Here is a 55,759-nt window from a genome sequence, read left to right as displayed (position 1 = left end):
TCACTCCCGGGTTCGACGCTGGTGAGGGTGAAGATGCGGTCCATCACCTCGTCCGCCGCCATCATGCCGTAGCCGATCGGCATCGGACGCTTGGTGACGGTGTCGAAGAGGACCAGGGCGGGAACCTGCTGGCCATGCATGCCCATCGCCCGGTACTGGCCGGTGTCGACCGTGAAGTTGGGGAACGCCTTGGACGGGCCGCCATCGAGCGAAACCGCCATGACGGTCAGGCCGAAGCGGTCGGAGACGCTCCGCATGATCGGCCCGAACACCTCACACGCCGCACACGCCGACGAGTAGAAGTAGAACACGCCGTAGCGCTTCGAAATCGAGCCCAGCACGCGGTTGCGGTCGGCCGTCCGGTTGTCGAGCCAGGTCCGCTTGCCCAGCTGGTTCACCGGCCGCTGCAGCGTGTAGTCGAGCTCGGGGTTCTGCCAGATCGTTCGACGCCACATGTCGGCAAACGACGACGCCCTGTTCAGCTGCTCACGCTGGAAGGCGATATAGGCCGAGACGTTCTCCGTGGTGGGCTCGAGGATCGCGCGCGCCTTCATCTCCTCCAGCTGCTTCGAGATCGCGGCGAGCTGCTCGGCCGAGGATTGCGACGGGTTCGCTGCCCTCTGATCCGAGGGCTTGGCCTTCGGCTTCTCGCAGTAGAACCACTCACCCAAGCGGCGCTCGCGGCAGTAGAAATCGTCGCCGGCCTGTTCGGCGCCTTGCGACGCTTCGACCTGCGGCGCCTCGCCGGCGTCCTGCACGGACACGGAGTCGGAGAGCTGGGCATTGGCGGACGCGATCGGCGCTCCGGACACGGTGAGCGACAGGATCAGGGCGAGGGTCAGCGAGGCGCGCATATCAGAGGCCTTTCGAGTGCATGAGATCGTGGAGCGACGGATCCTTCATCGCCATCAGCTTGACGAGGTCGTAGCCAAGGATCCGGAAGAGCATGCCGTAGAGCGTCGTGACCGCGTCTCGGGCACTGATATCGGGGGTGAGCATCCCGCCCGTGTGGGTGAGATAGCCCACGCGGCTAAGGCGCCCGATTGCGGGCTGAATGTCGTCCAATCCGAGCGTGATCCCGAACCACTCACCCAGAGTCGGCAGAAGGAATGGCGCCGGGTGAGGCCCGACGCGGCAAAGCGCCGTCAGGACCGCAAACTCGACCACCGAGAGGTCCGTCAGCTTACGCCGGTGATCATAGCGAACCGCGTCAACCATCATCATGGCGCCTTATGCGTGTCGTAGTAGGCCTTGATCCGCTCCTGGATCTGCTTCGACGTCTCGATCTCGTCGGGCAGCTTCGCGGCGTCGGTGAACTCCGCGTACACCTCCGAAAAGTCCATCACGGACAGGTCGAGATGCGAGAACTCGTCGAGCGTGAACCCCTTGCAGGTCTCGCTCTTCGGCTTGCCCCAAGGCTTGCCGATCTGCGGGCGGCCCTGCTCCTGCAGGATGCGAGACAGCTTGCTCTCGAAGCAGCAATAGGCGTCCTTGGACGTCACACAGATGCCGAGGACCTTGTCCGAGCAGTAGCTGCCCAGCTTGTGGCAGAGGCCCTTGTCGTCCTTCTGGTCGAGCGCCTTCTCGGCCGAGCTGCAGAGCCACGGCGTCAGCAGGGGGACGCCCTTGCCCGAGCAGCAATTCGACGCGCCGAAGATCTTCTTGTTGCAGGTCTCGCGGGTTCCGGAAAACAGCGTCAGCGTATCGGGATTGAACTCGGCGTTCGCCTGGCCGAGCACGTGCAGCCCGACCGCGGCGTCCTTGAACTCCGTCGACGCCTCCCGCTCAATCGGCTCGCAGTCGCCGTTGATGCAGTAGACATCGTCGCCGCAGATGTACTTCTCGGTGCCGTCGCTCGGCTTCGCGGGCAGCGGGCACTTGTAGACCTTGCTGGTGACCTGGCACGGGCCGACCTGCGGATCGTCGAGGCACTCGTCACGCACATAGGTGCATTTGCCGTCGTTCTCGAGGTCCGAGCAGTCGGACGCCTGGGACACGCGCTGACAGATGAAGGGGCGTGTCCAACGCCAGCAAGACTGGGTCACCGCGACGCCGTCGATGATGCGCGTCTCAGGCCCCTCCGTGCAGACCTCCGGACCCTGGGCGACGCAGGTCGCGTCGTTCACCAGCGCGGGGCAGGTGCCCTCGTTGCGGGTCACGGTGACGCTGTTCGACCCTTCGGTCTTATACCACACCGTCCCGGTCTTGTAGTTGGTGTGTGCCGGGATCTCGGCTGGCGGAATCGCCGACGAGCAGGAATAGAGCTGCGCGGTGCCGGACAGCTTGCCCTTGCACCATTTGCGATAGCCCTCGACGTCGGTGCCGCCTCCGCCCAGCTCGATCTGCGCGTCGCACAGGTGCATCGCGACAGGCTCAGCGCGGCAGATGCCGGCACTCACCTTGGCTTGCATGACAGAGTTCTTCGCGAACCCGTTGCCTTCGTTCTTGTCCGGCGCGCCGAAGTAGAAGTACCGAAGCGTGTTCACCACGGTCGGGTCCATCTGGCCCGTGCAACTCATCGGTGTTTCGGTGACCTTGGCGCCCTTGTTGCAGGTGGTCTCGTAATAGTCGGTCGAACCCGGCGCCGGCAGCGGCTTGCAACTGCCGTCGGCCGCGCCGAGCGACTGACCCGACAGGAAGCTGTTGGGATCTTTCTCGATGTCGCGCGCACCGGCCAGGTCGCCGGGTGCGAGCGTCACGACCTTTCGCGACGGATCGGTTACCGTCATCCATGCGTCGTTCCCGCCCGCTGCAGAAGCGCCTGCCGTGGTCAGCCCATCGGGATCGTCCGCATAGACGGTTCCCGGCTGCGTCGCCGCCGAGTAGCCGGGAATAGTGCTGGCGAGATCCGTGCCAGTGGGAAGCGCGGCGGCCGACTGCCTGCCCGGTGTCGCCAATGCCTTCGCATCGGCCTTTGCCTTGGCGAGATCGCCCTTCGGATAGACGTAGGGCGCCCCCGCCATGGCTGCGGTCGGCGCTGCAACAGGCGCGGAAGGGGAGCCGGATGGGGCGGGCGACACGACCGGCACCGATGGCGCCGGCGTGACGGTGGGCGCGCTGGGCTTGGATGGCGCGGGTTGGGGGGTGGGAACGGTAGGTGCGGTCGGGCCGACCTGGGGCTCGTTGAAGTAGGTGTAGTCCTTCAGGTCATAGTAACCGCCGTCCTGGACCTGCTGGCGCTGCTGCTGCTGCGCGTGCAGCACCCCTTGCGCTGCCAGCACGCAGGCGATCGCGACGACAAGGTTGCGCCCCCCCGCCATCGTCAAGGCGTCCGGCCGAGGTTGGCGAGCGCAGTGCGGGCCATCAGCGCGCCTGGGCCGTTCTCCTGGGCGAAGGTCTCCAGCGCGTAGCGGACGGTCACGTTGCCCACCATCTGATCGAAGGGCGGTGGCTCCGACCGGCATGTCAGGCCATCACACGGCGTGAAGTCCGTCGACGACACGACATAGGTCGGAACCGCGGTCACGTTGAACGCCCGGAACAGCCGGGGGTCGATTCCGATCGAGGCGAACTGCTGCTGCTTCTCGACCACCTTGGACAGGGCGGCAATGAACGCCTTGCCCGAGTTGCCAGGGAAGCCGCGGAACACCACGACGCCCCCAGCGGCCGAGGTTTCCGCGATGATCCGCTTCAACGCCTGTTCCGGCATCGACGTCGAGACGAAGACCATAAACTGCGGCGCGGTGCCGCGGTTGTCGCGCATGTTGGTCGACGCCGCCTCGATCATCTCGTCAAAGTCGACCGCACCCGCAGGTCCCTTCGGGAGGCTGGCCTTGTCGATCGTCCGCAGCTTCTCGAAAGCGACCGACCGAACAGTCTCGGCGTCCTGGCGGAAGGCGTCACCGCGACGCTCGACCTCGGCCGACAGCGCGCGCGCGTCCGCCTCCATCGTCGCGGACCGCGCCCTGATCGCGTCCAGGTTGAGGCCTTCGACGGTCTGACCAAGCACGGCACATCCGGTGCCCAGAGTGGCGAGGCCCGCAACGGTGAGGAGGAGTTTTCGCATCATCGTCCTCACAGCATGCAGCAGTTGCGCTTGCGCCAGAGCAAGTAGCCGAAGTCCTCGCCGCCCACCGGATAGTGGCGGCCAGCATCTGGCGGCAGCGTGGACGCGCCGATCGGCGAGCAGGCGTACTTGCCGTTTACCGTGGGCGTCGGATTGGTCATCTGGATGCGATACTGAGACTTCTTCAGGATCGGCATGATGTACTTGTTGCAGAGCGCCTTGGACCCGGCCGTGCCCCAAGCCAGGCCTTGACGGTGCATCTTGAACAGCAGCCGCTCGGCCGCGAGCCGCGACGACTGGACGGGCGAGTTATGCGCCGCGATGTTGCCGTTCATCGGGAACATCGACCCGTTGCAGCCGTCGCACCAGAACATCTCGTCGATTGGCAGCTTGGCGGTCGCCGCCGCGCAGTCCCCGGCACATGCCGCAACGGCGATCGGGTTGTTGAACAGGGCGACTTCAGGGTTGATGATCGTCGTCAGGACGTCGTCGTTCCAGAGCGGATCGATCTCGGTCATGTATGCGATATCGAAGGAGGTCTGCTCGAAGCAGGCGAAGTCCGTCAGGATCTCCATCCAGTAGAGCAGCGGATAGACGTAGTAGTGGGCCTGCCAGTTCGCGGAGTTGGCGGTGCGGCCGCCAAGCATCTGCGGTCCGGTGTACTGGCCCTGTCCGATGTCCAGACCCGGGTTCAGCCGAAGGCCACCCAGGTTGGGGAAGCACCACGGCTTGGTGGTGACGTCGACCATCCGGGCCGGCTCCCAGAAGCCGATCGCGATGCCGATGCGCGGCACAGGCGACCCGCACGCGCAGACGGGCAGGGCAGGGTTCTTGGTGTCCGGCCGGCTGCCCGGCCAGATCGGTAGTCCGCCCACCGAGAGCGGAAACAGGCACGACCAGCAGATGTCCGTGATTGGGTTCACGAACTTGCCCGTGCAGTTTGACGGGATCGCCGCGGCCGGTGTCGGCAGCGCCGCTAGCGCGAACACGAACGCGAGCATGGCGAGGAAGCGGCGGATCATCGCGCGGCCTGCATGAGTTGGGCATCGTCCAAGCCAGGTTCGGCCTCCGCACGGTCGCGGACCAGGGCGTCCAGGTAGCTCTCGTCCGCGCGATTCTTCCGCACGACGTAGATCGGCACGAGGATCGCGAGCGCGATCAGCAGACCCGCGATGGAGCCACCGGCTCCCGCGCCCAGCGCCGCGCGCAGCGGGCGGAGCAGGACGATCGAAAGCGCTAGGGCGCACGCGATGAGAAGCACCGACATACGCAGCATGCGGAGCCCCGGGGTTTCCGGCGCCGCCATCGGCGTCTTCAGGAAGTCGAGCCAGAACCCGTTCATGACGTCGCTCCCGGCAGCTCGATCTCACTGACCCTCAGCGCGTCGCCTGCAGGGGCCACCACCGCAGGCACATGCGCGATACCGAAATGCCCGGTGAGCTTGCCTTGCTGGTCGAAGAAGAAGCGGCGCTTCTTCTCGCCCATGCGGTTGAAGGGCGACCCGGCCACGAAGATGATCTTGGCCGCCGTCGCGCTCCAGCGCTTGGTCGCCCATTCGACCTGAGCATCGTCGCGCCCGTCGATGAACACCAGGTCGGTCTTCATGCTGACGAACGAGAGCGGGTTTACCCGCTGACCGGCCGGCGCGATCAGCCGACCCTTCTGATCGCGGATCTCCTTCTCCAGCACGATTGACGGGTCGAAGGTCCAGCTCCGCGCCTCGCGCACGGCGCCGATCCCCGCGACCGGCAGGGGATTGCGGACCCGATCCTCTGCCTTCGCGGCAAGCGCAGCCTGCATCCGTGCGACGCTGCCGTTCGCCTGCATCGCCTTCAGCTTGGCGTCGATGGTCGACAGCAGGTCGGGCTCCGCGATGCCCCAGGTCTGGCCCATCACGCCGTGGTCGCGGGCGAGCGCCGCGCGAGCGAAGGGGTAGAGGGAGCTGCCGGCGACGAGACAGCCGAGGATGAGCGCGCGCCGGATCACAGGATGGGCGTCCCGCTGCCGAGCAGCTGCTTGCGGCACGCAAAGCCGATCTCGGCATAGCGGCTGTCAAAGCCGTCGGGATGGGGCGTGCCGACATAGAAGCACCCGTCCGGAATGCGCCCGACCGGCCCGGGCGTCAGGACCTCGCCATCGCGCGAGCGCGGCTTCATGTGCGCGACCCGGACGCCGTTGACGCTGACCCACGACCCGTCGTGGGCAACGACGTCACCGGGCATGCCGATCACGCGCTTGCCGAACGGACCGGAATCGGGACCGAAGTGGCGCCGCACGAGCGCGTTGTCGGGCGGCACGAAGAAGACGTACTCGCCCTTGGCCGCGCTTTTGCCCTTCTCAACGAAGAACGCCCAGTTGGGCAGGCTCTCGCTGGCGTTGATCATGAACGCGTGGTTCTCGCGCCAACCGCTGATCGCATTGTAGCTGGCCATGACGAACGCGAGCAGCGCGACTGCACCCCACTGACGGAGCCGCTTGCGGCCGAGGGAGGGCTGCCCATCGCCGGAGGCCCGGTTGGTCGACGTCGGCAGGACGAAGAGCTCGCCCTGCAGGACACCCTCAGTTCGGGATGCCATTGCTGCCTCCGGCCAAGCCCGGCGCCGCGGCGACCGGGGCGGCGCCGAACGGCGACGGCTGCGCTGCCGCCATCGCTGCGGGCGGCTGGAGCGGCGCGGCCGGCATCGGCGCGACGGCGCCCACCTGCGGAGCAGCTGCCGGAGCAGCGGCCGGGAGCGGGACCTTGGCATACACCGCCTTGCGGACCTGGTCGGTGATGTCCGGCACGTTCTTGGAGAGGACGGCCTCACCCACGAGGACGGTAGTGCCCTTGGCGCCGACCGCCTTCAGCTCCTCCTCGATCGCGGCCATGAAACGCGCGGTCTGCTGGGTCACTGCCTCGGGCGTCCCGTTGCTGTGGCTCTGCGCCTGGACATACTCGGTCACCAGCGCCTCGAGGCGGACGCTGGCCATCGGAACGGGAGGCGGGGCGCCGGCGATGTTCTTGGTCACCCAGGCTGCCCAGAGCAGCACCACGACGGCGAGCGCAGCAAGCGCCCAGGTAATAGGCGGCAGGCCCTCCTTGCGCTTCTGAGCGGTGCGGGGACGGCTCGGGGCCGGCGTGCGCGGCGAGGACGGCACCGCATCCGGAACGGGCGTGGCGATCGCCGGTGCGGCCAGGGGAGCTTGGTCGAGGACATCAGCCATGGGGACGGCCTTTCGTGAACGCGAGGATGGTGAGGAGCAGGCGACCGCGGGCGAGCGCGACGAGTGCGAAGGTGATCGCGCCCACGACGTGAACCTGCCCCATGAAGGTCGAGCGCCGGACCTCGTCGGCCGCGACGAAGCGCGTGCCGAGGTTCGCGACGTGCGAGAAGAAACCGATCGGGGTGAAGTCGCCGATCATCATGAAGAAGAGGACCAGCACGCCCAGCGTCGCCAGCGCGGTCATCATCAACCAACCCGAGAGGCGAAGCGCGACGTAGCTGGTGTCCGCAACCGCTCGTCCAAGATGGTGCCGCCATCCGTGTCCGGTCTGGCGTGGCGCGACGCTGCGGCCGAAGCCGTCGTGCGAGATCGCGTTCATTCCGCGGCCTCGACATACTGCTCGGGGAAGGCGACCCGCTCGATCGCCTCGTCCATCGAAAGCCCCTGCTCGATCAGGTGCTCGATCGCGGCGAAGGTCTGCGGGCTCGACGAGTAGAGCGTCGCCGAATACTTATCGAGGACGAGCCGACCGACAGCTTGGCTGTCTGGACCCTTGATCATGATGTCGGAATATTCGGCGCCGTTGCGCTTCAGCGAGCGCAGCAGGCTCTCCGTATACGGGTCCATGTCGAAGCGGCCGTGCTTCTGGAAATCGGAGATCGTGTCCGGCTTCTGCATGAGGATGACGGACCAGTCGCTGTTCTCCAGCGCCGCAAGGCTCCCTTCCGACTTGTAATAGTCGTTGAGGCTCTGGGTCGCGGTGATCAGCGACGCACCGTACTTGCGGCACGTGCGGCTGTAGGTTTCCACGAAGTCGGCCATCGAGCCGCCGCGCAGCATCTGCCACGCCTCGTCGATGAGCAGCGCCTTGGGGATCTGGCGGTCCATGCGCCGCATGGTCTGCGATGACAGGAACATGATCGCGGTCAGGACGACCGAGCGGAGCTCCTCGCGGCTCGACAGGTCGGACAGCTCGAACACCGTGAGGGCATTCGACATGTCCACCGAGGCGGCGCCCTGGAAGAACTTGCCGTAGGTGCCGCTGGCCGAGAAGGGGAACATGGCGATCGCCAGGTCCGCTCCCTGTGGCGTCCCATCGTCGCGCAGCGCGGCGACCACGTCATCAACCGACCCGTGCCGGCCTTTCGCCTCCCACACCCGGTTGACGGCGCTGTCGATCAGGCCGCGCTCGGTGTCGTTGAGCTTGTCGATGTGACGGCCCATCTGCCCGATGATCGACTTCAGCATCGCGAGCGCGTCGACCAGATAGTCCTCGTCGGACGCCACCAGGGACTCGTCAATCATCGAGAACGGGTTGAGGCTGAAGCCGTCGCGGAGCCGGAACTCTACGAAATTGCCGCCCAGGCTCTTGGCCATGTGCTCGAAGGATCGGCCGTCGTCGATCACGATGATCTTGGCGCCGACGCCGGCGAAGGCCGCGCACAGCTCCTGCAGCGCGACCGACTTGCCCGAGCCGGACTTGCCGAACACCGCCACGTTGTGATTCCCGGCTTTATTTTCGAAGGGCGACCAGAAGAAGGGTTGGCCGCGACGCCCGACGAACATCAGATGCGGAAGCGACCCGCCAAGATACTCGCCCTGGATCGGAAGCATGTTCGCGGCCGTGCTGGTCAGCATGGTGCGGAGGCGCTTCATGCGCTTGAGGTCGGAGTCGAGCCCGTTCCCCAGCGTCATCGGCAGGCACGACATGAAAGCCATGATTTGCAGGAACCGCTCGTCGAGCAGGTCCCATCCGGCCGCCTTGTACATGGACTTGAGCGTACGCTCGTTGGCGTCGCCCGAGCCCTTCGGGCTGATGATCCCGACCGTGTAGTAGGCTTGCACCAGCTTCTTGCCCAGCCGAAGCTCGGAGCTCACATGCTCCCACTCGCGGCTTTGGTCCTTCAGCTGCGGCAGCAGGCGCGCCGATTTGCTGTCGGCCAGGCTCGACGTCCGCATGAACTTGTAGTTGGCCTTGGACGACGCGGCCTGCTCGTCCTGGTAGCACAGGCACAGCGAAGTGAGTGTCGGGCAACCCGGGCGGAGCTTGTCGGAGAACATGTCTCCAATGACCTTCTGGACGTCCCACGGCGCCCAGCGGTTGGGGAAGTTCCGCACCGAAAAGAACCGGTAGTCGAACGTGTCCGGCCGGATCTCCTCGTAGTGGGTCTCTCCCGACAGGTTCGTCACCGCGCGCAGCGGCTCGACCGACACCAGCAGCCGGTCGGCCTGCACCACCGTCTGGACGTCGCGCCGGACGCACTGGTCGGCGATCGGGTCGTACTCGGAATATTCCGACGCATGATCGGTGACGTCGAACGCCGGCGCGGTGATGTCGTCGATCAGGCTGATCAGATCGACCGGGCCGAGACGGCTCGACGGGACGTTGATCGACTGGAGCGTTGAGACGACGCTGTCGCGGACCGCGGTGAGCTCCGCCGGGGTGGCCTTGCCGTTGGCGATCGAGACCGAGAGGAAGATGCGGTGATTGCGGACGTGGAAGGGGCCGTCCTTCGACATCGTGAACCAGGCGCCCGAGCGTAGGAACGCGGAGCGGTGCTCGGCGATCTTGCGATGCACACCACCGGCCGAGAAGCGGGGCAGGGCGTAGCGCGCGATGATGCTGCCGACGCGCGGGCTCTGAAAAGCGAGGATCTGGACCCGCGCGCCGGCCGGAATGTTCTCCGACAGCATCTGCGCCATGATCTCGCCGGTTCGCTCGTCCGCGCCCATCAGCGGGGCGACTTCCAGCGCGAAAGCGATCGAGTCCGTCTGGTAGAAGATCTCCGACTTGCGGTCGAAGCTCCGATAGGGGAGCCATTGCGAGAGCATCGGCGCTCCGTGGGACGGCGTGCCCTGGTCAGGCCCGCGAGTGTCCCCGAGGAGCCGGGACATGAAGCCTGACTTCGCCGCCATGGTCTCAGTTCTCCACGGAAGGATTGAAGGACGCCGGACGATTGGCAGGGGCGGTTGAGGCGAGGCGCGATCCGGAGGGCTCGCCACCGCCTGCCTGGGCCGTGGCCGCCGGGGAGGGTTTCGACGCCGTGCGCGCCTTCGCTCGTGCGGCTGCGACGGCGCCCACCGTCGGAGCGGACGCCACGGCCGTCGCAGCGGGCTGCGGCGTGGTCTCAGCCGCCGACACCTCGCGCGCCTGCTCGGGGATCGGCGTTCCGAGCTGCGACAGGATCTCGGGGCTGACGTTCAGCGTGCTGGTGGCGGCCAGACCGGGTCCATGGCCGTTCGTCGCGGCGAGCCACTGGCCATTGTCGACCATCGCCTGGACCACGCTGGTCTCGTGGAAGCGGCCGAGCGCGTCGACGTGCGCCGGGAATACGATGCGGAGGACCTTCTGGGGCGACATCGCCGCGGGCGCACTCGACGCGAACGCCACCCGCTGGGGGGCGGCGCGTTGCGCCGGGACCGTAAACGGACCCGCGGGCTGGAAGCTCGTATCGCCGGTGATCTCGAGCAGCGCCTTGTCGTCGATGACCGTCGCCGGCGCGCAGCTGCCGCCCTCGGGCGCACCGCAGGCGAAGCTGCCCTTGATGTTGGTGCCGAAGGTCGTGCAGCTCGACAGGACCATGAGGCTTGCCGTGGCGAGGACGCCGGCGAGCCGCATACGGCGCGGACGGTAGTCGGCCACCGGGCAAGCCGGGAGGCGGATCACTGCATTCTTCATGATTTGGCTCCTTTCAGCCACTGCGCGAGGACCGCCTTCGGCTTGAACCCCTCGATCACCGCACCATCGGAGCGGACGATCACGGGGGTGCCGTTCAGCCCGTGCGCCCGCGCGAACGCCTCATTCTCGTCGAGACCGCTGGTGTCGCACTTCGGCCCGGGACGGATGGGGTCCTGGGCGTAGGCGGCGCGCACCGCGGCGTGCCGGTCCCGCGCGCACAGCACCTGGTCCGCGATCTCGCGGCTCCCGAGCACCGAGATCGGCCGCTCGATCACCTTGACGTTCATGGTCTCCAGCGCCTGGCTCAGCGCCCTGCAGTAGCCGCAGTGGAAGTCGGAGAAGACGGTGACGGTCTGCGGGCCGCTGCCCCACGTGATCGCGCCCTTGTCCGACAGGCGGGACAGGTCGAGCCGCTGCGCCAGCGCCGGCTGGGCGACGCGGGTGCCTCCTCCGGCTGCCGGCGCCTCGGGGGCCTCTGCCGCGGCGTTGGCCCGCGCCGCGGTGCCGACGAGCATATCGGGGTTGAGCGCGAGGAGCCTCGCCGCGGTGAGGTCCTGGCGGGTCTGCATGTCGTACACGCGGCCGATCACCAGGAAGCGGGCGCTGCGGTCGACGTAGAATAGGTTCTGCCCGGCGACCACCTCGCACAAGCCGTCGACCTTGGAGCAGTCCACCGACGACACCTTGGTCTTTGGGAGGCGCTCCTTCAGCGCGGCCTCGACCTGCGTCGCAGTCGGGGCGGCAGCGCTCCCGGTCAGCATCGCGATGCCGCCGAGCGCTGCCAGGAGTGATCCTTGTGCCATGTCCATTACGCCTCTCGCTCCCGACGCGGCCGGGTCAGTTCTGGATGAAGACGCCTTCGAGGAAGACGATCTCGACGTTGATGCCGGTCGGCATTTCGATGACGGGCTGGTACTGCTCGGCGCGCTCGATCAGGTACTTGCTGACCATGTCAGCCGACTGCGCGACGCCGTTGCCGAGCCCGCCCTGCGCGAGCTCGCCGACGCCGAGCTGCTGGCGCTTGCCGTTCACGACGACGTTGGTGCCATTCAGGATAGCGTCGGTATTGGCGGAGAAGCCGCGCCCGAACCCACCGGCGACGCCGGCGAGGAAGGCCTGCCCCACGAGGCCACCTTCGCGGCTCACCACGCGGCCACGGACACCGGTCTTGCCCGCGAAGGAGATGAACCCCTTCACGTCGGACACGGCATAGCGGCCGTTCGCCTGCGGGCAGGTCATGCGTTGCAGCTTGACGTAGACCTTCTCGCTGCTGAGATCGCCGCGCGCTGCGCCGTTGACGAGGCAGCCCTGAATGCGGGTCGTGAGCAGCTTGCCGTCGCGGTACACCGACCGCGCGGGGCCGGTGATGCGAAGCACAACGGGCAGGGGATCGGTCTGCGACTGCACTCCGGCCGAGGCGTCGACGCCGACGATCACCTTCGCCGTCGCGATCGAGTTCGGCGGAAGGTAGTTGGGACTGTCGGTGTAGCTGGTGCTGCCACCCGAGATCCGCGTCGCGGTGCCGGTCGGGCCGCCCTCGAACGACACCAGCTTGATCTGGCGCGACGAGGCGACCGCGGCCGCGGCCGCTTCACCGGCCGTCATCGGCGCCGACGGTCCGCGATAGTTCTGCGGTCCCATCGGCCCGTACATGGGGGCCGGGACAGGCGCCGGCGCCGGGGCGCTGCGCGCCGCGAGTTGTTGGCGGAGTTGGTCGTTCTCCTGCTGGTAGGCACCCATGACGCGCTGCCCGTCGGACGCCATCGAGGAGTTCTGGCCCTGGAGGGCCGCAACCTGCTCCTGTAGCGCGCGCATCTGCGCCGCCTGGCCGTCGACCGACTTCAGCTGGTTGTTCATCGATTGCATCTGAGCTTCAGACGCGGCCTGCCACTCGCGCTGCGACATGTTCTTGTTGACCATGTCGTCGGTCGCGATCCGGGTCTCCTTGCCGCTCGCGTCGGTGACCAGCTCCGCCTTGTCGTCGTCCATGATGTACCAGGAGCCCAGCACCAGCGCGATCGCGGCGCCTCCCGACATGAGGAGGATCTGCTTTTTTCGGACGGCCTCGTTGCCGGCCATCATCTCGCTGCCGTCGCCATCCTCCGGGTCGGCATCGAGCTGCTTGGGCTTGCGCTTAAAGATGTCTGCGAGGCTCATGGCCGGGCTCCGTTCGCGAGACCGGCAGGCGTGACGATATAGGCCGTCGTCGCCTCACCGGGTTTGAGCTGAGGATTGGCGACGCTCACCGCGATCGCATTGGACGGGGCGATCGTGCCCTCGCCCAGCGAGACGGGCTCACGACCCTTGTTCTCGATCTTGAGCACCCGGCCGGCGAGCGAAGCCCCGCGATACTCCGAGATCATCTGCACCTTGAGCGTGCCGATCATGACGGCATCCATCCGACTCGGCAGGATGTCGAAGCCGTCGAGCGACGCCGACTGGTACATGGCCTGCACCAGCGACGCCGACGCCTCCTGGGGCGTAGCAGCGACCTGGGCGACCTCGGGGCCGTTCTCGCCGACGATGTCCTTGTTCTCGACGAAGACCTGCTGGGCGTCGTCGGCACCGAGACGGCACGCGAACTTGTAGACGTAGCCCTTAGCCGTGGTGCCGAAGAACGACACCCGCGAGCGGGAGAAGCCCTCGGGCACCGACAGGTAGATGTCGCCGCGGGTCGGCTCGTTCACGACGGTGAAGTCGTCGGTCTCCACGCCCGTGGTGAGCTTGGACACGCTGGCGAACCGATCATCCTTGAGGCTGACGCGGGTCAGGCCGCTCTTGGAGACGGTGCAGGCGACCTCGCTGTTGTCCTTGGCGAGCACGCGCTCGTCCGCCCAGGCTGGAGCCGCGAGAGCGACCGCGCCGATGACGATCATGCCAGCGCCGAGGCCGCGCGAGACGAGGCACAGGCGGGAAGCGACAGCGGCACCGCCCGCCATCAGCCCGTAAGCGAAAAAGGGCGTCATGCGTCGCCTCCGTTGGCGGCATCGTCCTTGGTCACCATCCCGAAGCCCTTGAGCTGCAGGGAAAGGCCGCTGTACGCCCAGAAGAAGCGGAAGGTCTTGGGCTCGGCGGTGACCGCCTTCGAGCCGACGACGGTGTGCAGCGTGCCGGAGACCTCGGAAGTCAGCTTCTCGGGGTCGACCTTCATGCTGGAAAGGGTGAAATACTGGCTGATCGAAGAGCCGGACTGCTCGCCGACGATTTTCATCAGGTCGCGCTTGAGAGCGCCGTGCGACTCCGGCGTGGCGATCGCGAGGATCGACTTCATCCAGTAATCGAGGTTCTCGGGGCTACGATTGAGCGCCATCAGCGCCGTGTCGCGCGTGACCATCTCGAGATAATCCTCGGACACGCCGCTCGACGAGAGTGTCAGCGGGGTCCGCACGATCGGCTGGAGGACAATCTCGCGATCGCGGGTCGCTCCGACCAGGAACAGGACCACCACCAGCGCGGCGAGGACCAGGGCGACAATCCCGAGGGTATTGCGCTGCTTGATGACCCGCTGCGACTGCGCGAGCCCGACACTGTAATCCATCTCAGCCCACCATCACGCGAAGGTGGGAAGGCGGTGTCGCCTTAAGACCGGTAAACCCTTGGGGGAGGTGCCAGTAAGCCATGTGGAGAACCCACGAGGAGGCTTTCCCAGCTTTCAGTTTGCGAAAACCCCACCACCCAAGGAGTGAGACCATCAATCCGATCAGGATGTGCTGAGTCAGGATCCCCCAGACGAACGGGATCGCCATCGCGAGGAACTCGTCCAGCGTCCAGAAGCCGATCAGCTCCGGGTCATCCAGATGCGAAGGAATGGTGTACCGGTCCATAAGCGCGCACCGCCCTCCCAGCGGTTACTTCGACCTCAGATCGTCGCGGTGACGGTCGAGGTGACGATCGGCACGCCGGTGCCGGCGCCGACGCCGACCGCGACGGGAACCGCGACCTGGCCGAGGCTGAAGCGACCCGACGCGAGCGCGACGATGCCGCCGGCGAGGCTCATCACGGTGATGATCTTGCCGCCCGAGCCCTCGAGGAAGTCCGTGAACTTCGTGAGAGCGGTATTGAAGGTGGTATCGGCGCCGGCGAAGGCGGCCGAAGCGCCCAGCATCATCACGACCGCGATGATCGCCAGGCCCAGAAGGATGCCGTTCGTACGGTCCTTCTGAAGCGCGAGTGCAGACATGGTTTTCTCCCTAACAAGACGAAGCAATCCGCGTCGTCATTGTTAAGGAACTGGAAACCTATGCTTGGTGCAAGCGTTAAGTGAACTTGCTCAAATAACTACACACTCTGTGTAACGGGATTATATCTTGATGTAAGCGGGCTGCACGGGTGTGTAAGCCCATTACTCACAGTGTAACCCGGTTACACTATTGGGGCCGATCCAAGGTTGATCCGCGTCAACGCAGGACGCGACGACGCCGCGGTCGACGCCTGTTTCTTTTCCTTACCGGTTTGCCGGATCGCTGGAACCCGCGCCCGATGAGGCATAGGGTGCGCCGCAGACATGGCACAGGTAATCTACACGTTTCGGGTCGGACCGCGGCTCTTCGAGCTGGCCGCCAATGCCATGCGCTCGCACTCGATTGCCGTCGAGCGGTTTGAGCCGATCTCTGCTACTACAATGAAAGGGCTGGAATATTTCATGGCTACGCCTGACGTGGGCGAGCTGCTGGCGCGAGCCCGCGAGTTCGACGAGTCGGGCGACATCAGGGTCACGCTTCGAGTCCAGCACAGCCAGAAGGAGCTCTTCCAAGCGGCCCGCATCCGCGCCGGAGGGGACGACGGCAAGCCGGCAGCGACCCAATTTACGATGACCGTTGGGCTGCTCAGCATCTTTCCGCATCTTACATCCAAAACGGACGGAACTTGTTCGTTAAAAGAGGGTTGACACCTCCCGTCTATACCGCCGTATAGTCGTCCGCGACACCCTGGGGGGTTGTGACATGCGGGATCTGGAACAGACAGACGTGCAGCGAACGGAGCGGCTTGACCGCTACCGGAAACTTATCGTCGAGGCTTGGCGGCGCCAACGCATCCCGAACAAGGAGATGGCGTCGCGCATTGGACGCAGCCTCAGCCTCACCAACAAACTGAAAGCCGGGACCACGCCCCTGACGGGTCCGATCATCGATCAATTTGTTGAAGCGCTGGGCATCGATCCGGTCCGCGCCATGTTCGCAGTGGACATCGCCTACTCGCACATGAGCTACTTCGACCCGAAGTTCCATTCGGCCTGCACGACCGCCATCACCTTCTTCGACCAGATCATGGTCCAGTGCGGCTACGGGAAGGGCATCGCCGATCTCGCGGCCGCCGAGGACCTGACGGCCGAACGCGTCGAGGCGACCGCTCGCGCTGCAGCAGCCTCACTCGCCACCGCCTTTGTCCAGAGCCACTTCCCCGGCCAGGGCGTCTCCTGACGAGACTGGAATCGACTTAGCCCGGCGAGTCGCTACAACGGGCCATGACGAAGACCCGAAAACGAGAGGTGCTCAAGCCGAGCACCGCGTCGATGCGACGCAAGAAACAGCGTGAGTACGATGCCGGCTACCGGCGTTCGACCGTGGCGCTATCCCCCACATCGCTGGACGTTGTTGAGCGGATCAAGGGTAACTTCGGGCTTCCGTCTCGCGAGGCTACCATCAACGCCGTCTTCGAGCTGATCAACAGCGACATGTTCCTGTGGGCCGAGTTCATGTCGCCGCGCCACGCCCCAAAGCCAGAGCCGGTTGGGGAGAGTGATCCGGGGCAATAGTAGGGCGGCGACCGTTGCGCCTACCGCCGCCTTTCAGACTGCACTGCAAGGCGCATTGCACTTCGCATTACAGTGGCACTTGGGATCGGAGATTGCGCGCGGCCGCGCCAGCGCGCAGGTTCATCCCATGTGCAATAGATACCGGATTTCCGCGAAGCAGGCCGCTGTCATGCGGGCGTGCGGCCTAGAGCCGCCCTTTGCGCCGGATGAGGTATTCCCTCCGACGCGGGAGATCTTCCCGACCGGCAAAAAGACGGCGCGGATGGGACCGGTCGTGCGCCGGAGCTCTGCCGGCAATCGCCCGCTGGAGATGGTCCTTATGGAGTGGGGTTTCCCCACCCAGGTGCCCAGCAAGCGCAACCCTGAGGTCAAGCTCGACAAGTACGTGACGAATGCGAGGAACCTTCGCTCGCCACTGTGGGGTGGCTCGTTAAAGATACCCGCCCGGAGGTGTATCGTCCCGTTCACCTGGTTCGCGGAGCCGCACCCGGAGGGGGGAAAGGGCGACGATGGCAAGCCGCGTCAGATGTGGTTTGCCCTCCAGGATCAGCCGATCGGCTTCTTCGCGGGCCTGTGGAGGCCGACCGAGAGAGGCGAGGCCTACGCCTTCGTCACTACCAGCCCGAACGACTTCGTTCGGCCGTGGCACGAGAAGGCGATGCCTGCGATCCTGCAGCCGACGGCGTTCACGACATGGCTCGACGGCTCGCTGGACGAGGCGACGGAGCTGATCCGGCCCTATGCCGGCGCCATGGTCCGACAGGAGGAGACCCCGCCCGACAATCTCATTGAGATCGACGCCTGAGCCGCGATCAGCGGGCCACGGCCGCCGCGACGTCGACGAGGGCGCGTTCCGCGACGACCTGGTTCCGGCCCTGCGCCTTTGCTCGATAGAGCAGCTCATCCGCTGCGGAGATCCAGTCCTCGGGCAAACGGCCACGACGCGCCGCGACACCGGCCGAGAACGTCACGGATCCAAGCGGCTTGTCGTTCTCGCGAAGGCGGAGCCGCTTGCCAGCGAGGACGCTCCGTGCCTGATCGACCTTCGCCTGTGCCGCAACCAGGTCGCTACGCTCGAAGAGGACGACGAACTCTTCTCCGCCCCAACGCCCGACGACGTGCGGCGCGCAGGCGTCCGCCAGCGCGCTTGCGACCGCCTTCAGGACACGATCGCCCACACCGTGGCCATGGGTGTCGTTCACCGTCTTGAAGTGATCGACATCGACCATCGCGACACAACCGTCCGTCGCAGCGGCGAGATAGTCCTCGAGGGCGGCGCGATTGAGCAGTCCCGTGAGACGGTCCTTGTTCGCATCGCTCCGCAGCGCGTTGAGCTCCTGGCGGAGCCGCTGCGCCTGCTGCGTCGCCTCGCCAAGGCGCTTCTCGGCCGAGGCGGTGCGCTCGATCATAGCGCCGACAACCACGCGGACGTTCGCCGCATCGTCGGCCAGCAAGGCCGCAGATGCCTTGACGAGATCCCGATTGAGACCGCCCGTCGCATCAAGTGTGTCCCGGATAATGTCGAGGACCCGAACGGTGACCTGATCGAGCTGGGGCGCGACGTCGTTCTCAGGTTCCGGCGTGACGGCAGCCCCGAGCTTCTCGACTTCGGCGGGGCTGATCCTGACCCCGCCGTCGATGATCGCTTGGACACCAGCTTCAAGCGCGCGATCGTTCCCGAAGAGGTAGCGGTGCGCGGATGCGTAGTGGTCTGGCGTATGGTCGAGCCGGTGATCGTCAAGAAAGCGCAGGATCTCGGCGCTCGGCTGCCGGCGCTTGGGCGTGCTGCTGGGGTCCGACATCGACACGCTCGCTCAGTACCGCTCAAGCCGTTCGAGAAGCGCGGCGCACTCCGGCGTGGCAAATGCGGCCTCGACCTCTTCGATCGTCGTCGGGATTGGGGCGTCGGTCATCACATCGATCGCCTGCTGGAGAAAGCAGGCTGACGTCGACGCACCGACGCTATCGAGGAGGGCCAGCGCCTCGCGGGCGAGCGCGGTTGCAGCGAGGATCGTCTCGTTGTCCATATGCAGGCCTCCATGACGGGCTTATCGCATCTGCGTTAACCTTGGCCTAAAGACACGCAACGGGAACTGCGTCGAAAACGAACAGGAGTTGCCGCTCAGCGCCGCGCACCTGCCCCCAGCAGCATCGCCGTATAGTCCACTTCGGAGCCGATCTTCTCTCGATCGCAGAAGTCGCAGCAATGCGCCGTCCTCTTCACCCGTGATCGGGTGGAGAACAGCCATTCGAGGATCCGCACCGCGAGCGATCGGCGCTGGCGCTGCTTGCCCCCGAAATAGTCGACCATTTGCCGGCGATAGCAGCTCTCCTCGCGCATCATCGCGGACACCTGGTCGATCTTCCGCATGCGGCTCTCGCGCGCAGCCGGATCGGGTTGCTCCTGGTCCTTGCCGGCGAGGTCCGCCATGAACCGGAGCCGCTTCACGTCGCGGCCGTCGGACGCATTGTCGTGCATGACGATCGAGACCGCCTGCAGGCCATCGCGTCCGGCGCGGCCGAGCTCCTGCATCAGGTCCTCGACCGATGCGGGAGCCTGCCAGTGGATGACGAGCCTGAGGCTCGGAACATCGATCCCCATGCCGAACGCCGACGTCGAGATGATGCGATCGATCGCCGGCTCGCTCTGGTTGGTGAAGCGCTTGACCAGCTGCTCGCGCTCGAATGGTCGGCCGAGCCGCGAATGGTAGAGCGGGACGTTCATGCCCAGGCTACGAAGCGCGGCCTGCAGATCCTCTCCAACCCGGGCGGAGGGCACGAACACCATCGCCTTGCCGCCTTCGGGCAACGGCAACGCGAGGAGCTGCGCGATCTTCGCTGCCCTGCTGTCCTCAGCGACGGCCCAGCGCAGGAGCGTGATGTTGGGCCGGTCGACCCCGCTGACGAACACTTCTGCGTCTTCAGCGCCGAGCGAGGCGAGGATCCGCGCTTGCATCTCCTGCCCGGCCGTCGCCGTGAAGGCGAGAACGGGCGGGTTGCCGAGCTGACGCCGGATATCGCCCAACCGGCTATACTCCGGCCGGAAGTCCGCTCCCCACTGGTCGACGCAATGAGCTTCGTCCACCACTAGGAAGGCAGGACGAAGCTCGGCAAGACGCGCGCGCTCCGCTTCGCTCCGAACGAAAAACCGTTCGGGCGCGAGGTGCAGCAGCTTGATCGCACCGCGGCGAAGCAGGCTGTAGCGGAGCTTCTTCTCCTCCATCGAGAGGTCGCTGTTGACGAAGCTGGCGGGGACCTTCTTGCGGAGCAACGACGCCACCTGCTCACTCATGAGAGCCTTGAGGGGTGAGACCACCACGGTCGGTCCAGCCCGGAGGATCGCCGGCAGCTGGAAGCAGAGCGTCTTGCCCGATCCCGTTGGACGAACGACCAGGACCGACTTGCCCTGCAGGGCGGCCTGCACGACCGCCAGCTGGCCCTCCCGGAACCGCTCAACGCCTAGTAGGCGGAGCCCCGGGCCGAGATACTCGGTTGCCTGATCGAGCTCGTGTGCGCCGCCGAAGAGACGCGCCAAGCGGACAGCCCAGCGCTCGATCACGCGCCGCGCCAGACCGCCTGCAAGCATCGGGTGATGAGCCGCGTGGCAGCCGTCGCAGAGCGTCACGAGGTTCGCGAGCTCGTCCGTCCCGCCCATTGACCGCGGCAACAGGTGGTGAACATCGGCGTCGCGGCCGACTTCGCAGCCGCAGCTGGTGCAGCGATAACAGTCGCGCGCATGGACGACGCGGCGCGTCTCGGCCCAGATCGACGCGGCGGGCGCGTCTCCGACCGGACGGGCCGGCGACAACGGGGGCGAGATCACGTTCACGCGGGTTCAGCCCTCCCGGCGCCTTTCGTTCTCGACGCGGATGTCCTCCCGGGTCGGCGCTGCCTTCAGCTTGACCAAGCGCGACGTGATGCCACCCTCGTTACGGTCGAAGCGGGTCATCAGCTCGGAGAGCGTGGCCCCGTTCGACCAGCGCTGCAGCAGGTCCGCGTCGTCGCCCTCGGTCCAGCGGACGCCGGTGTTGATCCCCTTCTCCTGGGTGGACTGTTTCCTCGCGACCGGCTTTGTGACCTGCTTGGGCGTCTTCACGACCATCCCGATCGCGTTGGCGAGACCCGCCCACTCCCGGTTCGTTAGATCGATCAGCTGCCCGTCCGGCAGGCAGAGCCGCGCCGCGTCGCTGCCAACCTGCAGCTCGAACCTTGAGCCGTCGACGGACCACGTGAGAGTGTGGCTGTCGTTCGAAGCGCTGCCATCGGGGCTATGCGCCTGCTCCACAGCCATTAGAACCGCCGACCGGCGGTAAAGTCGACAGCCGGCCCCATGGCACACTGATAGCTCGTGGTGCGATTGATGGAGCGATCGGGGATGAGGGTCTCGTCCGTCAGCACGAGCGTCGTGCGATCAAGCGAGACGGTCCGCAGCACCGGACCCATCGAGGTCCGCATCAGGTCCGGGTTCGGGGCGTCGATCACGATCGTGCCGTCGGTCACGCGCGCGAGCCGCTTTTTACCCTCGCCCTGGTCGTACCGGCCGCGCTTCAGATCCACGTTGAGCCGCTTGGTCTCGCCGTTTTTCGCGGTGCAGGTGAAGCCCGTGACACCGGATCTCCCCTTCGCCAAAGCGGGCTGCGACACCACCGCCAACGCGATCAGGAACGCTACCTTCACCCCGCCGTCTCCCCGTTTCCGAGCCTAGCGTAGCACTATCCAGTGCTGCTCGTCAGGCTTTCCCACCATTGCGAACGGACTTCGCCGGGGCGCAGACCGGCTCGTCCATCGAGAGGCGGGGACCGGTGACGGTCTGAGGGCAGGGGTATGCACGCTTGCGCGCGTCGCTGGCATCGGCGTAGCACACCTTCTGAGGTGGAGATCCCCTGTCACGTCGCTCGCTCTCGCATCGCCAGACTAGACCGGGCTCCCTCTCGCCCGGGATTGCCTCATCCGGGTAGACCTGCCCCGGCCAGTATTCCCGACGGCACTCACGCAAATCGCGTTGCTGAACACCGCACTCAATGTACTTGTCCCACGGCTTGACGAAGATTGTCTGCGGCACCGCCTGTTGAGCCGCCTGCCTTGCTCGCGACTGGGCTTCCGCAACAGGTGCCTCAGAGCGCCGACTTTCTACGGCTCCATACACACCCGCCACGACCAGCATCGCTGCAACCGGTAGGGCGGCCAGCGGCGCGTGCTTCACGGCGCCTCCGAAGCATCGTCAGTGACGAGAGCCTCCTCCTCACCATCGACCTGCTCCACCTCGCTGGCGCGAGCGATGCGGCGGCGGCCGCCGCGTCGTCGTGACGCACGGCGGCACGCGGTGCGGGAAAGGCCGGCAGCAGCCGCAGCGCCTGTCGGTCATCGCCGAAAGCGCGCACCAGCGCAGGCCAGGCGCTCGGCGGCGCGGCGTCAAAGGCACGGACGATCGCTGCCACGCGATCCGCCGGTGGCAAGATGTACATGCGCGTGCTCGCTCCCGGCACGCCGCACAGGAACACGTGCAACGTGGCGAGCAGCAGCAATGCATGGATCGCGACGATCAACCCGATGCGGACGCGCAGACTGATCGGCGGCAGTCGCCTCAACACCGAACGACCGGAGGAGAGAACAGGTAACCGTCGCCGCGTACCGTGCGGATCAGCGCCGGCTCGCGCGGATCGTCGCCCAGCTTGCGGCGCAGGCGGCCGACCTGCACGTCGATCACGCGGTCGATCGTCTCCGCCGCCCCGCCGCGCGTGCGGTCGATCAGGAACTCGCGCGACAGCACGCGTTGCGGATGGAGCACCATCGCATGCAGCAGATCGAATTCGCTGGTCGTCAGCGTGACAGGCTTGCCGTCCGGGTCGCTGAGATCGCGGGCGCCGACCCGCAGCAGCCACCCGTTGAACCGGAAGCTGGCATTCACCGCATCGCCCGCGACGTCGCTCAGATCGCGCGTGCGCCGGATGATCGAGCGCAGCCGCGCCAGCAGTTCGCGTGAATTGAACGGCTTGGCGAGATAATCGTCGGCGCCCAGCTCCAGCCCGAGCACGCGATCCAGCGGATCGTCCTTGGCGGTGACGATCAGGATCGGCAGCCGCGGCCATTGCACGCGCAGCGCATGGCAGATCGACAGGCCGTCCTCGCCGGGAAGCATGAGGTCGAGGATCAGGCAGTCCAGCCGCTCGAACACGCCCGCCGCCATCAACCCGGCCGCTGCGTCGAAGGCGAGCACGTCGAAGCCCTCCCGTTCGAGCAGCTTCGCCAGCAGGTCGCGGATGCCGGGATCGTCCTCGACGATCGCGACCAGCCGGTTGCGACCGTTGCAGGAATTGGGGTCGTTCGGGCTCACCATGCGAAGACCCTAGAGGAAATCGGCTTGCTCGCCAGTCCGCCAAAAGCCCGCGCCGTCGCGGAGGAGGAACGCGACGGCGCGGGCACGGGGGCGCCGAGGTTAGCGGCGCGCGCCGTACTTGTCGGCGATCGCCTTGAGCTCGGCCGGGGTGAGCTTTCCATCACGATCGGCGTCGATCATCTTGAACCCGCGTTCCTTGCGACCGGCGGCGGTCCATTCCTGCAGGCTCAGCGCGCCGTCCTTGTTCGTGTCGGTGGCGGCGAAGGCGGCGCGCGCCTTTTCGATCCGGGCCGCGGGATCGGTCTGCGCCATCGCCGACACGGCCGGCACCATGCCGATCATCACGACGGGAAGGATAAGTCGCTGCATCACTGTTACTCCATGTGGTGCCAGTGTCTCGACTGACGCCTGCCGATTAGCCGAATGCGCCACATGGAATTGGGCGCGATTGTTCGCCCGCGTGACAGAATGTGACGATGGCGGCGGCTTCGCGTCTAGCGCGCGATCATGGTGTCGAGCCGCTCAAGGTCACCCCCGTCCAGCGTCGCGGTGGCGGCGGCGAGTTGCAGCTGCGCGAGCAAATAATCGTAGATCTGCGCCGACAGTTCGCGCCGGGTGGCGAATAGCTGCGCCTGGGCGTTGAGCAGGTCGGTCTGCGTCCGCACGCCCACCGACAGGCCGGTCCGGGCGGCGCGCTCCTGCAATTCCGCCGACCGCAATGCCGTGCGCAGCGCGTCGGTGCGCGCCGCGCCGGTCGATACGGCATACCAGGCACGCTGCGCCTGCAGCCGCGCATCGCGCTGTGCCGCCGCCAGTTCCTGCTCCTTCTGCCCGGCCGTCGCCTCGGCCTCGCGCCGCTTGGAGGCGATGCCCCCGCCGGCGTACAGCGGAATGGTCAGGCGAACGCCCGCGGTGGCGGCGTGAAGCGTATCCGGCAGCAGGCCGGCGTCGTTGGAACCGCCCAGCCGATACTGCCCCTGATAGCCGGCGACTCCTTCCACCACCGGGCGGCCGCGGACCGAATAGCGATCGATGTCGGCCGCCGCGGCGCGCGCGCTGTGCCCGGCGATGGCGACGGCGGGCGCATCGCGCTCCGCCGCGGCCATGGCAGCGTCCAGCGTCACCGGTGGCACCCCGGCGGCGAAGTCCGGCCCGACATGCGCCAGGTTCAGCGCCGGCCGGCCGACGAGTTCGGCAAAGGTCGCGCGCGCGGCGGCGAGCTGCGCCTCGGCGACCAGCCGCTGTGCCTGCGCCGCATCGCGCTGCGCCTCCGCCTCGCGCACGTCGGTGATCTTGGCCTTGCCGGCGTCGAACCGCGCCTGCGCGCCGCGCCGCTGCAGCTCATAGGCGTCGAACTGCGCCGCATAGCTGGCCACCGTCTCCTCGCCCTCGGCCACGTCGAAATAGGCTTGGGCGACGCGCAGGATCAGCCCCTGCGCCTCGCCGTCGAACTGCTCCTCGCCCGCCGCGGCGCGCGCGCGCAGCTTCGTCGCGTCGGCGCGGTTGCCCAGATCGTAGATCGGCATCGCCGCCTGCACGCTGGTCGTCGCGCGGCCGCCGGTCTGCGTGCCGCCGAACGACGGCGCGAGGTCCGGCGGCAGGTTGACGTCGACCTCGGTGCGCGTGACCGTCACGTCGCCCTGCGCCTGCACCTTGGGCAGCGACAAAGCGCGGGCCTGCGTCGCCGCCTCCCGGTCGGCACGGCGCTTCGCCTCGGCGGCGAGGATGTCGGGGTCGCGCCCCTGCGCCGCGCGCCACGCGTCGCCCAGGCTCATCGGCGGCCCGGGCACCTGCGCGGCAAGCGCCGCCGCCAGGAGGATCGCAGTGGTCATGATTGGGCCTCCGCCTGGGTCCGGCCATGCCCGCGGCGATCGAAGACCAGTTCGTACAAGGCGGGCAGGAAGAAGATGGTGAGCAGCGTCGCGACGATCAGCCCGCCCATGATCGCCACCGCCATCGGCCCCCAGAAGGTCGACCGGGTCAGCGGGATCATCGCCAGGATCGCCGCGAGCGCGGTCAGGATGATCGGGCGGAAGCGATGCACCGCCGCCTCGCGCACCGCCTCGCGCAGCGAGCCGGCATGCGCCGACAGCACGTCGATCTGCGCGATCAGGATCACCGAATTGCGCAGTACCATGCCGAACAGCGACAGGCCGCCGAGCATCGCGACGAAGCCGAACGGGATCTGGAACGCCGCCATGATCAGCGCCACGCCGATCAGCGCCAGCGGGCCGGTGGCCAGCACCACCAGCATGCGGCGCACGTCCTGCAACTGGACCATCAGCAGCAGCACGATGATGAAGATCGACATCGGCACCGCCGCCAGCGTCGCCTGCCGCGAGATCGCGCTCTGCTCCTGCGTCCCGCCGACGACGATCGAGGCGCCGTCGGGCAAGGTCGCGCGCAGGTCGTCGAGCTTGGGCGCCAGCCGCTTCATCACCTCGGTCGGCTCGACTCCCTCGGCATCGGCGGAAACGGTGATCGTCGGCTGGCCGCCGCGCCAGTAGAGGATCGACGGCTCGGCGTTGGGGCGGATGCGCCCGATCTGCGACAGCGGCACCGCGCCCTCGGCCGTGGCGATCGGCAGATTGTACACGCGGCTGAGATCGGTGCGCTCGGCGCGCGCGAGCCGCATCGTCACGTCGAGCGACCGGTCGCCGTCGCGGAAGGTGGTCGCCACCGCGCCGCCGATCGCCGCCTGCAGCGACTGCGCCACCGTCTCGGTCGACAGCCCCAGCGCGCGGACCTTGTCCTGATCCAGCTCGATCCGCATCGTCTTCAGCGGCTCGCCCAGATCGTCGGTCACGCTGCGCGCATTGGGATCGGCGAGCAGCAATGCCGCGACCTTCTCCGCGAGCGGCGCCGCGGTGGCGAGGTCGCGGGCGGCGACGCGATACTGGATCGGCTGACCCACCGACGGGCCGTTCTCCAGCCGGCTCACGCGCCCGCGCGCTTCGGGAAAGGAGCTGGCGAACAATTGCTGGAGCCTGGCGAACACCTCCTCGCGCGCTTCCTCGTCGCGGGTGACGACGACCAGCTCGGCCAGCGCGATGTCCGGCGTCTGCACGTTCAGCGGCAGGTAGAAGCGCGGCGAGCCGCCCCCGACATAGCTGGTGACGGAAACGATCCGCTCGTCGCCCGCCAGCAGCCGCTCCATCCGCTGCGCCACCGCCTTGGTCTGCTCGAAGCTCGCATTCTCGTTGAGGTTGAGGTCGACCACCAGTTCGGGTCGTTCGGAGGCGGGAAAGAATTGCTGCGGCACCGCCACGCGGAACAGCAGCACCGATCCCACGAACAGGGCCGCGCTCACCCCCACCACCAGCACGCGCCGGTCGAGGCACCAGTCGATCGCGCCGCGCAGCCGGTCGTAGAAGCGCCCGCCATATTGCTCCTCCGGCTCGCCGGCATCGTCGCGCGCGTCGGGCTTCTGCGGCAGGAGATGATAGGCGAGGAACGGCGTGAAGATCACCGCCACGATCCACGAGATCGCCAGCGACAGCGCCACCACCTGGAACAGCGATTTCACATATTCGCTCGCCGTCGCCTTGGAGATCGCGAGCGGCAGGAAGCCGACGATCGTGATGATCGTGCCGATCAGCATCGGGATCGCGGTCACGCGAAAGGCGCTCACCGCCGCCCGCGCGCGCGTCCAGCCCGCCTCCAGATGGCTGCTGATCGATTCGACCACGATAATCGCATCGTCCACCAGCAGCCCCAGCGCGACGATCAGCGCGCCCAGCGAAATGCGCTGCAGATCGATTCCCTGATATTCCATGCCGACGAAGGTGATCGCCAGCACCAGCGGAATGCACAACGCCACCACGATCCCCGGCCGCCAGCCGAGCGAGAGGAAGTTCACCGCCAGCACGATCACGATCGCCTCGATCAGCGAGCGGGTGAACTCGCCGACCGAATCCGCCACCACATGCGTCTGATCCGACACGGTGTGGATCTTCACGCCCGCCGGCAGCGTCCGGGCATAGTCGCCGACGATCCGCGTCAGATCCTCGCCCATCCGGTCGACGTCGCCGGTCGACGCCAGCGCGATGGCGACACCCACCGCATCCTTGCCGCCGAAGCGCATCTGGAACGTTGCGGGATTGACCGGCTCGCGCGTCACCCGCGCCACGGCGTCGAGGCGGAACGTCTTGCCGTTGGCGGCGATCGGCGTGGCGGCGATGTCGGCCAGCGCGTCGAAATCGCCCTTTACGGTCAGGCGCACGCGCTCCGCCCCGAGTTCGAGCACGCCCGAGGGGTTGACCGCATTGGTGCCGCGCAGCGCCTCGACGATCTGCTGGCTCGACACCCCCAGCATCGCCAGCCGCGCGCTGTCGTAGGTGACATAGACCGCCTCGTCCTGCTCGCCGAGCAGGTCGACCTTGCCGACGTCGGGCTGCCGCATCACGCGATCACGCAGTTCCTCGGCGTAGCGGCGCAGCGTCGGATAGGCGAAGCCGTCGCCGGTGACCGCATAGATGTTGCCGAAGGTGGTGCCGAACTCATCGTTGAACTGCGGCCCGACCACATCGTCGGGCAGGTCGCCGCGATGATCCGCCACCGTCTTGCGCACGGTGTACCACAGGTCGGGGATGCTGCCCGCCGGCGTGGTCGGCAGCAAGGTGATGTTCAACGTCGCCTGGCCCGGGCGCGCCTTGCTGCGGATATAGTCGATGTCGGGAATGTTGGTGGTCAGCGCCTGTTCGATCGGCTTCACCACCTGTTCGGCCACTTCCTGCGCCGAGGCGCCGGGCCAGCCGACGCTGATCAGCATCGACTTGACCGCGAACTCGGGATCTTCCTTGCGGCCCAGGTTGAGGTACGACATCGCCCCCATCACCACCGCGACCGCGATCAGGAAGCCGACGAACTGCTGGTGGCGCAGCGCCCATTCGGACAGGTTGGGCAATTTCATGCCTTGGGCACCTCGGCAATCCGCACCTTCTCGCCCTCGCGCAGCAGGTGGACGCCGGCCGTCACGATCGTCTCGCCGGGCCTGAGGCCGCGCACGAGCAGCTGGTTGCCGCTCGCCGAGACGATCCGCACCGGGCGCTTGCGCGCGGTCATGCTGGCGCGGTCGATCACCCACACCATGGTTCCCTTGCCCTCGCCGCGCACCGCCGTCAGCGGCACGGTGAGCGCGTCGGTCGCGGGGACGTCGCGCGTGACATGCACCTGCGCGGTTTCGCCGAAGCGCAGCTCGCCGGGCGGCGCGCTGACCGCCAGCCGCACGGCAAAGGTGCGCGTCGCGGGATCGGCGGCGCCCGCCACGCTGCGGACCCGCGCCGCATAGCGTTTGTCGGGCCGCGACCACATCGTTACGTAGATCTCCTGCGTGCGCGACAGCGTGGCGACGTCGCCTTCCGCCACCGCGATCGACACCTCGGGCCTGGACGGATCGGCCAGCGTCAGCACGCTCTGCCCGGCGCTGACCACCTGCCCCACCTCGCCGGTCGTCTGGGTGATGACGCCGCCACGCGGCGCGGTCAGCGTGGTGCGGCCGAGCTGCGTGGCGGCGGTTGCGCGTTGCGCATCGGCGACCTGCACCTGCGAGCGCGCCTGGTCGGTCGAGGCGCGCTGCTGATCGAATTCCGCCTGCGAGATGAACCCTTCGGCCAGCAGCGCGCGATTGCGCGCGAGATTGGCGTTCTGAGTCTGCGCCGCGCTTGCCGCCGCCTGGCGCTGCGCGGTGCTGCTGTCGAGATTGCGCTGATAGTCGAGCGCGTCGATGCGGTAGAGCAAGTGCCCGCGCTTCACCGTGTCGCCCGTGCTGACCGCACGTTCGACGATCCGCCCCGCCACCTGAAAGCTCAGCGCGCTTTCATAGCCCGACCGCAGCTCTCCGGGATAGGTGAGTTCGGCCTCGCGCTGCCCCGTCTGCACCGTCATCGCCGCCACCGGGCGGACCTCGACGGGAGTCGGCTCCGGCTCGCCACAGGCGGCAAGGGCGAGCGCCAGCATCGCGGCCGCGCCGCCTTGCCAAGCACGACAAGCGGGCTGCTGCGCGCCGGCGCGCGGATCGGACGGCATGGCGGACTCCCTGAAGGGGGCGCACGCAAGGCGCCCGCGAGGGGGACGATGTAGAGGCCGCACCCCGCGCGGGTGTGCGGGCTTCGCAACACTCCGTGTCACTTTGTGTCAGCCATCCGTTGCGCGGCACGGGCGATACATGCGCGACACGAACTGTTTCACGGCCATCATCACCGCGCGGGACGGGGTGGATAGAGCGGACGGGTCGGCGCCGTTGCCGGCAGTCAGCAAGGCTCCGTCACCGATCATGCCGCACAACGATTTGTCCTATCACCTTCGCCGCGCCGAGCAGGAAACCCGCATGGCGATCGGCGCGCTGGTGCCGCGCGCCGAGGCGTGCCACGCCGCCCTCGCCCGCCTGCACGCCCGCCTTGCCCTGCAATTGCTGACCGGCATGGCCGGCCCGGCGGGACGAGGCTGCCGCAGCGCCGCGCAGCCCGTGCGCGCCGAGGTCACGGCCTGAATTGGACCGACGCGAACGAACCGCCGCTTCGACAAGGAAGCGGCGGCTCGCGAGAAACCGGGGGTGGGCAGTGCGTGGGCTAGAAGCCGTCGCCGGGCTGGGTCGCCGGCATCTCCTGCGCCGGGGCGCCGGGCGGCGCGAGGCGGAAGGCGAAGGGATAATGTTCGCCGTTCCAGCGCACCGTCATGTGGACGACGCCCGGGCGCTTGCGCAGATCGTCGTACAGCGCGACCGTGACGACCCCGCCGAGGCTGGCGTCGGGATCGACGGTGGTGGTCTGCAGCGTCTCGCCGTCGATCCGGTCGAGCGTATAGTCCAGCCGCTCGCCGATGCTGCGCGCTGCCATCGCCCCCGCGCCGACTGCCGCGACCGCCCCCGCCGCGCCGATGCTGTTGTCCTGCCACGAGATCGCCCGCGCATAGGTGGCGCGCGGGGTATGCACGACGCGATAGCCGTAACGCGTGGTGGAGGCGGTGGAAGCCACGCCCGCCAGCACGCCGGCCAGCGCCAGCGCGCCGACCTGACGGTCGCGTGCCTTGTGCGTGGCGGCATCGGCCAGGTCGTCATGGGTGAGCACGCGCAGCGGCACGCGATCGAAGCTGGCGGTCACATTCTCCGTGCCGAAGTTCGCCGCCCGCCCGCTGCGATTGTACACCGCGACGGAAAAGGCGAGCGTGCGATCGTCGCGCAAGGGCAACGGCCGCACCTCGACCGCCCCGGCCAGGGTCGTCAGGCTGACGGTGGCGACGCCGCGGTCGAACCGCGCAGTCTCCGCGCCGATGCTGATCGGCTGCAGCGTCAGCGGGGGCGCCGCCGCGACGCTCGCCACCGACATGCCGGTCATGGCGATGGCGCCGGCCAGCGAGGCAATCTTGTAGAGCTTCATTGTGGGTCGTCCTGGTCTGTGCGGGGGAACGGCGGCGGCGCGATCACCAGACGCGCGGCACGCTGCGGACGATCACGCCGCTGCGGTTGATCAGCGTGATGTTGTTGTTGACGTAGATCCAGCGATAGCCGGCCGGCGCCACCGTCAGGCCGTAGAAGGCCGGATTGCTGACGACATAGACGCGCATACTGGCGGGCACCGTCGCGCCGACCACCCAGGTGCGCCCCCAATAAGGGCGCGGCACCGCATAATAGCCATGATGCGGCGCGTAGTAATAACCCGGCCGCGGGCCGTGGTAGCCGGCAAAGCCCGGATGGCCGTGCCACCAATTGGGGTTGTCGCGATCCCAGCGGACGGCGCCGCGCGTCGTGATCCGACCGCCTTCAGGGCCGACGATCGTCGTCCGGCGGACGGCATGGCCGTGGCGATCCTGCGCGGCGGCAGGCATGGCGCCGAGCGAGACGGTGCAGGCGGTGAGCGCGAGGGCGCCGACGATCGAGATGCCGTGATTGATACGCATGATGGTCGCTCCAGTTCTTCGAGGACTGGAGGTTTCGCCGGGCTGCGCAACACGACGACGAGCGCCGCGTAAATCATTGTAACAATCGCCTCAGGCGGCGCGCAGCCACAGCCCGGCGCGAAACCCGCCGCCCGGCCGGTTGGCGAGCGTCAGCCGGCCGCCATGGCGCACGAGCAGCGCCTCGACGATCGACAGCCCCAGCCCCGACCCGCCGGTCTGGCGCGCGCGCGATTGCTCCAGCCGGTGGAAGGGTTCGGTCAGCCCGGCGAGCTGGTCTTCCGGCACGCCCGGCCCCTCGTCCTCGACATAGACGATCAGCCAGCCGTCCGTCCGCGTCACCCGCACCCCGGCATGCCCGCCGTAGCGAATGGCATTGTCGAGCAGGTTGGCCAGCATGCGCTGGAAGGAGATGCGCGCGACCTGCGCCTGCGCCGGGCGCGGCAGCGGATCGACCAGGATGACCTCGCCCACCCCGCGGCGGACCTCGACCGCATCGGTGATTTCCGTGTCGAGGTCGATCACCTCGTCGGGAATGCGGTCGGTCTCGCCGGCGTAGCGCGCGAAGGTGAGCGTGTCGTCCAGCAGGACGCTCATCTCCTTCAGATCGGCCATGGCCGCATCGCGCTGACGCGGCTCGTCGATGAAATCGGCGCGCAGCTCCAGCCGGGTCAGATAGGTACGGAAATCGTGCGCCACCGCCGCCATGATGCGCGTGCGCTGCGTGGCGAGCTGCTTCAGCCGGCGGCTGCGGTCGGCGAACGCCGCGCCCAGTTCCTGGATCTCGCGCGGGCCGCCCGTCGGCCATTGCGGATCGGGCTTGCCCGCGCCGTCGCTGCGCACCGCCGCCAGCAGCCGCGACACCGGCCGCGTGGTCTGCCAGGCCAGCACGACGATCGCCACCACCTGCAATACCGCGATCACTCCGATCAGCGCCGGGAAGAAGCGCACCAGCCGGGTCACGACGGGCGGCGTAATCCGGACGATCTCGACCGCCACCCCGTCGCGCCCCCCCTCGTCGGGCAAGGGTACCAGGACACGGACGGGCACGTCGGACAGCACGCGCCCGCCGCCGAAATCGCGCAGTTCCTCATGATCGGCGACCCGGACGTGGACCGGTCGCGCCCCGAGCACCGCGCGATAGGCCGCGGCGAGATCGTCGGGCGACGCCGCCGCCTCGCGCTGCCACGCCATCGCGAGCTTTGCCGCCAATCGACCGGCAACCGCCGGCGCCACGCTCGGCTGTTCGCCGGGCGCCGGTGCCCGGACCAGCCGGACATGACGGAAATCGGTGCTCACCGCCGCCACCACGGCCGGGCGCACGTCCGCCGGCGCGCGCTCGATCGCATGCACGATCAGCGCTACTTCGTCGGCCTCCGGCAGGCGGTAGAAGGTCTGGCGCGGCTTGCCGAAGCCCACGAGCAACAGCACCAGCAGCGCCGCCACCGTCAGCGTGTGGAGCAGCAGCAGCCCGCCCAGCCGCGCGCGCAGCCCGCCGAACAGTCTGGACGGCTTCAGCATCGCGCCACCGGCATCGCGAACATATAGCCGTCGCCGCGGATCGTGCGGATCATCGCCGGCTCGCGCGGATCGTCGCCGATCTTGCGGCGGAGGCGGCTGAGCTGGACGTCGACCGCGCGATCGAAGGGCGTCGCCACCTTGCCGCGCGTCCAGTCGAGCAACTGGTCGCGCGTCACCACGCGCTGCGGATGCGACACCAGCGCCAGCAGCAGGTCGAATTCGCCGCCGGTCAGATTGACCAGCGCGCCGTCCGGCGCGGTTAGGCTGCGATTGCCGGCGGACAGCGTCCAGCCGGCGAAGCGGTAGATCGCCGCCTCTTCTCCTGCCGCCGCCTCGCTGCCGGCGCGCAGCCGGCGAAGCGCCGCGCGAACACGGGCCAGAAGCTCGCGCGCGTTGAACGGCTTGGCGAGGTAATCGTCCGCGCCCACTTCCAGCCCGACGATCCGGTCGACGTCATCGCCCTTGGCACTGACCATCAGGATCGGCAGCCGCGGGCGCGCGGCGCGCAGCGTGCGGCAGATCGACAGCCCGTCCTCCCCGGGCAGCATGACGTCGAGGATCAGGCAATCGAGCCGCTCGACCGGTGCCGAGCGGAAGAAGGAGGCGGCATCGGCATAGGCGAGCACCTCGAACCCTTCGCGGCGCAACAGGTCGGTGACGAGATCACGGATTCCCGGATCGTCCTCGATCACTGCCACCATCGTGTCCGCGACGCTCATCCCTCAGCTCCGTCCACCCGCGATCATCGCGCCGACCCGCGAGCGGCGCGGCGCCCTGCGGTGCGTAGCGCAAGCGGCGCGGCGCTGTGCCGCTGCCGCGTGACGGCGCGTAACGAAACGTAACAGAGCGATGGCGGCCACCCGCCCGGCGGTGACAAGTGACTGGAACGCAGCCGCCGCCTGCGGCATGCCAGCCGGGTGACGATCGCTTCCCCGCCAGTCCCCCAAGCCCGCGTCCTGCGCACCCGCAATGCCCTGCTCGCCGCCGGCCGGCGGTTGTTTGCGGAACGGGCGATCGATGCGGTGGCGATCGACGACATCGTCGCTGCGGCCGGCGTCGCCAAGGGCACCTTCTACAACCATTTCGACGACAAGGATGCGCTGCTCACCGCCATCGTCACCGAGATCCGGTCCACCGTCGAGGAACGGATCGCGACGATCAACGCCGGCATCGAGGATCCCGCGGTGCGCCTGACGCGCGCGATCTGCGTCTATGTCGCGAGCGTCGTCGAATCGCCGGCGGAGGGCGCGATCCTGCTTCACAACGATCCGCGCCGCTCGGCGAGCGAGGCGCTGAACGACGGCCTGCGCCACGATCTCGCCGCCGGGCTGCGTAGCGGGCGGCTGGCGCTGCCCACGGTGCAGGCCGGGCTGCTCTTCGTGATGGGGGTGGCGCACATCCTGCTCTATTCCACCGTGCGGCATCACGACGACTGGTCGCCGCTGGTGCAGACTCAGCAGCTGTGCGCGATGACGCTGCGCTCCTTCGGCCTGGCGCCGCCGGAGGCCGAGCTGATCGCCGCGCAGGCGGCCGACGCCATCATCCGCCCGCAGCGCCACGAGGCTGATCGCACCGACTGACCGTTCGGTCAGTTTGAGCTTGCCGATGCCACTGCCGCGCGGCAGGACAGGGCGCTGGACGAGGTCGAGGAGAGCGAACGATGCGCCACACGCTCGAGGAGCAGGCCGCAGAGGCATGGCTGTATGGCCTGCCGCTGATCGAGATGGCGGCCACCCGCACCCGCGTGCTGCGCCTGGGCGTGCAGCAGAACCGCCTGCACCACGTCCACCGGCTGCTCACGCCGCGCGATCGTGAGGTGACGCTGCCGAACAACGACACGCTCTATTCCAGCGCGCACCTGGACCTCAGCCACGGTCCCGCGACGCTCACCCTGCCGCCTGCCGGAGAGCGTTACCTGTCCTTCGCGCTGATGGACGCCTGGACCAACAATTTCGCCATCCTGGGCACCCGCACCACCGGGGCCGAGGGCGGCACCTTCCGCATCGTCGGCCCGTCCTCCGACGAGACCGGCCCGATGGTGATCCGCGCGCCGACCGACTTCGTCTGGGGGCTGGCGCGCGTGCTGGTCGACGGGCCGGCGGACCTGGAGGCGGCACGAGCGGTGCAGCAGGCGATCACGCTCGACGCACCCGCCGCGCGCGACTGGACGCCGCTCGCCAGCCGCACCGCCGACTGGGCCGACTATCTCGCCGCCGTCGATGCCATGATGGTGGCCAATCCGCCGCCCGCCACCGATCTCGCGCTGCGGCGTCGGATCGCGGGGCTGGGCATCGGCGAGGGGCGGTTCGATCCGACGCGCTTCTCGCCTGACGCGGCGCAGGCGATCGCGACGGGCGTGCAGCAGGCGCGACACTGGGCCGTCGCCGCCGGCGGGATCGGCGCACGCGCCGTGGACGGCTGGCTCCAGCCCGGGCACGGCGTCGGCGACTTCGGCCAGGATTATCGTTATCGCGCCGCCGTCGCGCTGAAGGGGCTGGCGGCGATGCCGTCGGTCGAGGCGCTGTACCTGCAAGGCACCGGCACCAGCGACGGCCTCTACGACGGCACCCGCCAATGGCGGCTGCACTTCGCCGCCGATACGCTGCCGCCGGTCGACGGCTTCTGGTCGCTGACGATGTACGAGGCGGCGGACGACGGGCAGATGTTCCTCACCGCCAATCCGCTGCAACGCTATTCGATCGGCGACCGGACGCCCGGGCTCGCAAAGGCGGCGGACGGCAGGCTGACGATCGCGATCGGCCACGAGCCGCCGGCGGACGTTCCGGAGGTGAACTGGCTGCCCGCCCCGGCCGGCCCGTTCGGCATCGTGATGCGCGCCTATCTTCCCCACACCGAATGGCTCGACGGCATCTACCGGATGCCGCCGCTCCAGCCGGCAGACTGATGTCAGCCGGTCCGCTGCCCGCTCAGCGGGAAGGACCCGAACGCCCCCGCCTTGGCCGATCCGGTGATCGTGTCGCCCTCGATCGTGGCGGTCATGTCGAGCGTCATCGGCATCGGCGTGGTGATCTTCTGCTGCCACGTCAGCGTGTTGCCGCTCACCGCGCCGGACACGTCGAACGAACCGGCGTCGCCGGCATTGGTGCCGGTGAAGCGATCGCCGGCGCTCTGCACCGTCAGCACCGACTTGCGCTCGCCCATCGGCGATTTCACGACGACGTCGTAGGTTCCATCGATCGACATTTCACTCTCCCGTATGAAGGCGCCGTCCGGCACCGGTGATTGCGCCGCCGTGGCGAAGCGATAGGCGGCCTGAAGATCGGACGGCGTCCCCGTCCCGAACACATAGCGGTCCGGCCGAACGAGCACCGCGGGCACGTCGCGCGTGCGCAGCCATTCGGCGATCGCCGCCGCGAACGGCGCCAGCGCGGGGTGCGACAGATCCGCGGCGCGAACGCCGCCCTCCCCCGTGGGGATCGGCGCGTCAGCAAGCAGCCACGCTCCAGCCCCCAGCACGTCATCCAGCCGCTCGCCCGCCGCGCCGAGGAATTGCGGGAAATAGTCGCCTGCCGCCGCCGACCCGGCCAGCAGATGCCCGTTCGCCAGCGCCGCCGCGGGCGGTCGCATCTCGCCCGCCTGGGCGCGCGCGGCGATCATCTGCACGTCGCGCGCGGCGGCGATCTCGGGATCGAGCTCGCAGACCGTGCGCCCCATCATCATCGCCAGCGCGATGATCTGGCGGACATGCGGCTCGCGCTCGGCCTGATAGGTGTCGAGCAGCGTCGCCGGCGCGTCCCCTGCGACCACCGCCGCCAGCTTCCAGCCGAGGTTGGCCGCGTCGCGCAGGCCCGAACACATGCCCTGCCCCGCGAACGGCGGCATCTGGTGCGCCGCATCGCCCGCCAGCAGCACCGGCCCGGCGCGCCAGCGATGCGCCACCCGCGCGTTGAAGCGATAGACCGCCAGCCGCTCGACCTCGACCGCGCCCTCGACGTTCCACGGCGCGAGCAGCGCGGCGACGAACGCCGGGTCGGTCGCCTGCTCGGGCGTCTCGCCCGGCCGCAGCATGAACTCCCACCGGTGCCGCCCCGACCCCATCAGCACGCAGGTCGTCGGCCGCGCCGGATCGCAGATCTGCAGGTTGATCGTCGGCAGCCGCGCCGCGTCATGCACGATCGCATCGATCACCAGCCACGGTTCGTCGAAGCACAGATCGTCCAGCGCGATCCCCGCCAGGGCGCGCGTCGCGCTGCGCGTGCCGTCCGCCCCGACGACGAAGCGCGCGCGCACTGTTGTTTCGTCCGCGCCGTCGGCGAACCGCGCCGTCGCACCGTCGTCGTCCATCGCCAGCGCCTGCAGCGTCCAGCCGGTGCGCAGCGTGATCGCCGGGTTGGCGTGCAGCGCGTCGCGCAGCGCCCGCTCGATCGACGGCTGGTGGATCATGTTCGCCGCCGGCCATCCGCCCGCACCGATGCGGTCCGCGCCATCGAAGCGCAGCAGCACGTCGCCCCTGGCATTGACGAAGTCGTAGCGCGGCGCCTGCCGGCACGATGCCATGATCGGTGCCGCCAGCCCGAGCGCCTGGAAGATGCGCACCGTTTCATGATCGATATGCGCCGCGCGCGGCAGCGGGTAGATGTCCGCTGCCTTGTCCGCGATCAGCACGCGCACGCCCTGCTGTGCCAGGAACAGCGCCAGCGCCGATCCCGTCGGCCCCGCGCCGACGATCAGGACGTCGCACGTCCGGTCCTGCGCCACCGTCAGTCTTCCGCCACCATCGTGGCTTGGATGGCGCCGATGCGGTCGATCTCGCAGCGCACCGTGTCGCCCGGCTTCAGGAAGCGCTTGGGCTCCATCGCCGCACCGACGCCGCCCGGCGTGCCGGTGAAGATCAGGTCGCCCGGCTCCAGCGTCATCGCGGCGGACAGATGCTCGATCTGCTGCCACAGATCGAACACCAGATGCCGCGTGTTCGACGCCTGCCGCTGCTCGCCGTTGACGAAGCAGCGGATCGCCAGGTCGTGCGGGTCGCCGATCTCGTCCGCCGTGACGATCCACGGGCCGATCGGGGCATGCGTGTCGAACGACTTGCCCAATGCCCATTGCGGGCCGGCATGCTGCCACATCCGCTCGGTCACGTCGTTGCCGACGCAATAGCCGAAGACATGCGCCGCCGCGTCCGCCGCCGCGATGTGCTTGGCGCGCCGCCCGATCACCGCCACCAGTTCCACCTCGTAATCGACGAACGGCGCATTGCGCGCGATCAGGATCGGATCATGCGGTCCGTTGATCGAGGTCTGCGCCTTGGTGAACCACACCTGCCGCTGCGGCGTTTCCATGTTCGATTCGGCGATATGATCGGCATAGTTGAGGCCGATCGCGAAGATCTTGCCCGGGCGCGGCACCGGCGCCAGCAGCCGCACCGAAGCGAGCGGCAGCCCCTCTCCCGTCGACGCCGACGCAAGCGCATCGCCCCGCGTGTCCCAATCGGCGATCAGGTCGATCATCGATCCTGCCCCGGCATCGACGATCCGGTCGCCGGCGACCACGCCGATCCGCGCCTCGCCGCCCTGCTCGTAGCGCGCCAGCTTCATGCCACTTCCTTTCGTCCGCGGCGGAACAGCTGCCGCAACCTGATGTTGAACGCCATCAGCCGCCCGACATTCTCGAAACTCGGCGCACGCTTGCCGGCGAGCGCCGGGAACGGGCTGCCCCATTGCACGTCGAGCATGTCGCGCACGGTCGCCTTGTTGGATCCGTCCTCGGCGGTGAACAGATCGCCGTCAGTCCAATGCTCCAGTTCGTGCCCCCAGGGATCCTTCCAGTAATCGAAGATCTGGCTGCCCAGCTTGTGCCGTCCCACTCCCCAGGCCGCGTTGCGCCCCCTGGCCTTCAGATGCGCATGGCCCAGCATCAGGTCGTCCAGCCCGGCGACCTCGAAAGCGGCATGGTTGAACCCCGGCCCGCCGGGCAGCTGCGCCAGGAACAGCGTATGGTGGTCGGTCGGCTGGTCGCCGCGGTCGCAGCGCATGAAGGCGCCCAGCGCCACGCCCGGCGCCGCCTCGATCTCGTCGGAGGTGATGAAGCCGAAACGTTCCTTGTACCAGCGCTCCGATCGCCGGAAATCCGCGACGTTGAGCACCGCATGGCCCAGCCGCCGGACGCGCGAAGGGCCTTGCGCCAGCCGCACCGCGCTGCGCAGCCGCCGCCGCAGCGCCGCGGAGTTGAACCCGCTTTCCGGCACGTGCGCCCCCGCCTCGTCCCACGCCTGCCCGGCGACCGCCTCCACCGCATTGCCGTCCGGATCGCGCAGCCGGACCACCCAGCCGCCGCCCGGCGCATCGAACGGCTCGACGCGCGCGCCCTCGCTGTCCGCCAAGCGCTCCAGCGACTCGCGATCCGCCAGCCGCAGGCCCAGCCCCAGAAATGCCGCTTCGCCCCGCTCGGTCACATGCGCGAACGGCGCGCCATCCGATCCGCGGCCGTACAGGCGCCCGTCCCGTTCAAAGCAGGAAAGCCCGAACTCCTCGAGAAAACGGCGCATTTCCGCCAGGTCCGGCGCTGCGAAGCGCACATGCCCGATATCCTCTACCCGCGTGATGCTCATCACCGCGCCTCTATATTGACTGTTTAGTCATTGTCATCGACGACGACCTGGCCCGTTTCATCCCTCGCGGTCCAGACGATCGCGTCCGCTCGCGCTTCGTCATGCGTCGCATTCAGCGCCGGTCCCATAGCGAGGATCTCTGTGATCCGACGCGCCGTTTGTGCGAAGTGAAGCACCTCTTCACCACGAAGCGGTCGCCCCATAATCGCCGTTTCGCGGTACGAAAGCCACTTCTTGAGGGCCTGGTAGCCGCCCGCAGTGTAGCTCCACACCTTGGACGGCACAGCCCGCCAACCCGCCGTCCCGTTCATCTCGATGTCGACGGCTCTATCACCGGTGACGTCCAGCAATGCAGCCAACGAAAGGCCGTGCCGGGTTGCGATCTGGCGCAGAGCCTCCAGTTCCGCCTCGGTCCACTCCCTTTCTGTCGCCATGCCCGCGCCGGGCATGATCAGTCGCGTTCCGCTGTCCTTCCGCTGTACCGAACCCCAGCCCGCGGTGACCTCGTAGGACGAGCCGTAGGGCAATCCGATCGAGGACAGTCCCGGCAACAGCGCCCCGCGGCTGACACCATCCACGGCCACCTCGACATCGAGGAGAGCCGCAAGTCTTGCCCCCAGCGCCGCAGAGCGCGCGAACGTCTCGTTCGACGCCGGGATCGGGATGCGAGGCCAGTCGACACGAAGGGCATCGATGTACCGCGCCTCGTAGACCGGCGCATTCAGGGTGGCGAGAACGTGGTCGAACAGCTGGTCACTCGTGAGATCCCGCTCGGCCAGCATCGTCTTCACCGACTTGGCGAGGTTCGGCTCGACATTCTGGGTGTCCTGACGAACCCGGGCCGGGAAGATCGACACGTTGCTCTCGACAAGGTGGTGATCGCCGAGAACGCTGACGGACTGGGGCTTGTAATAGACCCCCATGCGGTTCCGGACGCCGGCCGTGAGGAATCGGTTTCCTACTTCTGCATTGGCGAAAAACTCGGGGCGTTTCTCGTCAATCAGCTTGGTGTCGGGGTCCCAATATGCCCAACGAACGTCAAAGGGCCGGTAGGCATAGCGCACGATTTGGCCGAGTTGATATTTCCGCTCGATCAGCGCTTTGCGCGTGGTTGCCGCGTTGTACCGTTCGGTCGTGTTCACGAGAGCAGGGTGCGACTTCGCGAGCTCGGCGTCCGTCGTCTTCGGGTCGAGATAACGCTCGATCCTGCGCTCAAGCGCGTCCCGGTCGACGTCGACCAGGAACTCGTCCCGACTCGTCTTGACGCCCGGAAACCCGACAGGCAGCAAGCTGGGTAGCAGAGGCCATTCAAAGTACGCCGGATCGACGTCGAACGGCATGAACTGCAATCGCATCGGCAAGGTCGGAGCCACGGACTCGTAGAGGGTCGCCGGGTCGGCTTCCGCCGTCGCGGCAAGCGCCTCCCTCTTGCCGGCGCCCCAGATGTTACGGAAGCCGATCACATCGGTCGGCTGATGATCCTGGTGGCGCACCATCGTGACGATCGCCGTGCCCACCTGGATGCCGGCAGGGTTGGCCGTGGTCGCGAACACGGATGGGTCGGCCGAGCCATCAGGCGTGCGCTTCCCGGTCTTGTACTTGTCCCCGTTCAGACAATCGACGTTGATCGTGTCGAATGCCTCCAGATATCGCTCCCGCATGCCGGAGCAGCTGGAGCTGTCCAGCCAGCTGTAGTTGGAGATGAACGACACCACGCCCTGGCCCGTCTTCTCGGCAATACGCCGCTCAGCCATTCGAAAGAAGCGGACGTAGAGCTCGTTCAAGCCCTGGCCCTGGGCGGGGGCGACCTTCTTCACCTTCCGGTACTCGTTCGAGAGCGCCCGCTCCTCCGGATTGGAGGACACGCCGGCGAAGCCGTCATAGGGCGGGTTTCCGAGTACGACGAGGATCGGCCTGGTCTGTTTCACGGCATCGGCCGAGGCCCGCTCTTCCTCCAGTTCCGCGAAGGGCAGGGGCTTGTTCGTGTGCGGTTCCCACCCGGTGAGGGCGTTGGTCAGGTAGATCCCCGGCCGCGCATCGTCGGGTATCGGCGCCCCCATGTTCGAGAGCGTGATGCCCGCCTGCATGTGGGCGACGACGAAGGGCGCCGGCATGATCTCGAAGCCGAACACCCGGTTGCAGGCGGCACTTCGCAGTCGATCCGCGACGGCAGAACCGAGCCCATGAGCAGCCAGGTTCGCCTCAATCCGGCGCAGGACGGAGTTGAAGAAACCCCCGGTGCCGCAACAGGGGTCGAGGACATAGACCCGCTCGTCAGCGAGCCCATCCGAAATGCCAAGGTCGTGCTTGAGAGCACGGTCGACGCGCGCGACCATGTAGTCGATCACCTCGACCGGCGTGTACCAGACTCCGAACTGCTTCCGGAGCTTGGGATCGAACGCCTCGAGGAAGGGCTCGTAGAAGTACTGGACAGCGCGTCCTTCCTCGAAGCGCTTCAAGAACTCCTTGGCGTCGATCCGGTTGAGCGTCTCGCCGGTCCAGTCGAGCACCTCGACGAGGTCCAGCTTCTTGATGTGCTTCGGAGCGGTGAGCTGCTGAAACAGTGTCGCCACGAACGGCACATGGAGGGTCCATGCAGCCGAGTGCCAATCGAACCGCGCAGGGTTGCGCGGTGTGGTGCGCGCCCAGATGCCCCACGCCGAAAACAACCCGTAGAAGAGCGTCTGGATGAGGGTGGACCTGAAGAAGTGATCACCCTTCTCGCCCTCGAAGGTGATCCCGAGGGCATCCTCCAACGCGGTACGGATCGTCTTAAGCGCCGGCAGATCACCAGCGGCCTCGACCCTAGCCAGTGCGTCGCGAGCATAGGATGCCAGAAACCACGCGACGTCCTTGGGTTGAACGAGAGCGACGTTCTGCGTGAAGGCGCGCCGAAGATACTCGACGAACGCGCGGCCGACTGACTTGGCGGCTTCAGCCGGCTCTTGAACGAGGGACCAGAACTCGGGCGCGCTCTGCGCGATCGCGAACGCCTCCAGACGTGCGGCCTGGCCGTCGGGTCCGCGTCCGACCAGCTGGAAGGCGCGCAGGTTGGTCACGAGGACCAGTCCATAGCCTTCGAAGTATTTAGTCAGCTGCTTGGGTGTCGACTTGAACAGGCTGTCATCGGCGACGCCCTTGACCTCTACTACCCCGCGCTCGGGCGCCTGCCCCGGCCGCGGTGCGCCCTTCTGAATCTGCCGCGCTGCGAACAAACCGAAATCGGGGCTGCCGGCGCCGGTGTTGGCGAGCTGCGACACGGGCAGCACCTTGGGCCGGAGGGAAGCCCCCACGCGCTCGAACAGGGTGTTCAGCGCGGGATAGTAGGCGGTCTCAGGCGTGCCGGCCCCCAAAGCATGGACCCGACGGACGGCTTCGAAGAACTCCTCCGCGATCTGTTCAGGATTGTATGCCACTCTGCCCCTTCACGCTGATGCCCGGCTCGCAAACCGTGCCTCGATCCTCCTGTTAACAAGCTGCGTGACCTTTTGCGCGACTTCTTCAAGCGTCGCCGTCAACCTGTTGAGCTGCGACAGCGTCCCTGACAGCTCTGGTCCATAGCGGGCTGTCAGGTACTCCCTCCCGCTGGTAAGCCGGTGCAGATGATCGGCCGTCCGCTGGCGCAGGACGAGACCGCACTCTCCCGCTCGCTTCGCGCGCGCCCCGAGGTCGTGCTGCAGCCCACGGACTGCTTGGGGTGTCTCGCCAGCATCAAGCATCAGCGCGTTCAGGTAGAGCTCGATCGCGTGGATCGCTAAAACGCGGGCCGGAGCGAGCTGGTGTGGCTCCGATCCGTGAGACCGCGCCATCAGATGCAAGCAGCTACCGCGAAACTCGTGTGCGAGGTTGAGGATCTGCCAGGCGCTCGCCGCCGAACCCGGGTACGCTGGCACGATGTCGTCAGGCATCAGCTAGTGCGTTCCTCGGAAGCGGGAGGGACTCCGTTTTCCATCGTTTCGCTGGTCCCGTCCATCTGTCGTGGTTCGGCCTCATCGACAAAGCTCAATAGCATATTCAGGAGTAGAAGTTCTTCGAACGCGTGATCGTCTGGTACATCCGGTCGATGCGCACGGGGGTTCCTGATCGTGCCAAAGGCCCCCTCAAAGAGCTTCACCCGCGCGATTACCTCGCCCTTCTCTAAGTCGGGCCATACGAGAGGTGCGTTGTCCTCAGAGAAGGCGTTGTTCCAAAATGCACCCTCGCGCTGACCCCTTGACCTGCCCTTGGGCAGCTGCGTTTTCACTCGATGCTCGATGTCTCGAGCGACGTCACGCAGAACCTGGTCTGGCTTTACAAAGAACTCCTGCGCGGTTGAGCGTAGAGAAGGATGAAGCAAGGATAAGGGCAGGACGGGTCGGCCGTACTCCCAAGTCCTTCTCTCACGAAAGTAAGGCGCGTCGAGGTAATGAGTGAAGTGCTGCCTCCGTCGTACGTCACCACCATTGCGAATGAGCTCGATATCCTCATCCAAGAGCGCACAGTGTCTCGCGCGTAAAAGGACGTCTCTTCTTACAACCGCATCTTCGGGGTAGCAGTCGCGATCGACCAGAAGCTTAATTGAACTCGCTAGTGCTCGAGCACCTTGGCCGTTGTAACCAGAAGTGAGCCCGCCGCGTACAACAACGGCACCGTCAGTTGTTTCGATCAAGAGCGCGTGGTCACCGTGCCCGAACGTATCGAGATCCGAGATGATCCAAGCTTTTAGAGGCCTGGAGCACGTACCTAGAAGAACAAGTAGGTCGCCGATAGCTTCGTCGCATGTAGGGCCGCCTATATACCGGGGTTGCCCGGTGTCGTTACCTCGCTCCCCAACGAGAACGGCCCAGGCATAAGCGCGGAACTGTCTGGTTACGTAGGATCTTATAGACACTTGCTGGACCTCGCCTCCTGCGGTGGGTCAGAACGCGCCTTCGACGACATCATCATTTCTGGTCCCGCGAAGCGCGTCCCTCTGTTCCTGGAGCTCGGCTTCGCGTGAGCAATGATACCACTCGTTGCCCGCGGTTCGGCACAAGTCGATCGACTTCGCTTCTTGCTCGAGACGCCGCTCTTTGCGGCAGTGGGCATCACGATTGCGTGCGTCCGAGGCAGCACACATCATGTGGGAGGAGTAGACACGGTCCACCAGCGCCAGCTCCGAAGCGCTGAAATTGTTCTGGACCAAGTTTTCTCGGGACCGGGCCTGCAGCTTTTCGAGCGCACCCGGCGTATTCCTCACCTCATCCTCATCCAGCTTGGTCAGGGCATCATCGCTTTCGTCGCGGCTCGACTGGGCGTTTACAATGTCCGGCCGAGCAACCTTGCCAAGCATCGTAGCCAGCGGGCCGCGGAGTGCTGACACGTCGACGGAGATGATCGGGCTGCGAGGATCCGAAAGGTTCGCCTTCACCTGGTATGCGAACGGCGCATCTTCGCTACCCTCCACCCCTTCAGCAGAGATATGAAGTGTGCCCGAGCATTCGACGCTCTGGTTTGCACGGTCCACAGAGGTACTGGTCACGTCGCCAGCAACGAAGGAAAGCTTGGCCAGCCACCCGGCTTTAAGTTCGTCATATCGCTCGGCGAGAAGCTCGTCGCGGGGCGCCTGCGCGTTCTCTCGGACGACGTCATACGCCTGAGACAGAATGGCATCAGAGACACAAACCTTGGGATCACCGCTCTGAAGCATCGACTCCGGTGATCCCGAGCAGGCCGCGAGGGCCGCCAGCCCAACTATGCAAGCGATGTTCCGTGTTCGCATCTGTGCCTTCCCCCAACACAAGCTATTCGCCCATTTACAACGGATCGCCTTAGGCCATCTCGACGGTACGGGGACAAGCCACCTGACTATTCAGTCGCGGTCGACCGGCCGACCGATCCCGACCGCCACCATCGTATCGAGGACGCGCTGGAGCAGGCTGGAGGGCAGGAAGCCGTAGCTGGTGGACGGCTCGCGCCCGGGGATCGGCCGCGTGTCGTAGCCCGGCCACGCATAGCGGTTCCACTCGCTGACCACGATCCACGACCGCTCGCCGGAAAGCCCGAGCTGCCGGCGAACAGCTTGCGGCATCTCGATCGCGACGTCGTCGGCGCCGGGCTCCTTGGTCGTGAAGGGAACGACATGGACGAGGGGAAGACCATCGCGGCTGACTGTCATCAGCACGACGGCGACAGGTCGGTCCTTGATCCCTTCGTCGCGACCCTCGCGATACTCACGCTCCCAAAGATAGCTGTAGTTAAGGACTTCACCCGGCTCCGGCAGCTTGGAACTGCCTTTCGGCTTCTTCGCTGCCTGGCCCGGGTTTGACGGCACGGAGCGCGTCGAGGGTTTCTTCATCCAGATCCTCCGTGCGCCCGGCGACCCGTTCACGGCGTCGCAGGCGCTCATATTCGTCCACAGGAACCATGACGAAGCGCACCCGGCCGTTGCGGCTGACGCCGACAGGGCGGATCATCGCCTCGTCGGAATAATGGCCGAACTGCTTCTGCAGCGTGCCGGACGGCACGATTTCCATGCTCTTCGCCATGAGCGGCGCTCCAATCTTGTCGCAGTTACCGTGGTAGGATCTGTTTCAACCGCCTGCCCGCGGGCTGTCCTTCACCAGTGCGTTGCGGATCTCCGCTTGGCCTAGCGGCCGTTCTCTTTGCACATCGGGACGTCTTCAGCGTGTATGGCGGTCTTGTTGCGTTGCGTTTGTCTGTTTCCGAGCGTTACCTGGAGCAAGCCAGCCTGAAAGGCTGACAGGCCGGATCATGCGGATAATCCGGGAAGCCGTCAAGACCTGGTTCACCCGGCAAAGATGCACATTGTTTATTCCAGTAATATCCCTTCCTGGAATAAAGGGGCACGTGTATGGTCCCGATGTCGCAGTTCCTGAATAGGTGGACTGCGGCCTTGATTGCCGGTTCGCCCGGGCATTCTGCTCCCGAAACGCTGGACTCATGCCCTGAAAAGATAGACTTTGTCCGCAGTCCAAGCGGCAGGGTTGTGAACCGATGCGCGAGGCGGGAACGGACGGTGCGAGTGACGCAGCCTTTAGCGAGGCCCATCGCCGGGAACTCGTGATCCGGCCTCTTGCCGCCAAGGTCACGATCAATGCCCAGACCGCAGCGAACGCTGCAGCCACCTTGGGTCTTGGACGCTCCCGCCTGTTCGAACTAATCCGGGCGTACCGCGCTTCACCGGAGCTCGCCTCGCTTCTCCCGGGCAAGCGCGGTCGGGTACGGGGCGAGCGCCGGTTGCTGAGCGAACAGGAAGACCTGATCCGCCGAGCGCTCCGCGAGGTTTATCTCACCGCGGAGAAGCCGAGCGTAGCTAGCTTGCGACGTTGGCTGCGTCACGAGTGCCTGAAGGCCGGCGTCCCAATCCCGAGCGTAAAGGCACTGCGCGCTCGCATCGCGGCGCTTCCGCCGGAGGACATCATCGCCGCACGCGAGGGCACCAAGGCGGCGGCCGACCGGTTTCGGCCGGTGCGCGGCCGCCTTGAGGCAGGCTACGCACTCGAACTCGTGCAGTCCGACCACACGCTCGTCGACGTAATCGCAGTCGACGACGTGTACCGTCGGCCGATCGGCCGGCCGTGGATCACGCTCATGATCGACATTGCGAGCAGGACGGTGCCGGGCTTCCACCTCACGATGCTGCACCCGTCGGCGGTGTCGGTTGGGATGGCCATGCGCCACGCCGTGCTGCCGAAGGACCCCTAGCTCGCCGAACGCGGCATGTCTGCGCCATGGGGCAATCAGGGCCTGATGGACCGTCTTCACCTCGACAATGCGCGGGAGCACCATTCGAAGGCATTGAAGCGCGGCTGCCGTACCTACTCGATCGCGCTCGAGTACCGGCCTCGCAAGCGTCCCCATTATGGTGCGCACATCGAGCGGCTGATCGGGACGATGATGGGCGCCGTCCACCTGTTGCCCGGCACCACTTTTTCCAACGTCGCCGAGCGCGGCGACTACCAGGCCGAAGGTAAGGCGTGCATGACGCTGGCGGAGATCGAGGCCTGGCTCGCCGGGGAAATTATCGGGCCGTACCACGCAGATATTCACCGCGGGCTCGGCATCCCGCCTGCGACCGCTTGGGACGAAGCGGTTGAGCGACGGACGGAACTCATGCGGCTGCCCGCTGATCCGGCCGCGTTCCTGTTCGACTTTCTGCCCTGCGAGGTGCGGGCGGTCACGCGCGAAGGGATCGAGCTGTTCAATACCCACTATTGGGATGATGCGTTGTCCTGCCATTACACCCGACCCGGCGGCAAGCTGCCCGTCCGGTGGGACCCGCGCGACCTTTCACGGATCTGGCTCGAGCTGCCGGACGGTGACCATCTTGAGGTGCCGTACCGCGACCTTCGCCGGCCAGCGATCACCCGCTGGGAGCAGCTGGAGGCGCAGCGTACCCTGCGCGAGCGGGGCCGCGGGGCTGTCAACGAGCAGCTCATCTTTGACGCTGTCGAGACGCAGCGCTTCATCGTCGCCGAGGCTGCCCGCAAGACTAAGGCGGCCCGGCTCGCCATGCAGCGCACCGCGACGGCGCTCGCGGACGCTCAACGCGTCCGCGCGGCCAAGCACTCTGATCTGCCAAAGCGTGCCCAGCCGGCGCCTGTGTCTGGCCAATGCCCGCCACCCGCGCCTCCACTGGGCGACCTTCCGTTCTTGGTCGACGAGAAGAGAGGATGACCAAATTCGCGCATCTGGCGGAAGGCTACCGCGACCAGGCGCTCTGGCCGGACGATGAGCGTGTCGCATGGATACGCAAGGATCGCTGGGTCGGTTTTCCGAAGGCGGAGAAGGTCCGGTCGATGCTGGGCGAGTTGCTGGCGCACCCGCCTCGCACCCGCATGCCCTGCCTTCTCGTCTTCGGGCAAACAGGGATGGGCAAATCGCATATCGTCGAGCGGTTCGCGGACGAAAACCCGCGCACCTTCGATGACAGAACGGGGCTGGCGACCGTCCCGGTCGTCGCCGTGCAGCTGCCGCCGGAGCCGACCGAGGGCGAGTTCTACGACGAGATCCTGGCCGCGCTGGGTGCGGGCTTCGCTGGTGGGTCCGATCTCGGACGCGCCCGGCAGCTTACGCGCCGGTTGATGGGGCAGGTCGGCGCGCGCATGCTGTTACTTGACGAGATCAACCATATGCTGGCCTGCACACCGCGCCAGCAACGCATTTTCCTGAACACGATCCGCTACTTCGCCAACGACCTGCGAATGCCATTGGTCTGCACGGGCAACCACGAGGCGAGGGCGGCGCTCTTGACGGACGCAGCGCTCGCCGATCGCTTCGATGCGATCGAGCTCGTGCGCTGGCGAGATGACGAAGCCTTTCGGCTGCTCTTGGTGACGCTGGCCGCCATCCTGCCGCTCCGAAATCCGTCGCCGCTCGCCGAGGACTTGTTCAGGGCCAGGCTGCTGGAGCTGACCGACGGGAATACCGGCCGTATTTTCCGGCTTGTTGAGAACCTCGCCGTTCGGGCGATCCGGCGGGGCGCGGAGATGATCGGTCCCGAAGACTTGGACGCCGATGATCTTGTCCTTCCCAGCGTCACCATGAAGGAGATCGCGAAACGACGAGGGCGGCCAGGGTCGGGCGCGGTGGGCACTGCATGAGCGATGGTAGTCGACGCATCCCCGCTGCCGGTCGCCCCGCGTCCGCATCCGGACGAGCTGATCTCGTCCTGGCTGGGCAGAACTGCGGCGGTCTACGACATGGAAGTGGAGGGGTTGCGTGCCAGCCTGCTGCGGAACGGCGACGTCGCTCCTGGCGGCGTGGACGTCGAACTCGATTCCGGCGAGCGGGATCGTATCGCTGAGGCGTTCGCATTGGCTCCGGAATGCGTGGCCGCGCTGGAACTCCGACGGGCTTGGCCGAACCTTGCCGTGGATTGGCTGCGCTGCACCGATCGGGCCAGACATGCCCTGGACCCTCTGCACTCTTGCTGGTGTCCCACTTGCCTTGAAGAAGGTCGAAAGGCAGGCGGGGCTTACCTTGATCGCGACACAGCTCTGCCGCTGGTCCTCTGTCATCGTCATTTGCGGTGGCGGTATGAAGGCTGCCGCAGCTGCGTGCCCACTCGCGGGCCGACCTTTGTGCACATCAACGGCGCGACCGAACTGATCTGCCCCGACTGCCGCAAGCTCCTTCACACCATTGTCCATCGTGTCCCCGCCAGCGAGTGGGCCAGCGACGATCGGCGCGGCGCCCGACAGTTCGAGATGCTGCTGGCATTTGAGAAATGCTTGCGAGCCGCCTGGCTCGGCCATCCGTCGCACTGGTTCGGGGTAGGCGAGGTCCAGCCGTCCGAGTTCCTGGCTCTGCTCGACGATCTGACAAAGGCGCTGCTCGCGCGCAATCTGGACCAAACCAGCTTGATCAACCGATATCAAAGCGAGTTCATCGGCGCTGTTCCGCATCACCGGCCTCGCAATTGGGCGGACGCTTCCTTCCCCAAGCTTTCACCGAGAATGAGGGCCAAGGTACTGTGCGCGGTGATCGCAATCATCTCGCGCGAGGAGATTAGCGTGCTGTTCTCCCTTTGGTACTGGACTAGGTCGTCGGGTTCCGAAGTCAAGACCCAGAAGCTCGAGTGGTTATTCGAGAACGCCACGACACGCGTGCAGGCCATGCTGATCCGAGGCAGCGAGCGGTGGCCGGCAGCCCTGCGGGAACGCATGCGCGTCCTGCATGAAGCATCAGGGATCGACGTCGATGATGTACTTGCACGCTTTGAGGCGATCCGGGCGGAGCTCGGCTTCACCAGCCTGATCAGGCGCCCCGGAGATCCAGGTTGGCGCGGCAGTCTGGCGGACCTTCCTGCCTGAGGACTCACGGCTGAAGCGGGACGGCGATCCCGGTCGGCAACGGGCGGAGCGACGGTTTGCCGCGGGTGGCTTCGCCGCTATGACATCGGCTCGGCAAACAGGGGAAGCGGACAGCATGAACACCAAGGATCTCGCCAAGCAGGTCGCCGACCAGCTCGGCACGACGGAGAAGCAGGCGCGCGAACTGCTCGACGCGGCGCTGAACGCGATCGGCCAGGCAGCCGCGGCGGGTGACGAGATCAACCTGCCGGGTTTCGGCAAGTTCAAGGTGAAGAGCATGAGCGAGCGCAGCGGCCGCAATCCGGCCACGGGCGAGGCGATCACGATCGCGCCGTCGAAGAAGCTGACGTTTACGCCGGCCAAGGCGCTGAAGGATAGGCTCTGAGCGTTCGTGGCCGAGCGCAATCGAAGGCCTGCTTCGAAACCGGTCGATCTGAAGGAGGCGCTCGAGCGCGTGCCCTGGGCGTCGCGCGGGCGTGACACGCCAATCTCCCGCCTCGCACGATCAATCGTACCCGTCGGTAACAAGGCGGGCGTGCCTAAGGGCGACCTCGCGCTCCATATCGCGATCCAGGATCCCGTCCATGAGGACTGGGTCATGGACATTCAGGGCACCGCCTTTCAGGTCGGGCGCGGCAAGCTCTACACCTGCTGGCACGTCGTGGAAGCGCTCCGCTTAAAGGAGCATGAAGCGTACCTCTGGGCGAACAGCCGGCTGAACGGCGTAGAGGCGCAACGGCCGTACCCGTTCGCGGCCGTCATGCGCTACTATGACCAACGATTCGAGAATGGCGGACCGGGGATCGACGCCGGCATCCTGATCTGTCCTGCGACCGAGAGCGAGGAGGCCCCCTACAACGTGCCGCCGGTTACCTGGGGCGACTCGACCAAGGTCGGGGTAGGCGACCGGGTGCTGATCGGCGGTTTCCCACTCGGCAAGGCGATGTTTTTCTCGAACGCGACCAACCGCGGGCTGGTCCAACCCTCCTTTTTCGAAGGGATCGTCAGCGCAGTAATCCCGGCGATACAGCGCGGTGAGACGCGACTGTTCCAGATCAGCTCGGTGGCGCTTGGCGGCATCAGCGGTGGCGTGGTGTGTGACTCGAGGACGGGTGCGGTGCTCGGCATGGTAACGAGCGGGCTCACCGCGGGCGAGATCAGCCTGCCGATCACCTACGCGATTCCCAGCGAGGTGCTCCGGCCCTTTGCCGATGCAATCAGCTTCGATGTCGGCGATGGGGAACGATGGCGCTAGTCGGGCCGGCGCCATGGACGCCGCTTGCGCGGCGGGGAGGGGAGGCGCATATTACCGTCATGGCGACCAGGTCCGACACGATCACCACCAAGGGCAGCAAGCCGGGCGTGCTCGGGCGCAGCGCAGCGACGGGCCGTTACGTTCTGGCGCCGGTGGCGACCAAAAAGGCGACCGTCTCCGACCAGCGTATCGCCGCGGCAGTGAAGAGCGTTTTGGCCAAGAAGAAGTAGCTTGCCGGCCGTCCAGACGTCGACGGACGACGTCTTCATCAATTGTCCCTTCGACGACGCGTTCGCGCCGACGTTCCGGGCGCTGATCTTTGCCATCCTCGTCTGCGGCTTTCGCCCGCGCTCGGCGCGCGAGCTAGATGACGGTGGCCAGACCCGGATCGACAAGATTTTTGCGCTGATCGAACAGTGCCGCTACGGCATCCATGACCTGTCGCGCACCGAGCTGGACGCGGTTAACAACCTGCCGCGCTTCAACATGCCGCTCGAACTCGGGCTGTTCCTTGGCGCCAAGCGGTACGGCGGCAAACATCAGAAAGCCAAGCGTGTCCTGATCCTCGACGTCGAGCAGTTCCGCTACCAGCGTTTCATCTCCGATCTGGCCGGCATGGACATCCACGAGCATGGCGGCGACCCGGCTCGGGCGCTCCGCGAGGCGCGTGATTGGCTCGCCAACGTGTCGCGCCGCGAGTTGCCGAGCGCCGACCGCGTGCAGCGCGTCTATGAGGCGTTTCTGGCCGATTTGCCCGATTTGGCGGCCGTGCTAGAGTTCGACCCCGATCGGATTCCGTATGTCGACTTCGAGCGGATCGTCGGGCGATGGCTGATCGAAGCGCCCGCGGCGATCGGGGCCGCGTGAGACACCTAAAAAGCCGTTACGCTTCCGGTCCGATAACATAGATTATGTTAAATTCGCGTGTTGTGCGGTGTGAGAGGGAGGATCCGGCGAGGAAATCCGCTGGTCGTCGGCTGAACCTCAGCCGCGTTGACGGACGCACAGACCAGTTCCTGCACGAGATTTAAGAGACGCGACAGCGCAGCACTTATGAGCGCCTCCTCGTCGCGGCACACCCGTCGGCTGCGTAAGGCGGGAACCACGTTGAAACGGAACGGTTTCCTTTTGTTGCGCTTCTCCTCTATCCCGCAGGTGCGACAATGCGGCCTGATCAAGAGAATGTCAGAGAACATGAACCGGCACAATCCGGCACTCGCCGGGCGAGTGTTCCGGGAACTCTTCTCGAAAGCTATGGCCTCTGCTCGCGCGGAGAATGCCGGCAGGGAGCGAAGCAGGCGATTTGATTGAGACCTGAGCGCGGAACGAAGCTCGGGGCTACAAGCGGGGCCACAGAGCAGATCGAATGGAAGAGGATCGTCGTGGATAAAGAGGCAGCGGAGCGAACGGCGGCCGTTCTTGCTCGGAGAGCGCTGAGCTTGTTGGACGGCGTTGACGCCGGCGGCAGCCTCTTTGCTTGTCGTCTCTCCGAGGCGCTGGATGTCGCCGTACCGAATGCGACCGACATGGCACCGCGGTCCTCAATGATGGAGCTGGTCTCTCCCGGCCCGCACGCGGCTACGCCGCTCGCCACCTTTGGCTTGGCTGATGGCCAAGTCGTTGCGATCAATCCCGCTACCGTGTCGCACCTGTGCAGCGACGATTTCGCGACGACAATTCGCTTCCTTGATGGCTCGCAGGTGCAGCTCAAGGTTCCGTACGAAAAGGTCGTGATGGGGCTCGGTCTGCCCTCCAAAAGTCAGCCGCCAGCAAATGGCTTCATGCCAGTCAATGGCGCTCGCCATGTTCTTCGAAACCTGCTCACCATCGTCTCAGCGACGACCAATCAGGTGTTGGACGGCGACGAGCCTCTTCTTGAGAAGGGCCGAGAGCTGTCAGCCCGGGTGGCGATGCTCAGCAGGATCAGCGACTTGATCGTGCAACCCGAGGCCCACGTCACCGATCTTCAGACACTGGTCGAGCTGGCGCTTGCCGAAGGGGGTCGTAGTCGCGTTCGCATCGTCGGCTCACCTGTTCCGGTAGGACCGAGCACGGCGGCGGCCCTTGCGCTCGCTGTTCACGAGCTGGAGGTGCATTCGCTGCGCTACGGCGCCTTAAGTGAAAAAGACGGATACGTGTCATTACGTTGGGAGGTCAACGTCACGGACCAGCCGCACATCTGGCTTCAATGGGCAGAACGTGACGGTCCGCAAGTAAGGACGCCGCTTTGCACATGGAGTGAACGCTTGCTCGAGGTCGCCACCCCAAAGCGGCTAGGCGGTGTTGGAGGCGTCGATGACCTCCCAACCGGGCTGATCTGGTCGCTTCATGCACCCGTCGCTGCGCTTCAGGCCTGAACTGCTTTAGTGACGGTCGCCCGGTTCGCTGAGGTTCTGTTCGACAAGCGCCTCGACCGCAGCACTGCTGATCCGCTCGGCCGTACGCAACGCTGCTTTTGGCGTCATCACGACGTCGACGGCATCCGGGCCTTTAACTGCGACCAGGCCGTGGTTCGCCTCCGCTTCCGAAGGGGCGTCGTGTACCTCTTTCATAGTTCTGCTCCTCTCAAGTGGGAACGCAAGAGCTCTTGCCAAGGTTTCCACGATCACGTTGGCGACGATTGCTCAGGTGGGCGCGCGGTTCCTAACTCATTCCGACGCCGGTGCCTTCCCCAGGCGATCATCCGCGATCGACAAAGGGTATAGTCCATACTCCCGCCTCGTGTTCCGACGGAACTTCAATCGCCTTCAAGGTTAATGAACAAGCCGCTCTTCGTTCGAGCCGGCCGCAGGATGAGGATGAGGCTCCATGGAAAAAGACAATCTGCAGAAGCTCGTAGTTCAGGGACTGGCTGCGATGAAGGCCGGCAGTGATGTGGCTGCAAAGGCAACCGACGAGGTCAATAATGATGCCCGCCACCCGGCCCTGAAAGCGGCGCTCGAGGAAGGAAACCGGGCATCCCGGCAGTGGGCCGATAAGATCGAGCGTGCTGTCCAGCAGACGGGGTCGGGTGAGCAGCAGGACAACCCCGTGCTCGAAGCCCATTACGAAGTAAGTCGCAGGATCCGCCAACAGGCTGCGGACGACACCTCACGGGACCTCGGCATTATTGCAAGCGGACAGTTGGCGCTGCACTACTGGGTCGCATCCTTCGGCACGATGGCGAGCTATTGCGGACACCTTGGGATGGAGGACGTGGCGCGTGACATGAAGGCGTGCGCGGACGAGGCAAAAGAGGCGGACGCCAAGCACACCGAACTCGCCGAACAGCTGCTAAGCGGGAACTGAGCGACAAGCGTTTCGAACGGCCTCAGAACTCGTCCGGGATCGAACGGTTTCAGCAAGGCGAAGGAGCAGTGGGTGATTGTGCCCCTGCCCTTTCGCCTGGAACGCAATGATCATGGATACGGCTGGTAAGCGCCTCGAAGCCAGGACTGCGCGCTAGGTTGTACCACACGAACTGCACAGGCCGAGGGCGCGCCGCCAGTCGGCCGGCTCGTGTGGCATGTCGGTATCAGGACGGCCGAGTCCCGGTCGGAACAAGAAGTGAGCGGCGCCGCTGAGTTCGCCACAATCGCTGATTTGCACAATGGGAAGCGGGCCCAGACTTGGCACACTCGCCCGAAGACGAGAGGATCAACAATGACGGTAAAACAACGAACGCTGGGCGGTGAGTTGCGCGTGTCGGGGCTGGGACTGGGATGCATGGGTATGTCCGAGTTCTACGGACAGGCCGACGACGCCGAGGCGGTAGCAACGATTCACCGGGCAATCGAACTCGGCGTGACCTTTCTCGACACGGCCGATATGTATGGCGTCGGCCGTAACGAGGAGCTGGTCGGGCGCGCGATCCGCGATCGTCGTGACAAGGTCGTGCTTGCGACCAAGTTCGGCAATGTCCGGGACGAGGACGGGAGCTTCAGGGGCGTGTGCGGGCGACCCGATTATGTCCGAGCGGCCTGCGAAGCGAGCCTGCGCCGGCTAGGAATAGAGGTGATCGATCTCTTTTATCAGCACCGTGTGGACCCCGACACGCCGATAGAGGACACGGTGGGTGCGATGGCCGATCTGGTCCGCGAGGGCAAGGTGCGCCACCTCGGCCTTTCGGAAGCGGCGCCCGCAACAATCAGGCGCGCGCACGCCGTTCATCCGATCGCGGCGCTCCAGACCGAATATTCGCTTTGGAGCCGTGACCCGGAGGGCGAGATCCTGGAAACCATTCGGGAGCTGGGGATCGGCTTCGTGCCGTACAGCCCGCTTGGCCGAGGCTTCCTGACGGGCGCAATCCGGCGGGTGGAGGACCTCGCACCCGATGATTATCGCCGGCACAGTCCGCGATTCCAGGGCGACAATCTCCAGCGTAACCTGGAGCTTGTCGCCGCGGTCGAGGCGCTTGCGCGGGAAAAGGGCTGTACGCCGTCCCAGCTCGCGCTCGCCTGGGTGCTGGCACAAGGCGAGGACATTGTTCCGATCCCGGGCACCAAGCGCCGCCGCTATCTGGAGGAGAATGTCGCCGCGCTCGACGTCATGCTGAGCCGGGAAGAACTGGAACGTCTTGATTACGCGGCGCCAAGGGGGGCTGCCGCGGGCGAGCGTTACGCGGCACCTCAGATGCAGGCGCTAAACAGGTGAGCGCGCCCGAGGAGCACGGGCTCGCCGGCCAAGTCGCGATCGTCACGGGCGGCGGTCGCGGGCTGGGCCGCGCCATGACGCTGGGGCTAGCGCAGGCCGGCGTGCGGGTGATC

The 55,759-nt window shown here is 66.7% G+C and carries 60 protein-coding genes (2 of these 60 only partly in view); 19 read left to right on the top strand and 41 right to left on the bottom strand.

Annotated features, from left to right (window positions below; genetic code table 11):
- The 18 genes in view from traF to CA236_RS13610 are tightly spaced (at most 41 nt apart) and all read right to left on the bottom strand, a layout consistent with a single transcriptional unit that may run on beyond the window.
- Positions 1 to 854: the 5' portion of a conjugal transfer protein TraF gene (gene traF, locus CA236_RS13695; RefSeq protein WP_125945997.1), read on the bottom strand. It extends 7 nt beyond the left edge of the window; only the first 854 of its 861 coding nucleotides appear in the window; its start codon is at positions 852 to 854; the stop codon falls past the left edge of the window.
- A gap of 1 nt (position 855) precedes the next feature.
- Positions 856 to 1,218, bottom strand: a complete 363-nt coding sequence (locus CA236_RS13690; protein ID WP_164518942.1) for a hypothetical protein — start codon at positions 1,216 to 1,218, stop codon at positions 856 to 858.
- Positions 1,219 to 1,220: 2 nt separating this feature from the next.
- Positions 1,221 to 3,221, bottom strand: a complete 2,001-nt coding sequence (gene traN / locus CA236_RS13685; RefSeq protein ID WP_241212662.1) for a conjugal transfer protein TraN — start codon at positions 3,219 to 3,221, stop codon at positions 1,221 to 1,223.
- 41 nt (positions 3,222 to 3,262) lie between these two features.
- Complete coding sequence (gene trbC / locus CA236_RS13680; protein ID WP_125946007.1) at positions 3,263 to 4,006, bottom strand: type-F conjugative transfer system pilin assembly protein TrbC; 744 nt, start codon at positions 4,004 to 4,006, stop codon at positions 3,263 to 3,265.
- 8 nt (positions 4,007 to 4,014) lie between these two features.
- Positions 4,015 to 5,028 carry a conjugal transfer pilus assembly protein TraU gene (gene traU, locus CA236_RS13675; RefSeq protein WP_125945995.1) on the bottom strand — a complete coding sequence of 338 codons (1,014 nt, stop codon included), beginning with the start codon at positions 5,026 to 5,028 and terminating at the stop codon, positions 4,015 to 4,017.
- Positions 5,025 to 5,348 carry a hypothetical protein gene (locus CA236_RS13670; RefSeq protein ID WP_206430574.1) on the bottom strand — a complete coding sequence of 108 codons (324 nt, stop codon included), beginning with the start codon at positions 5,346 to 5,348 and terminating at the stop codon, positions 5,025 to 5,027. Before CA236_RS13670 ends, traU begins: the two co-directional genes overlap by 4 nt.
- The gene (gene traW, locus CA236_RS13665) at positions 5,345 to 5,992 is read right to left on the bottom strand and encodes a type-F conjugative transfer system protein TraW (RefSeq protein ID WP_125945994.1); all 648 of its coding nucleotides are present in this window, start codon (positions 5,990 to 5,992) and stop codon (positions 5,345 to 5,347) included. Before traW ends, CA236_RS13670 begins: the two co-directional genes overlap by 4 nt.
- Positions 5,989 to 6,582 (bottom strand): S26 family signal peptidase, encoded by a 594-nt coding sequence (locus tag CA236_RS13660; protein ID WP_125945993.1) that lies wholly within the window; start codon positions 6,580 to 6,582, stop codon positions 5,989 to 5,991. The genes traW and CA236_RS13660 overlap by 4 nt, the downstream gene beginning before the upstream one ends.
- A complete protein-coding gene (locus CA236_RS13655) occupies positions 6,566 to 7,210 on the bottom strand; it encodes a TrbI F-type domain-containing protein (RefSeq protein WP_125945992.1) in 645 nt (214 codons plus the stop codon). Before CA236_RS13655 ends, CA236_RS13660 begins: the two co-directional genes overlap by 17 nt.
- Positions 7,203 to 7,589: a hypothetical protein gene (locus CA236_RS13650; RefSeq protein ID WP_125945991.1), complete on the bottom strand. Its 387-nt coding sequence runs from the start codon at positions 7,587 to 7,589 to the stop codon at positions 7,203 to 7,205. Before CA236_RS13650 ends, CA236_RS13655 begins: the two co-directional genes overlap by 8 nt.
- Entirely contained in the window at positions 7,586 to 10,126 is a 2,541-nt protein-coding gene (gene traC / locus CA236_RS13645) for a type IV secretion system protein TraC (protein ID WP_125945990.1), read from the bottom strand. The genes CA236_RS13650 and traC overlap by 4 nt, the downstream gene beginning before the upstream one ends.
- Before the next feature lie 4 nt (positions 10,127 to 10,130).
- Entirely contained in the window at positions 10,131 to 10,889 is a 759-nt protein-coding gene (locus CA236_RS13640; RefSeq protein ID WP_125945989.1) for a conjugal transfer protein, read from the bottom strand.
- Positions 10,886 to 11,692, bottom strand: coding sequence for a DsbC family protein (locus CA236_RS13635; RefSeq protein ID WP_125945988.1), 807 nt, complete (start codon positions 11,690 to 11,692; stop codon positions 10,886 to 10,888). Before CA236_RS13635 ends, CA236_RS13640 begins: the two co-directional genes overlap by 4 nt.
- A 34-nt stretch (positions 11,693 to 11,726) precedes the next feature.
- Positions 11,727 to 13,046, bottom strand: a complete 1,320-nt coding sequence (locus CA236_RS13630; protein ID WP_125945987.1) for a TrbI/VirB10 family protein — start codon at positions 13,044 to 13,046, stop codon at positions 11,727 to 11,729.
- Positions 13,043 to 13,855: a type-F conjugative transfer system secretin TraK gene (locus CA236_RS13625; protein WP_125945986.1), complete on the bottom strand. Its 813-nt coding sequence runs from the start codon at positions 13,853 to 13,855 to the stop codon at positions 13,043 to 13,045. The genes CA236_RS13630 and CA236_RS13625 overlap by 4 nt, the downstream gene beginning before the upstream one ends.
- A complete protein-coding gene (locus CA236_RS13620) occupies positions 13,852 to 14,427 on the bottom strand; it encodes a type IV conjugative transfer system protein TraE (protein ID WP_093068084.1) in 576 nt (191 codons plus the stop codon). Before CA236_RS13620 ends, CA236_RS13625 begins: the two co-directional genes overlap by 4 nt.
- A 1-nt stretch (position 14,428) precedes the next feature.
- Entirely contained in the window at positions 14,429 to 14,713 is a 285-nt protein-coding gene (traL, locus tag CA236_RS13615) for a type IV conjugative transfer system protein TraL (protein ID WP_093068081.1), read from the bottom strand.
- 35 nt (positions 14,714 to 14,748) lie between these two features.
- Entirely contained in the window at positions 14,749 to 15,069 is a 321-nt protein-coding gene (locus CA236_RS13610) for a TrbC/VirB2 family protein (protein WP_093068078.1), read from the bottom strand.
- A 324-nt stretch (positions 15,070 to 15,393) separates the two neighbouring features.
- Here CA236_RS13610 and CA236_RS13605 point away from each other — a divergent pair, with 324 nt between their 5' ends.
- The 4 genes from CA236_RS13605 (at position 15,394) to CA236_RS13590 (ending at position 17,449) form a co-directional block, all read left to right on the top strand.
- Positions 15,394 to 15,777 (top strand): hypothetical protein, encoded by a 384-nt coding sequence (locus CA236_RS13605; protein WP_093068075.1) that lies wholly within the window; start codon positions 15,394 to 15,396, stop codon positions 15,775 to 15,777.
- Between the two features lie 55 nt (positions 15,778 to 15,832).
- On the top strand, positions 15,833 to 16,309 hold the full coding sequence (locus CA236_RS13600) for a hypothetical protein (RefSeq protein ID WP_093068072.1): 477 nt from the start codon (positions 15,833 to 15,835) through the stop codon (positions 16,307 to 16,309).
- 44 nt (positions 16,310 to 16,353) lie between these two features.
- Positions 16,354 to 16,644, top strand: coding sequence for a hypothetical protein (locus CA236_RS13595; protein WP_241212661.1), 291 nt, complete (start codon positions 16,354 to 16,356; stop codon positions 16,642 to 16,644).
- Between the two features lie 79 nt (positions 16,645 to 16,723).
- Positions 16,724 to 17,449 carry an SOS response-associated peptidase family protein gene (locus CA236_RS13590; RefSeq protein ID WP_241212660.1) on the top strand — a complete coding sequence of 242 codons (726 nt, stop codon included), beginning with the start codon at positions 16,724 to 16,726 and terminating at the stop codon, positions 17,447 to 17,449.
- Positions 17,450 to 17,456: 7 nt separating this feature from the next.
- On the opposite strand, the gene CA236_RS13585 is transcribed toward CA236_RS13590, so the two are convergent.
- From CA236_RS13585 to CA236_RS13535, 10 genes are all read right to left on the bottom strand, one after another.
- Entirely contained in the window at positions 17,457 to 18,446 is a 990-nt protein-coding gene (locus CA236_RS13585; protein ID WP_093068067.1) for a GGDEF domain-containing protein, read from the bottom strand.
- A 12-nt stretch (positions 18,447 to 18,458) separates the two neighbouring features.
- On the bottom strand, positions 18,459 to 18,671 hold the full coding sequence (locus CA236_RS13580; RefSeq protein ID WP_093068065.1) for a hypothetical protein: 213 nt from the start codon (positions 18,669 to 18,671) through the stop codon (positions 18,459 to 18,461).
- Between the two features lie 95 nt (positions 18,672 to 18,766).
- Positions 18,767 to 20,473, bottom strand: coding sequence for a RecQ family ATP-dependent DNA helicase (locus tag CA236_RS13575; protein WP_206430573.1), 1,707 nt, complete (start codon positions 20,471 to 20,473; stop codon positions 18,767 to 18,769).
- A 6-nt stretch (positions 20,474 to 20,479) separates the two neighbouring features.
- Positions 20,480 to 20,935: a hypothetical protein gene (locus CA236_RS13570; protein WP_093068062.1), complete on the bottom strand. Its 456-nt coding sequence runs from the start codon at positions 20,933 to 20,935 to the stop codon at positions 20,480 to 20,482.
- Positions 20,935 to 21,321 (bottom strand): hypothetical protein, encoded by a 387-nt coding sequence (locus tag CA236_RS13565; protein ID WP_093068059.1) that lies wholly within the window; start codon positions 21,319 to 21,321, stop codon positions 20,935 to 20,937. The genes CA236_RS13570 and CA236_RS13565 overlap by 1 nt, the downstream gene beginning before the upstream one ends.
- Before the next feature lie 907 nt (positions 21,322 to 22,228).
- Entirely contained in the window at positions 22,229 to 22,981 is a 753-nt protein-coding gene (locus tag CA236_RS13555) for a response regulator transcription factor (protein ID WP_093068054.1), read from the bottom strand.
- A gap of 99 nt (positions 22,982 to 23,080) precedes the next feature.
- Entirely contained in the window at positions 23,081 to 23,350 is a 270-nt protein-coding gene (locus tag CA236_RS13550) for a hypothetical protein (protein ID WP_093068051.1), read from the bottom strand.
- 125 nt (positions 23,351 to 23,475) lie between these two features.
- Positions 23,476 to 24,813 carry a TolC family outer membrane protein gene (locus tag CA236_RS13545; protein WP_093068048.1) on the bottom strand — a complete coding sequence of 446 codons (1,338 nt, stop codon included), beginning with the start codon at positions 24,811 to 24,813 and terminating at the stop codon, positions 23,476 to 23,478.
- Positions 24,810 to 27,893, bottom strand: coding sequence for an efflux RND transporter permease subunit (locus CA236_RS13540; protein WP_093068046.1), 3,084 nt, complete (start codon positions 27,891 to 27,893; stop codon positions 24,810 to 24,812). Before CA236_RS13540 ends, CA236_RS13545 begins: the two co-directional genes overlap by 4 nt.
- Positions 27,890 to 29,008: an efflux RND transporter periplasmic adaptor subunit gene (locus tag CA236_RS13535; RefSeq protein WP_093068043.1), complete on the bottom strand. Its 1,119-nt coding sequence runs from the start codon at positions 29,006 to 29,008 to the stop codon at positions 27,890 to 27,892. Before CA236_RS13535 ends, CA236_RS13540 begins: the two co-directional genes overlap by 4 nt.
- A 139-nt stretch (positions 29,009 to 29,147) precedes the next feature.
- Here CA236_RS13535 and CA236_RS13530 point away from each other — a divergent pair, with 139 nt between their 5' ends.
- Positions 29,148 to 29,471, top strand: coding sequence for a hypothetical protein (locus CA236_RS13530; protein ID WP_093068040.1), 324 nt, complete (start codon positions 29,148 to 29,150; stop codon positions 29,469 to 29,471).
- A 79-nt stretch (positions 29,472 to 29,550) separates the two neighbouring features.
- On the opposite strand, the gene CA236_RS13525 is transcribed toward CA236_RS13530, so the two are convergent.
- The 4 genes from CA236_RS13525 to CA236_RS13510 form a co-directional block, all read right to left on the bottom strand.
- On the bottom strand, positions 29,551 to 30,357 hold the full coding sequence (locus CA236_RS13525) for a hypothetical protein (protein WP_093068038.1): 807 nt from the start codon (positions 30,355 to 30,357) through the stop codon (positions 29,551 to 29,553).
- Positions 30,358 to 30,400: 43 nt separating this feature from the next.
- Complete coding sequence (locus CA236_RS13520; RefSeq protein ID WP_093068035.1) at positions 30,401 to 30,877, bottom strand: RcnB family protein; 477 nt, start codon at positions 30,875 to 30,877, stop codon at positions 30,401 to 30,403.
- A 90-nt stretch (positions 30,878 to 30,967) separates the two neighbouring features.
- Entirely contained in the window at positions 30,968 to 32,395 is a 1,428-nt protein-coding gene (locus CA236_RS13515; protein ID WP_093068032.1) for an ATP-binding protein, read from the bottom strand.
- Positions 32,389 to 33,114 carry a response regulator gene (locus CA236_RS13510; RefSeq protein ID WP_093068030.1) on the bottom strand — a complete coding sequence of 242 codons (726 nt, stop codon included), beginning with the start codon at positions 33,112 to 33,114 and terminating at the stop codon, positions 32,389 to 32,391. The genes CA236_RS13515 and CA236_RS13510 overlap by 7 nt, the downstream gene beginning before the upstream one ends.
- A 198-nt stretch (positions 33,115 to 33,312) precedes the next feature.
- Between CA236_RS13510 and CA236_RS13505 the strand changes: the two genes are divergently transcribed.
- Positions 33,313 to 33,975, top strand: a complete 663-nt coding sequence (locus CA236_RS13505; RefSeq protein ID WP_093068027.1) for a TetR/AcrR family transcriptional regulator — start codon at positions 33,313 to 33,315, stop codon at positions 33,973 to 33,975.
- An 80-nt stretch (positions 33,976 to 34,055) separates the two neighbouring features.
- The gene (locus CA236_RS13500) at positions 34,056 to 35,300 is read left to right on the top strand and encodes a DUF1254 domain-containing protein (protein WP_093068024.1); all 1,245 of its coding nucleotides are present in this window, start codon (positions 34,056 to 34,058) and stop codon (positions 35,298 to 35,300) included.
- A 2-nt stretch (positions 35,301 to 35,302) separates the two neighbouring features.
- Here the strand turns inward: CA236_RS13500 and CA236_RS13495 are convergent, their stop codons facing one another.
- The 8 genes from CA236_RS13495 to CA236_RS13455 form a co-directional block, all read right to left on the bottom strand.
- Positions 35,303 to 37,114, bottom strand: a complete 1,812-nt coding sequence (locus CA236_RS13495; RefSeq protein WP_164518941.1) for a bifunctional 3-(3-hydroxy-phenyl)propionate/3-hydroxycinnamic acid hydroxylase — start codon at positions 37,112 to 37,114, stop codon at positions 35,303 to 35,305.
- 2 nt (positions 37,115 to 37,116) lie between these two features.
- On the bottom strand, positions 37,117 to 37,950 hold the full coding sequence (locus CA236_RS13490; protein WP_093068019.1) for a fumarylacetoacetate hydrolase family protein: 834 nt from the start codon (positions 37,948 to 37,950) through the stop codon (positions 37,117 to 37,119).
- Complete coding sequence (locus CA236_RS13485; RefSeq protein ID WP_093068017.1) at positions 37,947 to 38,963, bottom strand: VOC family protein; 1,017 nt, start codon at positions 38,961 to 38,963, stop codon at positions 37,947 to 37,949. Before CA236_RS13485 ends, CA236_RS13490 begins: the two co-directional genes overlap by 4 nt.
- 23 nt (positions 38,964 to 38,986) lie before the next feature.
- On the bottom strand, positions 38,987 to 42,379 hold the full coding sequence (locus CA236_RS13480; RefSeq protein WP_206430572.1) for a type ISP restriction/modification enzyme: 3,393 nt from the start codon (positions 42,377 to 42,379) through the stop codon (positions 38,987 to 38,989).
- A 9-nt stretch (positions 42,380 to 42,388) separates the two neighbouring features.
- A complete protein-coding gene (locus CA236_RS13475) occupies positions 42,389 to 42,871 on the bottom strand; it encodes a hypothetical protein (protein WP_093068014.1) in 483 nt (160 codons plus the stop codon).
- A 989-nt stretch (positions 42,872 to 43,860) separates the two neighbouring features.
- Positions 43,861 to 44,631, bottom strand: coding sequence for a hypothetical protein (locus CA236_RS13465; RefSeq protein WP_093068009.1), 771 nt, complete (start codon positions 44,629 to 44,631; stop codon positions 43,861 to 43,863).
- Positions 44,632 to 44,793: 162 nt separating this feature from the next.
- A complete protein-coding gene (locus CA236_RS13460) occupies positions 44,794 to 45,279 on the bottom strand; it encodes a hypothetical protein (RefSeq protein ID WP_241212659.1) in 486 nt (161 codons plus the stop codon).
- The gene (locus tag CA236_RS13455; RefSeq protein WP_093068003.1) at positions 45,188 to 45,469 is read right to left on the bottom strand and encodes a type II toxin-antitoxin system Phd/YefM family antitoxin; all 282 of its coding nucleotides are present in this window, start codon (positions 45,467 to 45,469) and stop codon (positions 45,188 to 45,190) included. Before CA236_RS13455 ends, CA236_RS13460 begins: the two co-directional genes overlap by 92 nt.
- Before the next feature lie 469 nt (positions 45,470 to 45,938).
- Between CA236_RS13455 and CA236_RS13450 the strand changes: the two genes are divergently transcribed.
- From CA236_RS13450 to CA236_RS13410, 9 genes are all read left to right on the top strand, one after another.
- The gene (locus CA236_RS13450) at positions 45,939 to 46,649 is read left to right on the top strand and encodes a DNA-binding domain-containing protein (RefSeq protein WP_093068001.1); all 711 of its coding nucleotides are present in this window, start codon (positions 45,939 to 45,941) and stop codon (positions 46,647 to 46,649) included.
- 93 nt (positions 46,650 to 46,742) lie between these two features.
- The gene (locus CA236_RS13445) at positions 46,743 to 47,621 is read left to right on the top strand and encodes a Mu transposase C-terminal domain-containing protein (RefSeq protein WP_164518939.1); all 879 of its coding nucleotides are present in this window, start codon (positions 46,743 to 46,745) and stop codon (positions 47,619 to 47,621) included.
- Positions 47,618 to 48,547 (top strand): TniB family NTP-binding protein, encoded by a 930-nt coding sequence (locus CA236_RS13440; protein WP_093067995.1) that lies wholly within the window; start codon positions 47,618 to 47,620, stop codon positions 48,545 to 48,547. The genes CA236_RS13445 and CA236_RS13440 overlap by 4 nt, the downstream gene beginning before the upstream one ends.
- Before the next feature lie 3 nt (positions 48,548 to 48,550).
- Positions 48,551 to 49,759: a TniQ family protein gene (locus CA236_RS13435; protein ID WP_093067992.1), complete on the top strand. Its 1,209-nt coding sequence runs from the start codon at positions 48,551 to 48,553 to the stop codon at positions 49,757 to 49,759.
- A 115-nt stretch (positions 49,760 to 49,874) separates the two neighbouring features.
- Positions 49,875 to 50,144 carry an HU family DNA-binding protein gene (locus CA236_RS13430; protein ID WP_093067990.1) on the top strand — a complete coding sequence of 90 codons (270 nt, stop codon included), beginning with the start codon at positions 49,875 to 49,877 and terminating at the stop codon, positions 50,142 to 50,144.
- 150 nt (positions 50,145 to 50,294) lie between these two features.
- Positions 50,295 to 51,014 (top strand): serine protease, encoded by a 720-nt coding sequence (locus CA236_RS13425; protein WP_241212658.1) that lies wholly within the window; start codon positions 50,295 to 50,297, stop codon positions 51,012 to 51,014.
- A 59-nt stretch (positions 51,015 to 51,073) separates the two neighbouring features.
- Positions 51,074 to 51,244, top strand: a complete 171-nt coding sequence (locus CA236_RS13420; RefSeq protein ID WP_225883565.1) for a hypothetical protein — start codon at positions 51,074 to 51,076, stop codon at positions 51,242 to 51,244.
- Position 51,245: 1 nt separating this feature from the next.
- Positions 51,246 to 51,881 (top strand): hypothetical protein, encoded by a 636-nt coding sequence (locus CA236_RS13415; protein WP_093067984.1) that lies wholly within the window; start codon positions 51,246 to 51,248, stop codon positions 51,879 to 51,881.
- A 515-nt stretch (positions 51,882 to 52,396) separates the two neighbouring features.
- A complete protein-coding gene (locus CA236_RS13410) occupies positions 52,397 to 53,371 on the top strand; it encodes a sensor histidine kinase (protein ID WP_125945982.1) in 975 nt (324 codons plus the stop codon).
- 6 nt (positions 53,372 to 53,377) lie between these two features.
- Here the strand turns inward: CA236_RS13410 and CA236_RS13405 are convergent, their stop codons facing one another.
- A complete protein-coding gene (locus CA236_RS13405) occupies positions 53,378 to 53,566 on the bottom strand; it encodes a hypothetical protein (RefSeq protein WP_114688876.1) in 189 nt (62 codons plus the stop codon).
- Positions 53,567 to 53,822: 256 nt separating this feature from the next.
- Between CA236_RS13405 and CA236_RS13400 the strand changes: the two genes are divergently transcribed.
- From CA236_RS13400 to CA236_RS13390, 3 genes are all read left to right on the top strand, one after another.
- Positions 53,823 to 54,302: a DUF892 family protein gene (locus CA236_RS13400; protein WP_114688875.1), complete on the top strand. Its 480-nt coding sequence runs from the start codon at positions 53,823 to 53,825 to the stop codon at positions 54,300 to 54,302.
- Positions 54,303 to 54,656: 354 nt separating this feature from the next.
- The gene (locus CA236_RS13395; RefSeq protein ID WP_114688874.1) at positions 54,657 to 55,646 is read left to right on the top strand and encodes an aldo/keto reductase; all 990 of its coding nucleotides are present in this window, start codon (positions 54,657 to 54,659) and stop codon (positions 55,644 to 55,646) included.
- Positions 55,643 to 55,759: the beginning of an SDR family oxidoreductase gene (locus CA236_RS13390; RefSeq protein ID WP_225883564.1), read on the top strand. The gene runs 735 nt beyond the window's last position; only the first 117 of its 852 coding nucleotides appear in the window; it begins with the start codon at positions 55,643 to 55,645; the stop codon falls past the right edge of the window. The genes CA236_RS13395 and CA236_RS13390 overlap by 4 nt, the downstream gene beginning before the upstream one ends.

The sequence above is a fragment of the Sphingomonas sp. ABOLG genome (assembly GCF_003950435.1).
In the GTDB taxonomy this organism is placed as follows: domain Bacteria; phylum Pseudomonadota; class Alphaproteobacteria; order Sphingomonadales; family Sphingomonadaceae; genus Sphingomonas; species Sphingomonas panaciterrae.
Note: the sequence above shows the minus strand (reverse complement) of the source record. Positions and strands in the feature narration are given on the sequence as shown.

Bases quoted from the DNA above. Each gene is read 5' to 3' on its own strand.
- CA236_RS13690 (WP_164518942.1), bottom strand. From the start codon at position 1,218: ATGGTTGACGCGGTTCGCTATGATCACCGGCGTAAGCTGACGGACCTC.
- trbC (WP_125946007.1), bottom strand. From the start codon at position 4,006: ATGCGAAAACTCCTCCTCACCGTTGCGGGCCTCGCCACTCTGGGCACC.
- traU (WP_125945995.1), bottom strand. From the start codon at position 5,028: ATGATCCGCCGCTTCCTCGCCATGCTCGCGTTCGTGTTCGCGCTAGCG.
- CA236_RS13670 (WP_206430574.1), bottom strand. From the start codon at position 5,348: ATGAACGGGTTCTGGCTCGACTTCCTGAAGACGCCGATGGCGGCGCCG.
- CA236_RS13660 (WP_125945993.1), bottom strand. From the start codon at position 6,582: ATGGCATCCCGAACTGAGGGTGTCCTGCAGGGCGAGCTCTTCGTCCTG.
- CA236_RS13655 (WP_125945992.1), bottom strand. From the start codon at position 7,210: ATGGCTGATGTCCTCGACCAAGCTCCCCTGGCCGCACCGGCGATCGCC.
- CA236_RS13650 (WP_125945991.1), bottom strand. From the start codon at position 7,589: ATGAACGCGATCTCGCACGACGGCTTCGGCCGCAGCGTCGCGCCACGC.
- traC (WP_125945990.1), bottom strand. From the start codon at position 10,126: ATGGCGGCGAAGTCAGGCTTCATGTCCCGGCTCCTCGGGGACACTCGC.
- CA236_RS13640 (WP_125945989.1), bottom strand. From the start codon at position 10,889: ATGAAGAATGCAGTGATCCGCCTCCCGGCTTGCCCGGTGGCCGACTAC.
- CA236_RS13635 (WP_125945988.1), bottom strand. From the start codon at position 11,692: ATGGCACAAGGATCACTCCTGGCAGCGCTCGGCGGCATCGCGATGCTG.
- CA236_RS13630 (WP_125945987.1), bottom strand. From the start codon at position 13,046: ATGAGCCTCGCAGACATCTTTAAGCGCAAGCCCAAGCAGCTCGATGCC.
- CA236_RS13625 (WP_125945986.1), bottom strand. From the start codon at position 13,855: ATGACGCCCTTTTTCGCTTACGGGCTGATGGCGGGCGGTGCCGCTGTC.
- CA236_RS13620 (WP_093068084.1), bottom strand. From the start codon at position 14,427: ATGGATTACAGTGTCGGGCTCGCGCAGTCGCAGCGGGTCATCAAGCAG.
- traL (WP_093068081.1), bottom strand. From the start codon at position 14,713: ATGGACCGGTACACCATTCCTTCGCATCTGGATGACCCGGAGCTGATC.
- CA236_RS13610 (WP_093068078.1), bottom strand. From the start codon at position 15,069: ATGTCTGCACTCGCGCTTCAGAAGGACCGTACGAACGGCATCCTTCTG.
- CA236_RS13605 (WP_093068075.1), top strand. From the start codon at position 15,394: ATGGCACAGGTAATCTACACGTTTCGGGTCGGACCGCGGCTCTTCGAG.
- CA236_RS13600 (WP_093068072.1), top strand. From the start codon at position 15,833: ATGCGGGATCTGGAACAGACAGACGTGCAGCGAACGGAGCGGCTTGAC.
- CA236_RS13595 (WP_241212661.1), top strand. From the start codon at position 16,354: ATGACGAAGACCCGAAAACGAGAGGTGCTCAAGCCGAGCACCGCGTCG.
- CA236_RS13585 (WP_093068067.1), bottom strand. From the start codon at position 18,446: ATGTCGGACCCCAGCAGCACGCCCAAGCGCCGGCAGCCGAGCGCCGAG.
- CA236_RS13580 (WP_093068065.1), bottom strand. From the start codon at position 18,671: ATGGACAACGAGACGATCCTCGCTGCAACCGCGCTCGCCCGCGAGGCG.
- CA236_RS13570 (WP_093068062.1), bottom strand. From the start codon at position 20,935: ATGGCTGTGGAGCAGGCGCATAGCCCCGATGGCAGCGCTTCGAACGAC.
- CA236_RS13555 (WP_093068054.1), bottom strand. From the start codon at position 22,981: ATGGTGAGCCCGAACGACCCCAATTCCTGCAACGGTCGCAACCGGCTG.
- CA236_RS13550 (WP_093068051.1), bottom strand. From the start codon at position 23,350: ATGCAGCGACTTATCCTTCCCGTCGTGATGATCGGCATGGTGCCGGCC.
- CA236_RS13545 (WP_093068048.1), bottom strand. From the start codon at position 24,813: ATGACCACTGCGATCCTCCTGGCGGCGGCGCTTGCCGCGCAGGTGCCC.
- CA236_RS13540 (WP_093068046.1), bottom strand. From the start codon at position 27,893: ATGAAATTGCCCAACCTGTCCGAATGGGCGCTGCGCCACCAGCAGTTC.
- CA236_RS13535 (WP_093068043.1), bottom strand. From the start codon at position 29,008: ATGCCGTCCGATCCGCGCGCCGGCGCGCAGCAGCCCGCTTGTCGTGCT.
- CA236_RS13530 (WP_093068040.1), top strand. From the start codon at position 29,148: ATGCGCGACACGAACTGTTTCACGGCCATCATCACCGCGCGGGACGGG.
- CA236_RS13525 (WP_093068038.1), bottom strand. From the start codon at position 30,357: ATGAAGCTCTACAAGATTGCCTCGCTGGCCGGCGCCATCGCCATGACC.
- CA236_RS13520 (WP_093068035.1), bottom strand. From the start codon at position 30,877: ATGCGTATCAATCACGGCATCTCGATCGTCGGCGCCCTCGCGCTCACC.
- CA236_RS13515 (WP_093068032.1), bottom strand. From the start codon at position 32,395: ATGCTGAAGCCGTCCAGACTGTTCGGCGGGCTGCGCGCGCGGCTGGGC.
- CA236_RS13510 (WP_093068030.1), bottom strand. From the start codon at position 33,114: ATGAGCGTCGCGGACACGATGGTGGCAGTGATCGAGGACGATCCGGGA.
- CA236_RS13500 (WP_093068024.1), top strand. From the start codon at position 34,056: ATGCGCCACACGCTCGAGGAGCAGGCCGCAGAGGCATGGCTGTATGGC.
- CA236_RS13490 (WP_093068019.1), bottom strand. From the start codon at position 37,950: ATGAAGCTGGCGCGCTACGAGCAGGGCGGCGAGGCGCGGATCGGCGTG.
- CA236_RS13485 (WP_093068017.1), bottom strand. From the start codon at position 38,963: ATGAGCATCACGCGGGTAGAGGATATCGGGCATGTGCGCTTCGCAGCG.
- CA236_RS13475 (WP_093068014.1), bottom strand. From the start codon at position 42,871: ATGCCTGACGACATCGTGCCAGCGTACCCGGGTTCGGCGGCGAGCGCC.
- CA236_RS13465 (WP_093068009.1), bottom strand. From the start codon at position 44,631: ATGCTTCAGAGCGGTGATCCCAAGGTTTGTGTCTCTGATGCCATTCTG.
- CA236_RS13460 (WP_241212659.1), bottom strand. From the start codon at position 45,279: ATGAAGAAACCCTCGACGCGCTCCGTGCCGTCAAACCCGGGCCAGGCA.
- CA236_RS13455 (WP_093068003.1), bottom strand. From the start codon at position 45,469: ATGGCGAAGAGCATGGAAATCGTGCCGTCCGGCACGCTGCAGAAGCAG.
- CA236_RS13450 (WP_093068001.1), top strand. From the start codon at position 45,939: ATGCGCGAGGCGGGAACGGACGGTGCGAGTGACGCAGCCTTTAGCGAG.
- CA236_RS13440 (WP_093067995.1), top strand. From the start codon at position 47,618: ATGACCAAATTCGCGCATCTGGCGGAAGGCTACCGCGACCAGGCGCTC.
- CA236_RS13435 (WP_093067992.1), top strand. From the start codon at position 48,551: ATGGTAGTCGACGCATCCCCGCTGCCGGTCGCCCCGCGTCCGCATCCG.
- CA236_RS13430 (WP_093067990.1), top strand. From the start codon at position 49,875: ATGAACACCAAGGATCTCGCCAAGCAGGTCGCCGACCAGCTCGGCACG.
- CA236_RS13420 (WP_225883565.1), top strand. From the start codon at position 51,074: ATGGCGACCAGGTCCGACACGATCACCACCAAGGGCAGCAAGCCGGGC.
- CA236_RS13405 (WP_114688876.1), bottom strand. From the start codon at position 53,566: ATGAAAGAGGTACACGACGCCCCTTCGGAAGCGGAGGCGAACCACGGC.
- CA236_RS13400 (WP_114688875.1), top strand. From the start codon at position 53,823: ATGGAAAAAGACAATCTGCAGAAGCTCGTAGTTCAGGGACTGGCTGCG.
- CA236_RS13395 (WP_114688874.1), top strand. From the start codon at position 54,657: ATGACGGTAAAACAACGAACGCTGGGCGGTGAGTTGCGCGTGTCGGGG.